Raw genomic sequence first — 57,671 nt, 5'->3', positions numbered from 1 at the left:
ATAAAATTTATAACGGTCAGCGGATTTAATCGAAAAAATATATTCAAGAATGTAAAAGTAGTAAAGGACTTATTGAAGGGAAGCCGCGAAGCGAAGAAAATTATCAAAGACTTTCAACCGGATGTAGTTATTGGAACAGGAGGATATGTTTGCGGGCCTGTTATAAGAACGGCACACAAGATGGGGATCAAAACCTTCATTCATGAACAGAATGCATTTCCCGGCGTAACCAATAAAATATTAGAAAAGCATGTAAAGAAAGTTTTTATCAGTTTTGCCGATGCGGAAAAGTATTTTAAAGATAAAAATAAATTAGTTTTATCCGGCAATCCGGTGAGAAAAGCTTTTTTCGATGCAGACAAATCCCTGTCTAGAAAGCAATTGGGAGAATCCGATGACAGCTTTGTTATTTTATGCTTTGGCGGCAGCCGGGGAGCTGGGAAAATTAATCATGTGATGTTAGAAGTGCTGGACAGTCTCAATCATATATCGGGAATTTCCCTATATTTTGTAACAGGTGCGGTTTATTATGATGCCATCTTAAAAGAAATGCAGGAAAAAGGCGTTTCGCTGTCCGGCAATATCCATATTAGAAAGTACATTGACAATATGCAGGATTATTTAAGTGCTGCCGATTTAGTGATCAGCCGTTCCGGTGCATTAACCGTTTCCGAGATCATGGTTTGCGGGAAGGCGTCCGTTCTGATTCCATCTCCGAATGTAACGGGAAATCATCAATTCTATAATGCAAAAGCAATAGCCGACAAAGGCGGAGCTATTCTTATTGAAGAAAAGGATTTAACGGCGGATGAAATCTTAAAAGCGATTTCTGCACTTAAGCGAAATCCCGATAAATTGGAGGAAATGGAGAAGGCCAGCCGGGCCTGTGCGCTGAAAGATGCAACGAAAATTATTTATAAACATTTAGGCCTATAGTGTCACAAACCATTACACCTTTTCATATTATGGAGTATGCGGAGGTGTAATTATTTTGGAATCCTATCATATACGAGGCGGTAATAGAATTTGCGGTGAATACAGTGTAAAGGGCTCTAAAAATGCTGCGTTACCAATATTGGCGGCGGCCCTGCTTTGTGATGGTGAATGTGAAATTACAAACGCTCCACAAATATCAGATGTAGATAGTATGAAGACAATGCTGAAGGAGCTAGGCTGTGGTATTACTGCAAAGTCTGGAACGTTAATTATTGATTCAAAACATATAACTGCGGATACCATTTCTTTAGAACGAATGAAAGAAATGCGGTCATCAGTATTTTTAATGGGTGCGCTGCTTGGCCGATGCGGCAGTGCGGTGCTAAGTCAGCCGGGAGGCTGTAATATTGGTAGCAGGCCTATCGATTTACACTTACATGCATTGCGTAGGCTTGGGGTGGAAATCTGTGAAAGAGACAATTTAGTCATTTGCAGAGGCCGTCGGCTGAAAGGTGCAAATATAAACTTTGCTTTTCCTAGTGTCGGGGCAACTGAAAATGCGATGATGGCTGCAACTGCAGCCGAAGGACAGACGGTACTGAGTAATTGTGCCAGAGAACCCGAAATTTACGCTTTACAGGATTTCTTAAATGCATGCGGAGCAGATATTTCAGGTGCGGGTAGTGATATTATACATATAAATGGAGGCAGACCGCTACATGGGGCATCGCATAAAATCATTCCTGACAGAATTGAATGCGGCACTTATTTGGTTGCTGCTGCCGCAACAGGTGGTGAAATTTTAGTTCATCATGCAGAAAGCGGACATTTAGCAAGTATTTTACAAAAGTTAAAAGAAACAGGTTGCACTGTAAGGCAAGAAAGCGATAGAATATATGTTAAAGCGTGCGGTCGATTGAAAGCATTAGACAGGCTTATTACAGGCCCGTATCCGCGATTCCCGACGGATATGCAGTCGCCGTTTATCGCGATGCTTGCGCTAGCGGAAGGAGAAAGCTTTATCGAAGAAACCATTTTTGAAAATCGATTTAATTTTACGTCGGAGTTGATAGAAATGGGAGCCGATATTACGATAAAAGGAAACACGGCCATTGTGAAAGGTGTTCAGAAGTTGAACGGCAGTGTTGTAAAAGCAACGGATTTAAGAGGCGGAGCTGCATTAACTCTCGCCGGCTTGATGGCAGAGGGAACGACCATTATTCAAAATATTGAACATATAGAACGAGGATATGAAAATTTTCCGGAGGCGTTACAAAGCCTTGGAGCGGATATTAGGAAAAACGATGAAAGATAAACCAAGAAAAAAGAAAAAAAGAAAAAAGAAAAACTATCTCCTACGGCTTCTTGTTATAATAGCAGTAGGAGTAGGTTTGTATTTTTTGCTGTCTTCGGAGCTGTTTGATGTAGGTTCGGTAAAGATTGCAAACAACAAGTATTATACGGTGGAACAGGTGAAAGATAAAGCCGGGGTAAAGGTAGGAGAAAATATTTTTAGTATCAACACGGGCAAAATTAAGGACAATCTATTGAAGGATCCTTATTTTGAAAATGTAAAGATACGCCGTAAATTGCCGTCTACGGTACTCATTGATGTAACTGAGAGAAAAGAGGCTGCTGCGGTTCAATTGGATCAACATTATATCATCATTGATCCCAATGGGCTGGTGCTTCGAAAGGCTGATTCCGCACCAAAACTAACCATCCTGGAAGGCCTAACTGTGAAAAAATCCACCGTCGGGAAAGCGCTTGAGGTAGAAGGTAACTCGATTTTAGCGCATACTTTAGAGATGCTTAAAGCCATGAATGGGTCCGAGCTGTTCTTTAAAAAAATAGATATTTCCAGTGTAGTGATAAAAGCCTATATTTATGATCAGTTAATTTGTGAGGGTACGCCGACGAATATGACGGAAAACATAAAAAACGGCAATTTAGAGATGACTCTTTATGATATGTACAATAAAGGAATTGAGCGCGGAGTCTTGAAAATAGGCAGCGATAATTATTGTTCTTTTGATCCAATGATTGAATAGGAGAGAAGAAAATGAAAAAGTATAGTGGGTTGATTGTAGTTTGCATATTGGCACTTTTCATCGGGTTGATTTTATCTATTCAATTGAGGATGACAGCCGGCAGCGACCAAGGAGGACTCGTTCCTCTGGCTAAGGTAAGAGGCTATGAGGCGGAATTGAAGATGGTCAAGGATGAAAAAGAAGCGATTAAACAGGAATTGCTGGATTTGGAAGACCGGCTGAATTCGATTGAAAGCGAAAAAGCAACAGATGATGCATTTGTAGATGGGCTGGTATCCGATCTGGAAAAATACAAGACTTCTGCGGGTGTATTGGATGTCCAAGGTCCTGGGGTGTTGGTTACCATTAAAGATCCGGTGGTAAAGGATGAATACGAGCAAGATTTCAGTGTTATCATGTATAATTATGAACTTTTATTAAGTCTTGTAAACAAATTAAAAGAAGCGGGCGCCGAAGCAATATCCATCAATGAACAGCGTATCGTTGCAACAACGGAAGTCAGTATGGCCGGAAATAATGTAAATATTAACGGAACACCGACAGCACCGCCGTATTATGTAAAGGCGATAGGCAATCCGGATACGTTGGATGCCGCTATTAACATAAGAAGCGGTATTATTGAGACCATGAAGATGAAATACAATCTGATCGTATCCACAGAGAAAAAGAACGAGCTTACTATTCCGAGATATACCGGAACCATCAAGTTTAAATATGCAAAACCTGTAGGGAATCAAGAAGATGAACAGTAAGTTGGTGATGGGATGAGCAAGAAAAGGATTGTGGTCGCTTTCGTTATTTGCTTTGTGTTGGGCTTAGGTATTGCTTGCCAGGCAAAGGTCAGTGACGGAGAGAGGCTTTACGTTTCCTCTAAGACCATCGAGGATTATAAAACGACGATAACAAGCGAGAAAGAGGAAATTGAAAAAATTAAAGGATTGATTGCTGAGACGCAGGAAAAAATTGAAATTTATGATGCTATGGCGACGGAACAGGGAGCAGATATCACCTTTCAAACGAACCTTGAGACAGATGTTCAAAAATACAAAATTGCCAGTGGGAATCAAGCGGTGCAGGGACCCGGTGTTGAAGTCACGATAGACGACGGAACGAGAGATTTATTCTACGGAGAAGATGTCAATAATTTGCTGGTTCACGATATGGATATCGTTATGATTATCAATGAGCTGCATAAATCCGGTGCGGAAGCAATTTCCGTAAATGGTCAGCGGATTACACCAAATACATCCATAACCTGTTCGGGCTACACGGTTCGAATCAATGGTGAGGTGTACGCCAGACCTTTTAGAATTAAGGCAATCGGTGACGGAAAAAGAATGGCAGCGGCGTTGGTAGATCCAATCGGTTATGGCACTTCACTAAAAAATTGGGGCGTACAATTTCAAGTGAAGTTGTCAGACGATATTCGGATAGATGCTGTTTCAAGAGCGTATACTTTTAAGTATATGACCAAGCTTTAAGGGAGGAATCAAATTGATATTTGCGATAGTAGTAGGGTTAGCGGCAGGCTTAACCATGGGATTTGTTTTAGATATATCCTATCCTGCAGAATATTCATTTTATATTACGATGGGCTTGCTTGCGTCGATGGACTCTATTGTGGGGGCTGCCCGTTCCATGATGGAAGAAAGGTATAACAATTTTATTTTTATTTCGGGCTTTATCACTAATGCACTTTTAGCAATGGTGCTGACTTATGTGGGGGATAAGCTGGGCGTGCCATTGTATTTTGCGGCGATATTTGTTTTTGGAGGACGACTGTTTAACAATTTAGCTGTCATAAGAAGAGTTGCGATAGACAAATACTTTGAGAGAAAAACTCGAAAAGAGGAAGTAAAAAATAATCAAAATATTGAGGAATAGTAGTGCAAAACCACTACTGTGTGTGGTATAATAGCGTGTAATGCTATTTATCCTAATTCACCGTGTGTATGCGGTATAAAAAAGGGGTTATGGTAGATAAGTCATTAATATGGATATGCATATTGTGATATAGTGACAGGAGGTTACTTTATAATGCTGCAGTTTGAAGTAAATGAACAAAGCACAGCCCAAATAAAGGTCATTGGTGTCGGGGGCGGTGGCTGCAATGCTGTAAATCGAATGATTGAGACAGGCCTTAAAGGCGTTACTTATATGGCGGTAAATACGGACAAGCAGGCGCTGGTCGGATCCTTAGCTGAAACGAAGCTACAGATAGGTGAAAAGCTTACAAAAGGACTCGGCGCAGGAGCGAATCCTGAAATTGGACAAAAAGCCGCTGAAGAAAATTTAGAGGATATAGGGAAGTTCATACAGGGTTCTGATATGGTTTTTATCACAGCAGGTATGGGCGGAGGTACCGGTACAGGCGCTGCTCCGGTTATTGCAAAGATTGCAAAGGACATGGATATACTTACCGTTGGGGTTGTAACAAAGCCCTTTACGTTTGAAGGAAAAAGAAGAAAGGATCATGCAGACCTCGGCATTAAGCTACTTAAAAAGTATGTGGACTCCTTAGTCGTTGTCCCAAATGATAAGCTTCTTCAGGTGGCAGAGAAAAACACTTCTATGCTGCAAGCTTTCGGCATGGCGGATGAAGTGTTAAAACAGGGTGTGCAAGGAATATCCGACTTGATTGCGGAAGCCGGCTTAATCAACTTAGACTTTGCTGATGTGAAGACGGTTATGAGTGACAGAGGAATTGCGCACATGGGAGTTGGACGAGCCAGCGGCGACAATCGAGTAGAAGAAGCCGTGAAGCGAGCCATTGAAAGTCCGCTTCTTGAAACCTCTATCGATGGTGCAAATGCGGTACTGTTAAATATCATGGGTGGATATGATTTAGGTATGCTTGAAGTAAATCAGGCTGCTGAACAAATTGAAAAAGCTGCTCACAAGGATGCCATTGTAATATTCGGTGCATCCGTGAAGGAAGATATGGCAGACGAGATCATTGTCACCGTTATAGCGACCGGATTTGAAGACCGGCCGAGTGAAGCGGCGAACAAGATATTTTCAGCCTCTGCACAAAACGCAGAAGAAGCCGCTGAAAGATCCGATGCCGAAGTAAAAGAAGAACTATTGAATGACGTGAATTCTGATTTTATCATACCGTCTTTTTTGAATAGGGAAAGAAAAGGTTTTTAAAATAGTTTTTAGAAAGCCGGTATAATAGCCGGCTTTTTTCTTGATTATAGGGAAAAGGCATATATGTGGGAACAGTTGGGTTAAAATGAAAAAAATCACATCTCAGGACAATAAAATAATGAAGCTGTATCAGCAGCTAGAAAACAAAAAATATCGAGACAAATACGGGAAGTATCTTATTGAGGGGCCTAATGTGATCGAAGAAGCTTTGCAAAATAGAGTGCTGCCGGAATCTCTTATAGTCAGTGAATCGTATTGGGAACGTTCCGAGCTGAAGCAGCTTTGCAATCAATACGGAAAACTGAAAAATTCCAACCCAGAAGAATCCCTTTTTCTGGTGGAGGATAAATTGTTTCTAAAGCTGATGCAGACAGAGCATTCCCAAGGGATTATAGGAATTGTGCAAAAGCGCGAGTACGGAGAAGAAGAGTTCTTTCATTTACGAAAAGAAGGAAGCGGAAATTTTCTTATTCTCGACAGGCTGCAAGACCCCGGCAATGTCGGAACGATTATAAGAACAGCCGATGCCGCTGGCTATGAAGGGATTCTGGTGCTCAAGGGTACGGTGGACTTATTTTCGCCTAAAGTGGTTCGGGCTTGTACCGGCTCCCTGTTTCGGATGCCGCTATTCTTTGTGGATACGCCGATAGAAGCGGTGGAGCTGTTGGCGAAATACGGCAAGAAAGTAGTGTCTACAGGATTTGAAACAGATACCTATTATTATGATATTGATTTAACTAGCAATATAGGCTTAGTGATTGGAAATGAAGGCAATGGCATTTGTCAAAGCCTTTTAGAACAGTCAAACGAAGTGGTTAAGATTCCTATGAGTGGCTCCGTTGAGTCATTAAATGCCGCTGTTGCGGCGGCGATATTGATGTACGAGTCCGTTCGAACAGGTAAATAAAATTAAGTATAGAGAGGTTAAAAAAATGCAGACTCAATTAAACAAGATTTTGCAGGAAGCAAAGGAACAAATTAAAAAAGCTTCTTCATTGATTGAAACAGAAGAAATCAGAGTAAAGATTCTCGGTAAAAAGGGAGAGTTGACGGATATTCTGAAATCAATGGGAAAGCTTGCTCCAGAGGAAAGAAAAGCAATCGGCGCGATGGCAAACAGCATACGAACAGAAGTAGAAGAACTTTTGGAAGAAAAGTTTGCTACGATGAAAGAAGCAGCCAGACAGGAAAATTTCAAGAGAGAAAAGATCGATGTAACGGAGCCGGGTGCACCATACAAACTTGGTGTGAAACATCCATTGACCATTACTATTGACGAAATTTCCAGAGTATTTATGTCCATGGGATTTTCCATTGCTGAAGGTCCTGAGGTTGAGACTGTATTTAACAACTTTGATGCTTTAAATGCCGGACCAAATCATCCAGCCAGAGATTTTTCGGATACTTTCTATATAACAGAAGATACCTTGCTTCGTACACAGACCTCACCGGTACAGGTACGAACACTGATGAAGCAAAAGCCGCCGATTATGGTGATTTCACCGGGAAGATGTTTCCGCTGTGATACACCGGATGCGACGCATTCCCCGATGTTCCATCAGGTGGAGGGACTTGTTGTTGCGGAAGGCATCACGATGGCTGATTTAAAGGGAACGCTGGACAGCTTTGCAAAGCAGATGTTCGGTTCAGAAGTCAAGACAAAATTTAGACCGCATCACTTCCCATTTACAGAACCCAGTGCGGAAATGGATGTTTCTTGCTTCAAGTGCGGCGGCAAAGGCTGCAGGGTATGTAAAGGCAGCGGCTGGATTGAAATCCTCGGATGCGGTATGGTACATCCGAATGTACTAAAAGTAGGCAACATCGATACGGAAAAGTATACAGGCTTTGCTTTTGGTATGGGCGTAGAGAGAATTGCGATGCTGAAGTATGGGGTTGATGATATCCGATTGTTTTATGAAAACGATATGCGTTTCATCAATCAGTTCAAATAGGAGGGTCCATAGATGTTAGTTCCAATAGAGTGGTTAAAAGATTATACAGATGTCAATGTAAGTATTGATGAATTCTGTGAAAGAATGATTATGTCCGGCTCAAACCTTGAGACCGTAGAATATTTCGGTGAAAACATTAAGAATGTAGTAGTTGGAAAAATCCTGAAGATTGAAAAACATCCGGATGCAGATAAGCTTGTTGTTTGCCAGCTTGAAGTAGGTCAAGAGGCACCGATTCAGATTGTAACGGGAGCACCCAATGTGTTTGAAGGAGCTGTCGTACCGGTTGCACTTCATGGAAGTGTTGTACCAGGTCCGCTTCACGGACAGCCGAAGCAAGAAGGCGGCGTAAAGATTACCAAGGGTAAGCTAAGAGGCATTGAGTCATTTGGAATGCTTTGTTCCGCAAGTGAACTTGGCTTTGAAGATAAAGTGATCCCTGTTGTACACAAGGAAGGTATTTGGATTCTTGGAGAAGGATATTCTTTAGGGCAGAGCATTGTAGAAGCTCTCGGCTTAAACATGGCTACCGTCGACTTTGAAATTACACCAAACAGACCGGATTGCCTGTCCATGGTGGGTATGGCCAGAGAAGCAGCGGCAACCTTCAAGGGAACTCTTCGATATCCGGATACCACTTGTATCCATGAACAGGGCAACGCTGCGGATCACATTCAGATTGAAATCAAGCGGCCGGACCTTTGTAAGCGATATACCGGACGAATCGTGACTGACGTAAAAATTGCACAGTCTCCATGGTGGTTACAGAAGAGATTAATTGCTGCCGGCATGAGACCAATTAATAATATTGTCGATATCACAAACTTTGTTATGCTGGAATACGGTCAGCCGATTCATGCGTTTGACATCCGCAGAGTAGAAGACAATAAGATTGTTGTCGATGCTGCGGAAGACGGAGAACTGTTCACCACCTTAGACGGAACAGAAAGAAAGTTGACAAAAGACATGCTTTTAATTAAGGACGGCAAGAGAGGGGTTGCTATCGCCGGTGTAATGGGTGGATTAAACTCAGAAATCGAAGCCGATACCACCACTATTTTAGTGGAATCTGCCAATTTCAGCGGAGACAGCATTCGGGCAACGTCCAAGAAACTCGGACTCCGTACGGAAGCTTCCTCCCGATTTGAAAAGGGCATTGATCCGAATCTTTGCGAAGCAGCTGCGGACAGGGTGTGCCGCCTCATTGAAATACTCGAAGCAGGTGTTGTCGCAAAGGGATCCGTTGACGTATATCCAAGTGTGGAACATGCTAAAACTGTGGATGCCCGGGTAAGCAGAATCAATGATATACTTGGAATCTCTTTAACAAGAGAAGAGATGGTAGAAATATTGGAAGGTCTTGAAATGAAGGTAGAAGGCGAAGGAAACCTTATGAAAGTGACTCCGCCTACCGTTCGTCAGGATATTGAAATAGAAGAAGATATTGTAGAAGAAATTGCCAGAATATATGGCTATGACAGGATGCCTGTGACCTTGCCGAAAACGAATACGGAAGCAGGTAAATCCAGCAAAAGAACCTTAAAAGATTTGGCTAGAGATACCATGTGTGCCCTTGGCGCAAATGAAGTGCAAACCTATTCCTTCTGCAGTCCGAAGGGTGTAGATAATGTACGGATTGATGAAGATGCTTGGGAAAGAAGTTTTGTAAAACTGCTGAATCCTCTTGGCGAAGAAACCTCCGTCATGCGTACGATTTTAACACCGAACATGATGGAAGTGATGGGCAGAAACTTCTCCAGAAATATCGATGCGGTAAGAGCATTTGAAATCGGAAATACGTTTATGGCAAATCCGATTGACCCAACTGAATTACCGGAAGAATCCGATTCCATGGCGATCGCGGTTTACGGTAAGGACGAATCCTTCTTTACGTTGAAGGGAATGGTGGTAGAACTGCTGAATGTATTAGGAATACGGGAACTTGTATTTGAGAGCGAAAGCGAGTATGGTGTATATCATCCGGGAAGATGCGCACGGATTTTACTTGATGATATAGAGCTGGGTATAATGGGTGAAGTTCATCCGGATGTGACAGAAAAGTACGGAATCGGCACAAGGTGCTACTGCTGTGAATTATTTTTTAATAATGTTCTAAAAAAAGCAAACGTACAGAAGGTATATAAGCCACTTCCGAAATATCCGTCTACAGCAAGAGATATTGCATTATTGGTAGATGAAGAGGTGTTGGTTGGAGATATCAAAAATATCATTACCGAAAACGGCGGCGACATCTTAGAGAAGGTTGAACTGTTTGACGTATACAGAGGTCAGCAGGTTGCTGAAGGCAAGAAGAGCGCAGCCTTTGAATTGATTTACAGAGCATCAGACAGAACATTGACTGACGCAGATGTAGCAAAAGTACATGATGTCGTTTTAGAGGCGTTAAAGAGTAAATTAGACGCAGTATTAAGAGAAATGTAACGTTATAAGGTGAGATATAAATGGCGCTGTCAAGTTCATGCAGGCAGAATAATCGATTCGTCTGCATGGATTTAACAAGTCAGGGGAGGATATTGATATGGAAAACTACGATAATAACAAAGTAAGCGTAAAGATTTTCGGACAGGAATATACTATTACAGGAAACAAGTCAAGAGAACATATCATCAAGGTTGCGGATTACGTAGACATTAAAATGAAAGAAATCTCCCAGGCATTGCAAGCAGGACCATTGTCATCTATTGCAGTACTAGCGGCTGTCAATATATCGGATGATTATTTCAGCGCCTTGGAGCGTTTCCAGCATCTTGAAGTGACAAACCAGCAAGCGGAGAAAGACATTGAACATTATGTTCAGCTGTGGGAAGAAGCAAAGAAAAATTTCGTGCAATACAAGGAAGATCTGAAGCAAATGACAGAGCAGAAAGAGGAATTGCAGAAATTGCTTGACGAGCGTGACCAAGAAATCAAAGCACTGAGGGAAGAGGCGACTAGAATAGAAGGTCAGATCATGGAATCCTCCAGTGATATGGTCAATGAACTAGAAGCAAAGTATAAGGATTTGGAAAGCAGCTTCTTTGATATTCAGATGGAAAATATCCAGCTTAAAGGTGAACTCGATCGCTATAAAAGGAAGATGGAATAATAGAACCAATGAATCAAAAAACATATAGGGTACTTGAGTACAACAAAATAATGGATCAGTTAAAAGCCGAAGCGGCTTCGGAAATGGCTAAAAAAATCATTTCGGATATGAAGCCTTTGGTTGATGTGACCTTAATCGAAGAATTACTAGCGGAAACCACAGAAGCGGTTTCCGTTATTGTGCATAAAGGAAACTTACCGCTGGGGAGTTTCTACGATATTGAAGACAGCTTGCATTTGGCCAGAAAAGGGGCTACTTTAAACATGAAGCAGCTCCTTCAAATATTATATAATTTACATGTCGCTCAAAATGTCTTTTCTTTTTTAAAAAGTGACTTGCCAAGATTGCCGATTATCCACGAGATTTCGGAGTTGATTTCGATTCAGAAGAATCTGGAAGCCAATATTGACCGCTGTATTCTTTCGGAAGATGAAATGTCGGACAATGCAAGTCCCGATTTAAAACAAATAAGAAGAAGTATCATTCGGCAGAATGAAGCAGTACGAAATAAGATGAATCAAATTTTGAATTCATCGGATAATCGAACACTGCTGCAAGATGCGATTGTGACGATGCGGCAAGGACGGTTTGTTATTCCTGTAAAGCAGGAGCACAAAGCTAAATTTCCCGGTATTGTACACGATCAATCGTCGACAGGAGCAACCTTATTTATTGAACCGCAAGCCATTGTGACGCTCAATAATGAACTTCGTGAATTGGAGTTAGCTGAAAAAGCAGAGATGGAACGCATTCTAGCCGAGCTTTCTTCGAACGTGGCAGAACATTATCATGAAATTTTAAACAATCAGGAATTATTAATCAAATTGGATTTGATCTTTGCAAAAGGAAAACTGAGCCTCCGGCACAAAGGTACGGATGTAAAACTGAGTGAAGAGGGTGTGTTGGATATTAAAAACGGCCGTCATCCGCTGCTCAATCAGGCAAAAGTCGTTCCTATCAATGTATCACTTGGGAAAGAATATGACACCCTCGTGATTACGGGGCCGAATACAGGGGGTAAAACCGTTACCTTAAAGACTGTCGGTTTGCTTGCGATGATGATACAAAGCGGTCTGCACATTCCTGCGAGTTCAGGAAGCACCATGCCGGTCTTTACAAAGATTTATGCGGATATTGGAGATGAGCAGAGTATTGAACAGAGTTTAAGTACGTTTTCCTCTCATATGAACAATATCGTGGATATCGTTCAATCAACAGATTCGGAAACATTGGTGCTGCTGGATGAACTGGGAGCGGGAACGGATCCCACAGAGGGGGCGGCTCTAGCGATTGCGGTCTTGGACGATTTATACAGCAAGGGAGCGCATACAATCGCTACGACGCATTACACCGAACTGAAGAAATACGCAATAGAGACCCACGGTGTGCAGAATGCATCGATGGAATTTAATGTGGAGACCTTAAGCCCGACTTATAAACTTACCATCGGCATTCCCGGGAAATCCAATGCGTTTGAGATATCTGAAAAACTGGGACTTCCAAGTGAGATAATAAGGAAAGCCCGGACCCTTCTAGACAAAGGTGAAATCGAATTTGAAAATGTAATCACGCAAATTGAAGAGGATAAAAAGCTTGCTGAAGCGGAACGCGATGAGGCAATTCTTATCAATTCAGAAATGAAGCGGCAGAAAGACGAGCTGGATAAACGCCTTAAAAAACTGGAAGAACAGAAAGAACATATTCTGATGAAGGCCCGTGAAGAGGCGAGGGATATGGTTCGTGAAGCAAAAGAGCTGGCGGATCAAGTTCAAAAAGAATTAAAAGACTTGGATAAGATGGATTCCGCGGCAGAACGGCATGCGCTGTACAATGAAAACCGAAGAAGAATTAAGTCTGTGGATTCTAAATATAGGGAAACGATTCAGACCGTAGAAAACCAAAATCCAATTGACGCGAGCAAACTGAAAGTTGGTGATCGGGTCAAAGTGCTTACAATGGGGCAAAACGGTGAACTGTTATCGTTGCCGGATGATAAGGGTGACCTGTTTGTACAGATAGGCTCGCTGAAGGCTAAAATCAATATTAAGAGTCTAATGTTAATTAACGATGGGACCAAAAAGAAAGCGGCTCCGAAGACGAGCAAATACGGAAATCTGTACCGTTCCAAGGCTCAAAATATCTCCCTGTCCATTAATGTTCGAGGCAAAAACCTGGACGATGCGGTGATGGATGTGGATAAGTATTTGGATGATGCCTATATGGCCGGATTAAAAGAGGTAACCGTTATTCATGGGCGGGGAGAAGGCATTTTACGGACAGGACTGCATGAAATATTCAAAAAACATAAACACGTGGACAGCTACCGAAAAGGTGCCTTTAATGAAGGCGGAGACGGCGTGACCGTTGTCACATTAAAGTAGGAGGAAACGATGGTTATTATAAGCGCTTGCTTTCTAGGTGATAATTGTAAATATGACGGAGGCAATAATTATACGGAGTGGATTGCAGACTTTACCAAAACTCATTCTTGCTTTCCTGTATGTCCGGAAATGGCGGGAGGCTTATCCGCCCCAAGACCTCCGGCGGAAATTATTGACGGAAGGGCTGTGAACAGGGACGGAATCGATGTGACCGAAGCATTTGAACAAGGTGCTGCATTGGTCTGGGAAGCGGCTCGAAAAAAGGCTTCAGAGCTTGGTGAAGAAATAGAAGGGGCCATCTTGAAAGCGAAAAGCCCCTCATGCGGGAGCAAGGTGATCTATGATGGCACCTTTTCTCATAAAACAGTACAAGGCGACGGCATTTTCGTACAGTTGCTGAAAAAGAACGGTATCAACGTAATCAGTGAAAATGATCATAAGGAGGATTTGTTATAATGAACAATTATAAATTAAAAATTGCAGAAATAATTTTTGAAGCAGTGGAAGGCTTAACCTTAGAAGAGGTTACCTCAATGGTAGAAGTACCAACGGATACAAAAATGGGAGACTATGCATTCCCTTGCTTTAAGCTGGCGAAGAGCCTCCGAAAGGCTCCTCCTATGATTGCAAAAGATATTGCAGAAAAGCTGGCCGGTGCTGATTTGTTTGACAAGGTAGAGAGTGTAAACGCCTATGTCAATATGTATCTTTCCAGAAAAGGCTTTGTGCAGGACGTCGTTTCTGCTGCGGTAGCGGAAGCGGAATCTTTCGGCCGAAGCGAACTTGGAAAAGGAAAAACGGTTATCGTGGAGTATTCTTCTCCGAATATTGCTAAACCGTTTCATATTGGACATATCAGAAGTACGGTAATCGGTAACTCCATTTATAAAATTTATGATTTCCTAGGCTATGATACCGTGCGAATCAACCACCTTGGCGACTATGGTACGCAATTCGGCAAGATGATCGTGGCCTACAGAAAATGGGGAAATAAAGAAGATGTTATTAATGCTCCGATTAAGACTCTTCTGGAATACTATACGAAGTTTCATGTGGAAGTGGAAAACGATCCAAGTCTGGATGATGAAGCAAGAGCGGTATTTACAAAACTTGAGAACGGTTCGCCGGAAGAAGTGGCGCTTTGGCAGTGGTTCAGAGATGAAAGCTTAAAGGAATTCAGCCGTGTATACACGATGCTCGGTATTGAGTTTGATTCCTATGCCGGTGAAAGCTTCTATTCCGATAAGATGGGGAGAATTTTGGACTGGCTAAAGGATAAGGACCTATTGGTAGCATCAGAGGGTGCACAAATCGTTGACTTGGAACCGTACGGAATGTCCCCAGCTCTTATTACAAAGAAAGACGGTTCTACCTTATATATTACAAGAGATATTGCGGCTGCCGTATATAGAAAAGAAACGTATGACTTCTATAAGAATATCTATGTGGTAGCTTCTCAGCAGAACCTGCACTTCCAGCAATGGTTCAAGATCGTGGAACTAATGGGCTGTGAGTGGGCAAAGGATTGTGTGCATATTCCATTTGGGCTGGTAAGCTTGGAAGAAGGGACGATGTCAACCAGACACGGCAGAGTCGTATTCTTGGAAGATGTACTGACCAGAGCGGTGGAGCAGACCAAGGAAATTATTCTAGAAAAGAATGTGAATACCGATAATGTGGAAGAGACAGCAGCGCAGGTAGGCATCGGCGCGGTTATGTTCCAAGAACTGTCTAACAGCAGAATAAAGGATTATGTATTCTCTTGGAATAAGGTTCTTAATTTTGAAGGAGAAACCGGGCCTTATGTTCAATACACCCATGCAAGAGCTGTAAGCATCTTAAGAAAAGCAGGCGATGAAGCTGTTCAAAAAGCGAAAGAGGTTTCTGCGTTAGATATGAGCTTTGTTCTGGGAGATAGTGCCTATGAACTGACGAAGCTGCTTTATGGATTCCCGCAAGTAGTTGTAGAAGCGGCCGAAAAATATGAACCATCCGTAGTAACAAGACATATTGTAGATATAGCGCAGAATTTCAATCGGTTCTATCATGATGAATATATTCTGGTGGATAATGAGGCTGAGAAATTAGCGAAAATTGCCCTTGTAATCGCTGCAAAGAATACGATCAAAAACGGACTGCACCTATTGGGAATCCAAGCGCCAGAAAAAATGTAGGAGGCAAGTATGAGATACGAAGGAAATATTTTCAGACCCCCGAGTGAGGCGTATAGCCTGATTATTCAAGTAACGATCGGATGTGCACACAACAAGTGCACCTTCTGCAGCATGTTTAAAGATAAAAAATTTCGCGTTCGAGACGTAAAAGAAGTATTAGAAGATTTAGACATGGCCAGAAGAACGTACAGAAATGTGGAAAAAATTTTTTTGGCAGACGGTGATGCTCTCTGCCTTTCCAATAATAAACTGTTACTCATTTTAGCGCATATTAAAAAACTGTTTCCGGAATGTAAGCGAGTAGGCGTATATGGTTCGCCTCAAGATGTACTGGTAAAAACACCGGAGGAATTGATTGAACTGCGTAAAAACGGCATCGGTATTATTTATATCGGGGCGGAATCCGGCAGCGAACAAGTGCTGAAAGACATTCAAAAGGGCGTGACGAGGGCACAGCTGATTGAGGCGGTTCAAAAGATTGAAGCGTCCGGCATTCAGGCCTCGGTTACCTTTATTTCCGGTTTAGCCGGACCGGACAGATGGGAAGAGCATGCGCTGGAAACAGCAAGCATGATTTCGGCCATGCAGCCGTCTTATGTAGGGCTTCTTACATTGATGGTGGAACCTGCCGCTCCGATTTATAATGACATCCAAGCCGGCAGATTTAAGATCCTAACGGCCGAAGAAGTTCTTGCAGAAACGATGTTGATGCTCAAGAACATCAATGTAACAAAACCATGCGTATTCAGAAGCAATCATGCGTCGAATTACGTTTCCTTAAAAGGGGAATTGCCTGCCGACAAAGACCGAATGGTCAATCAGCTGCGTGCGGCCCTGCACAATACAAACCTGATTAAGGACGAACGCTTCCGGGCTTTATAGCCATTTCACATTTTAAATTAGAAGGAATAGCTTTGTATGAAAATATTATTAACAACATTAAATTCAAAATATATTCATTCAAACCTGGCCATAAAATATCTGTATATGTCTGCTTTGGAAAACAGGCGCTTCATCGATATGAGGGAATTTACCATCAACAACGATGAAGATTATGTCTATACGGAAATTATTAGGGGAGGCTATAATGTTGTTTGCTTTTCCTGCTATATTTGGAACATGACAAAGACCATCTATCTGGCAGAGAATATTAAAAAGGCGCGGCCCGACATAAAGATATTGCTGGGCGGTCCTGAAGTAAGCTATGATTCGATTGAATTTCTCCGAAAACATAAGTCTATTGATTTTATCATTGTAGGAGAAGGAGAAGAGGTTTTTAAACAATTTTGTGAGATGACTTTGACAAATGGCAAGGCATACGAAAAAATAAACGGGCTGATTTATCGTTCAAACGGGAAAATTTATGTCAATCCGCCTGCGGATGTTCAGCATTTTGAGACGGTTCCGTTTCCGTACAGCGCACTGCTACCGGCTGATGATCGAATTGTATATTATGAATCCGTGAGAGGATGTCCGTTTAATTGCAGCTATTGTTTATCGTCCATCGAAAAGCATGTTCGGCCGCTGCCGTTAGAAAGAGTCAAAAGAGAATTGAACTTTTTTCTGCTACGTAGAGTGAGGCAAGTAAAATTTATTGACCGAACGTTTAATTATGACATACAGCGCTGTAATGAAATCATAAAATATTTGATGGAAAACGATAACGGATTGACGAATTTTCATTTTGAGATCTGTGCGGAGCTGATCAATGATGAGTTTATAGAACTTTTAAAGTCTGCCAGAAAAGGCTTGTTTCAGGTGGAAATCGGTATACAGAGCTTAAATCCATTAACGTTGGAAGCAGTAAGGCGCCCTAAGAATACGGAACGGCTTCTTCATAACATCCGCCGCATTATTGCAGTGGAAACTGTACATACCCATGTGGACCTGATTGCGGGGTTGCCGTTTGAAGACTATATTTCTTTCGTTCACTCCTTTAATGGGGTATATGCGTTAGGCGCAGATCAATTTCAATTGGGCTTTTTAAAACTGCTCAAAGGGACTGAACTGAGAGCAAAGAAGGAAATGTATGAATATGTGTTCCGTGACGTGGCACCCTATGAAGTGATAGCCAATCGCTTTATATCGGCAGATGGCATTGCTAGACTCAAGATGGTTGAAAATATATTGGATTTATACTATAACAGAAAGGGGTTTGACCGATCCCTTCGTTATGCCATTGAGAACTTTACAGAAACAGCATTCGATTTTTATGAAGAATTTGCATACTTCTTTTATTTAAAAGGGTATCAAAACAGATCCCATAAGAAGGAAGACTTATATCGCATTTTTTTTGAATTTGCAACATGGAAAGACAGGAGTCTTCCAGGTGCGGCAGATGAGGTGAAGAAACTACTCATACTGGATATGAGTGATACGTTAAATCCTGATGCCATTAAGAAATTTGATAGAAAGGGCTGGGCTATCCTGTAGGTGAAAGAATGAAAAAACTAAAAGATACGCGGAACAAAGAACAAGAGGCCGCTGAACCGAAAAGGAATACTTTATTGTCTAAAATGGGGTTAGACAATCCTGTTAACCGATCGGATTCGGAAACAGATATCAGAAAAAGGCCGGATCGTGTAGGTCTATATTTAAAAAAATATGGTTCGAATTTTGTATTCGATGAATTTTCTGATGCATTTTTGGAGAAAACAGGAACAAAGGATCTTATGAAAGGGGTTCCCATTCCCCTTAGGCAGGAAGACCTAGAGGCATTTCAAGGGGGAGAAGGCCTGAGCACCTTACATATAGCAGAAAATATGGCATGGATCATGGGTATTGATCCGAAGTTCAAGTATACGGAACACTATATTGCGTTTTTACTCAAGCTATACAATTATAAGATTTATGAAGGAATCCTAAAAGAAGGCAGGGATGCAGCTGAAAAAGAAGACTTTGACAGTGCCTGTATCCATTTCAGAGCCACGCTTTGCATGAAACCGGATTACCTTCATGGTATGTACAGTTATGCCAGGGTGTGCCGGGAAATGTACCTGAAGAGCACCGACGAGGAATATATTGGCCGCTTTAAGGCCGAATCCATTGATTATTTTGAATTAATAACGGAAGAACACCCGAACTTTGCGCAAGCTTATTACTATTTAGGGTATGCCTATATCAATATGGGGCTCTATACAAAAGCCGAACTTGCATGGAAAAACTTCATAGATAAATCCCATAATTCACAAGATCGAAAAGAAATTAAGGAACGAATGAAGCAAATTGCGGATCCGATTATGATAGAAAAAGGCTGCAATGATGTTATGGCCGGAAGATATGAGTATGGGTTAGCTATTTTAGAACCGTTTCTGAAGACACAGTTTAAAACGTGGTGGCCATTGTCCTACTATCTGGGGGTTGCCCATCTAGCTCTGGGAGATAAAAAAGAGGCTGTTACAAGCTTTAAACGGGTACTGACGATAAACGGGAGCCATTTAGAAAGTATGCAGGCATTAGCTGATATTTATGCTTCGGATGGCGATCGAGATAATGAAGTAAAATATCGAAAAAAGATAGAGCTCGTACAAGAGAACTTAAAATCAAGTTTTTCTTAACCATTAGGAAAATGAAAAAAGAATAAAAGGGAATGTGTTTCCTTAAATTCACCCTTTTTTATTGGACAAAAACCCACATATTCCAATATTTTTATGGACTTGAAATATTTTTAAAAAAATTGTTGAAAATATGTTGACAGAAGCATAGGTTTTGGACTATAATAAATCTTGTCGTCAGTGCTGACGATAAGCGTTCCAAGGTAGCTCAATGGTGGAGCACTCGGCTGTTAACCGATAGGTTGTGGGTTCGAGCCCCACCCTTGGAGCCAAACTATTAACAATTTGGAGTAAAGTCCAATATCTCAACAAGGTGCGCCGGAGTGGCGGAATTGGCAGACGCACAGGACTTAAAATCCTGCGATCTTTACCGATCGTACCGGTTCGACCCCGGTCTCCGGCACCAGTTAAATTTTAGATTTGGGTTTAACGACCCTAATAGACATCGCGGAGTAGAGCAGTTGGTAGCTCGTCGGGCTCATAACCCGGAGGCCTCAGGTTCAAGTCCTGACTCCGCAACCATGATAATTCCCCTGAATTCTAACGAGTTCAGGGTTTTTTGTTTTTGGTTTTAAAATTGGATTTGACAACAATTGTACAACAACCGGAGAAAACAAGAGGTGCCGTAAGTGCAGTCGATCATTTTCTCGACTGTTTTTTTGTTCATCCATAATAGTATAGTATATGGCTTCTAAAGTTAGGAGGAGCTTCTTCTATCAAAGAACCTTTTTCAAATAATATCGATCATATCCATTTTCCTGAATACGGTCATAGATTTGATATCCAAGGTGTTGATAGATGGCAATGCTTCTCTCATACTTTACATGAGTATACAAGCGACATTCTGATTTCCCCATACTTTTGATAAACTTTTCCCCAAAGGAGATCAATGATCCACCGACGCCTACATTACGGGACCCCGGATATACCGCCAGTGCGTCAAGCCACATAAAGTCAACATTGCCATCCTTTATAAGAATAAAACCATCTATAGAACCTTTAGTTGATGCAACAAAAACATGGTGGTGCTTGATAGCCTCATAATAATCTTCGAGCATAGGCCCCGGTGTTCGATCAATCAATAAAATATAGTCTTTAAACGCTTCAACTGCACAGGTGAACACCGCAGCGGCATCTGATTTTGTGGCTTTTCTGATTTCCATATATCCTCCTTCTAATCCTCTCCATTAATATTTTCAATAAAAATTCGACTCAAAAGAAAGTAAATAATTGAATTTTATATTAATACAATATCATTTCCTATTTTGAAATGTCAACTTGAACCTCCTACCCATTGCGGATATAAACGGAACTTGAACGCTACCAAAATACTCATAAAATATTTTGAATAAACTTAAGGTGTCTTTGGAACCCTAAATATGTTAAAATAGATGGTGTAATCTGGGAAACAACTATCTATTCTATTGAATTAAAATCAAAATCAGTTGATAGGTTTCTCAAAAAGAAAATATAAAATGATTATTGGAAATTCTAAGATTAATGAATTGAAGGAGGGAAAAATGGCTGAAAACAAGACACTTGAAAATCTAATGGAGGCTTTTGCCGGAGAAGCTCAAGCAAACAGAAAGTATCTGGCCTATTCAAAGAAGGCAGAGAAGGATGGCAACCTGAATGCCGCAAAATTATTTAAAGCGGCTTCCGATGCGGAGACATTGCATGCATTAAAGCATTTTGACGTTGCCAAAAAGGTTGGAACAACAGCCGATAATCTAAAGGATGCAGTGGCAGGCGAAACGCATGAATACAAAGATATGTATCCGGACTTTGTCAAGATCGCACAAGAAGAAGGCAATAATGCTGCGGTTATGTCATTTACCTTTGCTATGAAAGCAGAAGAAGTACATGCAAAGCTTTACCAAGAAGCTTTGGATAATCTCGATCAGTCGGAGGAAATTTTCTATTATCTATGTCCTGTGTGCGGAAACATAGAAAAATTCGTTCCCGAAAAGTGCAGCATCTGCGGTGTTCCGGGAGATAAGTTTATTAAATATTAATGTAGAAAATGTAGAATATGGAGGTAAAAGAAATGCCTGATTTTGGACATCCTTTTTCCGGTCTAGCGAAAGATCGTAAAATAAGTGACCAGGAATTAATTCGATCCATTCGATTTATGATTGCAGCAGAATATGAAGCAATTCAGTTATACATGCAATTGGCAGAATCGACAGATAATGAATTAGCTATTGAAGTTCTAAAGGACATTGCTGATGAAGAAAAAGTTCACGCGGGAGAGTTTTTGAGATTGTTAAAAGAACTTGATCCTGAAGAGGAAAAATTCTATCAGGAAGGTGCTGAAGAAGTTGAAGAAGAAATTGAGAAATTAAAAAAATAAAGATTCTTAGTCGACTAAGCACCAATAAATAAAATAAGAAATCAAAGAAAGTTCTGTTACCATTCTGTTATAGGCATAGAAGACTATGTAAAAAGCACGGAAGTAACAGAACTTTTATTTGCTGCTCTTCTGTTAGCGTATGTGCCGGACAGCAGTACAGTAAAGAAATATTTTGATGGTGGATTTGGTGGAGCAGCCGCAAATATAGATATTTCTTTCTACATAAATGCGATCAAAGCTTTAATAAAGGAAGTAAGAAATATAGAAGAATAAATTATATATTTGTCAATTATTTCGTATAGGGTTGACAGGGAATAGGTGCAGGTGATAGCATACCCTTAGAAAATTAAATAAAACATTTGATGTTCTGTTTATCAATATATTGGTAAACAGCTAAGAGGGAAGCAGGTTCAAATCCTGCGCGGTCCCGCCGCTGTAAACGAGGAGTTCTGTCATGGCATATGCGTTGAAAGAGTATGTGCGCCACTGAACGTGAGTTCGGGAAGGTTTGGCAAGGATGATGATTCGTGAGCCAGAAGACCTGCATGAAATGAGAAAGGTTCCGACGGGTAATCGGCGAGCTTTTAGGCGTTCCATACGTCTTTTCGTTATACAGAAAAACGGGCTGTAGCAATGTGCTGCAGCTTTTTTTATATGATTTTTTATTTTTAGGAGGAAGGACATGAATATTAAGTGGTTTAAGGATCCGGATAATGTTGTATATGCGGATGTCAATCAATTTGCGGAGAACTTCTCAAAGGAAACAGGCATTGATAATCTGCGTGAAAAGCTCGAAGAGTTTAAAAAAAATCCGGTGAAGGAAGGGAAGATCTTAACGGGGAAGAAGAGAACAAGCATCAAATTGATGGTACCCAATTTAACCTTTGGTCAGCCTATCGAAATGGGGGAAACCGTGTGGGTTTATTTGGGCGAAAATTATGAGAGTTACTGCCTGTATTGGCCGCAGTAAGTTTTAGTGTGAGTGGATTACAAAAGACAATTTAATAAACGTTTTATGTTCTGTTATTTTATTTAGTTTAATCAAAAATAACAGCTAAGAGGGAATCAGGTGCAACTCCTGAACGGTCCCGCCACTGTAAGCGCTTAGCAACATCTCGCAAATTTTAAATATGTCACTGGGAAACCGGGAAGGCAGAGATGTTGTGATTGAAGAAAGCGTAAGCCAGGAGACCTGCATGGAATGTCAATCGGAATCGGCGAGGAACCGATGAAGAGTATACCTCTGGGGAATTATTAATTGTATCACAAAGAAGCAATTAATTAGGGAGAGTATTATATCGGAAACAGTAAATTCGGACTGTGGCTATTGCCATGGTCTTTTTTGTTATGTAGGAAATGTTCCTTGAAATTGCTGATGGGGAATAACTTTGTGTGTAGTACTAAAGAAAGAGAGAATAGTATGAAGAAAAAAGGAGTGGCAATATTTTTAACACTTATGCTTTGTTTAAACTTATTGCCGACAATTTCACTGGCTGATACGCTGGATCTGACTCAGCCGGTGATGACTGACGAAAATGATATAGATGACAATGTTGAAAATGAGCCGGTGATTGATACCGAACATCATTCGGACAGCGGCATCGAAAATGAGCGAGTGAAACTGCAAAGCGGCGGCTCTGTTTGGGACGGCTCAACCTTAACAAAACCGGAGGTTGATGAAAAGGGAGAGTATCAGATCGCAAACGGTGAAAATTTAGCATGGTTTGCAGCGCTGGTAAATAACCAGAAGGTAACCACAGCAAGTGCAGTCCTTATAAATGACATCACTTTAAGTGCTGAGACTCCGGTGAATTGGACGCCTATAGGAAGTTCTGCAAATCAATACATAGGGAAATTTGATGGCGCCGGGTATACGATAAGTGGATTACTGATGATCAACGGAACCGCTGCTAACCAGGGGCTATTCGGCTATGTAGGCAGTACAGGAGTTATCAAGAATGTGGCACGAGAGGGCAGTCTTGAGGCCGGTGGAGAAAGTGCAGGCGGGATTGTCGGTTATAATGCCGGTTCCATGGAAAATTGTTTTAATAAAGCGACTATTAGTTCAACAAAGAAATATGTGGGAGGCATTGCAGGAAGCAACTACGGTAATATCGTAGGATGTTATAATGTGGGAAATGTTTCTGGCAAATCTGATACGGGCGGCATTATAGGGCAGAACAGGGCGTCAAGCCTTAGCAACTGCTATAATCTAGGCAAAGTGGAATCCACAGGTAGCAATACGGGCGGATTGGTAGGCTATGGTTATGTAGGAACCATCTCAAATTGCTATAACGTTGGTGAAGTGAAATCTACATCAACTTCTAATGTAGGTGCAGCGATAGGCTTCAAGGGACCGTCAGCCGTTATAAAAAGTATTTATTACGATAACAAATCTTATACTGTAGGTGTAGGAAATGATTCCGCTAATACAAATGCCATTGCCAAGTCTTCCAACTACATGAAGACAAATGACTTTGTAGCGGAACTTGGCGGAAGTTTTGTTGCTGATACAACACCCAATCAGAATAGTGGCTATCCAATCCTTGGATGGCAAGATCCCAATGCCAAGTACATCGTCGCCTTTGAGATAAATCAAGGGGGGGCGGAGGTAACGGTTGAGGATGCAGATGGCGAGGCCATGGTTGCCGAAGCAGACGGAACATACAAATTGAGTAACGGTACCTATTTGTACAGAGTTACTAAAGACGAATTTGATACAGTGGAAGACCACTTTACGGTTAATAATGGCGGGAAAAAGATAACTGTCAATTTAGTTATTAAAACGTATGCTGTAGATTTTGAAGGAATGATTCCGTCCGATGCGGCAGTTATTGTAAAAAATTCAGAAGGTCAAACCGTAAGCGGAAGCAGCGGACACTATACGTTGCCAAAAGGCAGCTATACATATACCATTGAAAAATTTGGTTTTCATACATTAGAGGGAAGCTTTACTGTCAATGGCACAGCGGTAACTATCCCAAACATCGTATTGGCGGAAACTCCTCGAAGTAGGGTTCATTTTGACGTTTCATTTGCTGATGGCAACTCATCGGCTGCTGCCATAATCACGTTAAAACACGGCAATGAGGTGCAATCAAAAGGTGAAAACGGAAGCTATCGTCTGCCCGATGGGGATTACAGCTATACCATAGCCTGTAATGGATATAAAACGATAACCGGAAGCATTGCGGTCAACGGGGAAGAACTTAACATCCAAAAAACCATGGAAGTACGTGGGGTTTGGAGCGGAGCATCGGAAGAGCCGACAACCGTAGTAAAGGATGGGAAAACCTATTATCAGATCGTAAACAGTGAAAACCTTGCGTGGTTCAGCAACCATGTGAGTTCAGGGAATGTAACGGCTAATGCTATTCTGATAGGAAATCTTATTTTAAGCAATGAAGAGAAGAGCAACATATGGACTTCTATCGGTAGTAATGTAAACCCATATGCCGGAACGTTTGACGGACAGGGGTATAAGATCAGCGGACTGAAGGGCACCAATGGCCTTTTTACCTATAGCCAGGCTGGCAGCACTGTAAAAAATGTTATGGTGGAAGGAGAGATTACTCAAGCTACTAGTAATGTCGGCGGCATAATGGGCGTGAATTACGGCAGCATCAGCAATTGCTCCTTTAGCGGCAGTATTGTCGCAACCGGACAACGTGTGGGAGGCATTGCAGGAAATAACTCGGCAGGCATCATTGAAAACTGCGTCAACTATGCTTCCATTAAAACATCAACCACCTTATTTTCAACAGAATTAGACGTAGGCGGTATCGCTGGACTATCCTATGGAATAATCAGCAATTGTTACAATGCAGGAAATATTTCAGGTTCCTGTCCTGGCTCAGGCTGTGGGGAAATCGGCGGTATTACAGGTAAATCGACAAATGAGATACAAAATTGCTATAACGTCGGCACCATAACCAAAGAAAAAGAATCCATGGGCAAAATAGGTGCTGTAGCAGGAAGTACTACCGGAAGTGTAAAGAATTGTTACTATCTGACAAACAGCTTTAGTACGGGTCTGGGCAGCGGAACTGGAGATGCCGTAGGGAAGAGCACCTCCGAGATAAAAGATAACGATTTTGTCACGACTTTAGGAAATGCCTTTAATAAGGATTATTCGGGAGATCAAGCCATCAATAATGGATATCCTGTTTTAAAATGGCAAGGGGGAACGGAAGCCGGACCAAACTTAGATGTAGAAGCGGTAGCAAAGGACAGAACCGCCCTTGAAATCACGAATCTTATTATAGCGGAAACCGGTACTATAAATCTTCCTAGGGCAGGAGAAAATGGAACGACTATTACGTGGTTCAGCAGTAATCCGGCAGTCATCACACAGGATGGAGCAGTGACACTCCCATTGACAGGGAATGTAAAAGTGACCCTTACGGCCACCATCACAAAAGGAAAAATTTCAGATACCAAGCAATTTGAGCTGACAGTGAAATCCCAGGAAGAAGCAACCAAGGATTATCTGGATAAGGCAAATACTGCATTAACGAATGTAAAAGTTATAAAGCCGACATTTGGAACGGATACCAATATTGTTAGCGTAGTACAAAAAAAGTTAGACGCTCTTGGCTATTCGGGTATCTCTGTCAGTTTGCTGAATAATGTAAACGAAAAATATATTGCGCCGAACGGCGACATTACTTATTTTTATACCGATCCGAATTTAAACGATATGCTAAATTTCGGACAAGTCAGCGATTTACAGTTTGCATTAAATAAAAATCAGCAAAGTGTAAATTGTAAGTTGGCTGCCAATATTTGGTGGGATCAAACCAAGGTCATTCAGACCATGACCGATCAAATTGCTGATAAATTGACCTTTGACCTGATTAAAGGTCAAAATCAAGAGATGACAAATATTACAAAGGACTTATGTTTGCCTCAACTGGTAGATGAGAGAAAATGGGTAACCATCTCCTGGGAGTCAAACAGTACTTATGTAAACATTTTGGATTCCAAAGGTATACCATATAGTGATTTGACCGGAAAAATAACCACACCCGAGGAAGATACTGAAGTTACGTTAACGGCTACCATTACATTTAATAAAACAAACAGTATGAGTGGCGAAGCAGACATAAGGATAACAAAGACTTTTGATCTGAGCTTACAGGGAGATAATTCCGTTGATTGGCTCAGCTATATGCAGACTCAATTAGATGCCAATTACACCATTAATAAGTTAAAAGTATCTTCGAGCGGTAAAATAATAGAACCTGATAAAATCACGGATGACATTCAGTTACTGACTCCAAAGAATACGGGCATTGAAAACTATAGTAATTATAACTTCACTGTATCAAGCAGTGATCCGAGTACCATTAAGATTAATGGGTATCGCGCAGTGGTTTACAGACCGCTTCCGGGGGAGACGGCTAAAACAGTGATCCTTACTGTATGCATGCAGCGAAAAAATACCGATACCATCGTAACGAAAGATTTCACTTTAACCGTTCAGCCTATTCTACAAGATGAAATCGACAAAGAAATAGCGTTGATGGAAATGGTGAAAGCAAATTATGCGACGGGCATTCTGAACGGAATGAGTGCGGATCATGTAACGAAAAGCTTGCGTGCGTTTCAGGAGTGTTACCTAAACGATCAGAATGAACTGGTTTGGATATATAATTACAATAACCGTACAGATACAGGGATTCAACCGTATGATCTACCAAAAGAAGGGTACGATGAATCCTATAATTTATATCATTCAAGTAAACCAACAATCATCCAACATGAAAATTTGGTACTAGCATCAACGCCTAAAGACGATACAGAAGTAACCATAACAAGTAATTTACAAAGTATCCGATTTGCAAAATATGCGGAAAAGTATCCGAACGATGAAAACTTTAAAAAGTTAGTGAATCAGATTGTAACGGCAACGGTCATTGTAAAGGGAAATGGAGGCGCGGAAAATCCAAATCCGGACATACCTGATGTAGAAGCAAACGTGACGATTAAGGCACAAGTGGAAGGCACTTTCGTCGTTGCTCCTCAGGATGTGAACGTAGACTATAGGTTAGCGGAGGACTACGGATATCCGGATACCGTGGAAAACCATGTATCTACTTTAGATGCTTTAGTAAAAGCACATGAACTTATCTTTGGCAAAGAATTTACAAAAGATACGCGGAGCGACTTCTTGCAGGTAGGCTCGAATGGCAATATTTCAATACTATTTGGAGTGGAAACTTCTAACAATGGGTTTGCCGTTAATGGAAAGGCTCCAAATGATGGTGTGTACAATGAAACCTATCAAGGATATACCGGTTATACCATCAATCAAGCACAGGTAAAAGACAATGATGTAGTAGACTTCTTTATCTATCAAGATGCGATTGGGTATTCCGATTATTATGCTTGGTTTGAAGAGGGCAGCAGGATTGAAGCAACGTCGATTGTTCCGTTTACGGTATCCTTAAAAGGTTTTTGCTTTGCTGTCTATGGAATGAAGGATGCCAATGAGATCAATCAGAATAAAATAAACCTTACAGGGATACAGCTGGCGCTTGTCAATGGAGACGGACAAGTTATCCCTATTGAAAATGCAGTTACCGATGCAAATGGGAGTGCCACATTAAGTCTACCGAAAGGCACTTATTCCCTGACGGCCATCGGAAACGAATCAACAAAAATAATCCTGCCTTTTTCAACGATTGTAGTTGGGACAGGAGAGCAGCTACAGGCAGCCAAAACCGCTGCTATCCAAGAACTTAATACGTATAAAAATATATCCGAGTATCGTGCAGCACAGCAAACAGAACTAGAGGAAGCAATCAATAGAGGCACTGCTGTTATTCAGGATGCAGGCACAGTAGTTCTGGTAAACAAGGCCCTTTTAGAGGCAAAGACGGAGCTTGATGCGATAAAAACAAATGCACAGTTGACGATAGAGGAAAGAATAGCCGCTGAGCAGGATGCTTATAATGCTATTTATCAAAGTTTGACGGCCTATAAAGGAGGTACTGCGTCAAGTATCACCATAAGCATTCCTTATACAGGAACGGGGAGTGAAATCCAAAAAAATATAATCAATCTATATTTAAATGTTTTATTTGAACACCCTGAATTATTCTATGTAAGAACCGAATATAGCATTGATATAGAAGGGAAAACAGCTACACTATATCCTTCGATCATTGGACAGTTTAAAGAGGCTGCTGCGTTAACGACGGCTAAAACGGACTTTAACGACGTAGTAACTTCGGCTGTAGAAAACTGCATTCTTCCTGGAATGACGGATGTGGAAAAGCTTTTAGCTCTTCATGACTGGCTTGTAGATCATTGTCAATATAATCAACAGAGCTCCCACACCGGTTCGGCTGATACCTTGACCGCTTATACGGCTTACGGTGCTATGGTGGATGGGGATGCGGTTTGCCAAGGCTATTCACTGGCGATGAATTTATTGCTGGAAAAAGCAGGGGTACCAAGTTATTATGTAAGCGGCAATGATCATTCGTGGAATGTAGTGAAGATTGCAGGAAGGTGGTATCATGTAGATTCCACTTGGGCAGATTCAACACCGGACAGACCGGGTGAAGTAAAACATCAATATTTCTTGCTCAGTGACAGCGAAATAAAAGATGCGAGCCATCACAGTAAATGGGAAAACAGATATGATATTAAGTGTCCGCAGTCCTATGCGGGGGATACTCCGTGGTTAACGAGTACACTGCCATTTACCTATGATACCAATGAAAAAGCATTTTTCAATGTCGAAAATCAGAATAATGGGACAAAATATCGCAAGATAAGCTTTAATTCTGAGGGAAATGCAACGGTACAGGTGTTGCAGAATATTGGATTGGAAAATATCCGTTCACAGGCTGAATACAATGGAATTCTTTATCTAGTGGACAATACAGGCGATGTATATGCTTACGATGTAAAGAAGAAAGTTAAAAAATTAATATTGGATGAGACTGTTGCAATGGATCCTGGCTATGGGGTCCTGATTCGAAATCAAAAACTCATCATTCGGGCTTACTATCAAGATGTGGAGGAATTAGAGCTATACAAAGAAGACCCTGTTTCCATAGTGAAACCAACGGCAGTCGTGACCTTTATGCCCGCTCCGGGTCAGTTCATAAATAAAGAGGAAATGCTTTACAATGCCTATCCGAATCCGGAAGTGACCTTAGAAAATCCACTTTCAGAAAAGGTTGTCTCACTGGGAGCTTATGGCGGATATATTGTATATGGGTTTGATACCCCTATAACAAATGATGAAACCAATGCCTATGGTATAGACTTTATTGTTTATGGCAACTCAGGAAATGGCAATAGTGAACCGGCAGCCGTTATGGTCTCTCAAGATGGGAAGACGTGGTATGAATTGGCAGGAAGCGAATATTATAATGCCGATACAAAGAGAAATCTGACCGTAACCTACACCAATCCGGATACCTCTTTTACAAAAGCTGCCGATGTGGCATGGTCTACTTCAGATGGAAAATCCGGAGTTGTATATAAAAATAATACGCACCAGCAGCCATACTATCCGAATCCGAAAACATATGATGTGTATAATACGGGTATTGGTGCAAATCCGAACTATTCAAACACTTCTCTTTCTTTTGCCGGTAATAAGATTAGTGTAGATGGAACCCCTTCCTTCGGATATGCGGATTCGCATGCTACCGGAAGTAATAACATTGCGGTAAATCCATACAAAGGAAGTATTGGAACCTATAACGGCGACGGTATGGACTTAGCTTGGGCAGTTGATGAAAACGGGAATCCCGTGAAAATCAACAGTGCCAAATACGTTAAGATTTATACGGCAGTGCTCCAGGATAACGGCGTAATGGGAGAGACTTCTTCTGAAATCGCAGGTATTCTTAAAGCCCAGAGTAAAGAAAATGCAGTAGGGAAAACGGAGGACTTAAAAGAGATCATCATAAATGGTCAAACAATTTCGTTACAAAGCGGTCAATATCAGTATGTAGTGGATGCTGCGAATGCAAAAAGTTTGAACGTTAAAGCAACCGGTACAAGTACGGATAACCTGTTTATTAACAACAAACGGGTTGCTTCAGGTACATACTCAGAACCACTGGCAGTAGCAGATAAAGTTCGAATTATTGTTCAGAATGGAGAAAAAGAACCGATCATTTATATGATTCATGTTACGGGAACTGATTTTCCAAATAATTCAGAAGTTGAATTAAACAACTATATATCGGATTTAGTGATCACAAAGCTGCCAAATAAGACTGTATATAAAGTAGGAGAAAGCCTGGACACGGCCGGTATGGTTGTTAAGGCGAAATATATATCAGACGGAAAAGGTAGCTTAAAAGAAATTGATATTAATAACTGCTCCATTAATGGTTTTGACAGCAGTACAGCAGGCGCTTTAAGTGTTAAAGTAGCCTATTACGAAGATTATTATGATGATAATCATAATTTTATTAAGCGAATCAATACGTCGGCTATTTTTGTTGTAAATGTTAAAGCGGAGCAGGCAGATCCTGTACCGGAAAAAGAACAGTCGGTTGTATTGACGATTAAAGGAGCAAACGGTAAGACGTGGACCAGTAATAGCTACGTTATTAATCCGGGAGTTACCACCGTTATGGACGCGCTAAAGGCCGTATTAGCTCTTAATGGAACAACCTATACCATTAAAGCAGGGGGCAAATATATTTCGAGTATAGACGGACTGGCTGAGTTCGATCTGGGTAAAAATTCCGGATGGATGGTGACAGTAGATAATTATCTAATTGACGTAAGTGCGGCTGATTGGAAATTAAACGGCAGTGAAAAAATTGTTTGGTTCTATACAGAAGATTGGACAAAGGTCTCAGGAACAAAAGGTTGGGTTAAAGAAGAAGAGGTAGTGGAAAAACCTGCCTTAGATACCACCAAAACAGTGACGAGTACGGTAAAAGTGGAAGTAAAAGTAGATAAGAGCGGACAGGCCAGTGCATCCATAGGCTCTAAAGATATCAATACTGCCATCACAGATGTTTTAAAGAAGGCTGAAGCTGCTGAAAAACAGGGAGATACCGTAAAAAAAGAAGTAGTGATTGAGGTGAAAGCAGATTCGACGGCTAAGCGTGTTGAAACGACTATTGCGAAAGAAGCGGCTAAAGAACTGAATGATAAGGTGGATGCCGTTACATTAACGACACCTATCGGTGACATTACCTTTGATAGACAAGCATTTGCGTTTCTTCTCAAACAGGAAGCAGGTGATTTGAAGCTGACTGTTATAAAGACAGAAGCCGATGATTTGATAGCAGGGAATACCGCTCTTTCAGAGAAAGCAAAGTCAACGATACAGAAGGGAAAAGTCTTCGAAATCACGATAAGTGCAGGAACAAAACAAATCTCACAATTAGAGGGAAACGTAATGCTAAGGATACCTTATGAAAGAACGGAAGACCAAAAAAGAGAGGCAATTGTTGCGTACGTGCTAACCAAGGACGGAACCCTGAAACCTGTTATCAAAGGTAAAATGGAGAATGACGGAAACCTATTTAAAATGCCGGCAGACCAGTGCTCGACCTATGTGATCGCCTATAATGATATGAACTTTGATGATACAAAAAATCATTGGGCAGATACCAATATTACATACCTTGGCGCAAGAGAAGTGGTAAAAGGAATGACCGAGTCGACCTTTGCACCAAACGCCACGATAACAAGGGCACAATTTGTACAAATACTTGCCAATATCAATGGTGAAGATTTGAGTCAATATACGGATACGGCATTTGATGATGTAAAAGCAACAGATTGGTATTCCGCATCAGCGCTGTGGGCGAAAAAAGCAGGCATCGCACAGGGCGCCAATGGGAAGTTTGATCCAAATACAACTATTACAAGACAGGATATGGCGGTGATGATAACAAGATATGCTGCAAATGTAGATCGGATTAGCTTGAACACAGGAGATTATGAAACTACATTTTCGGACAGCTCAACCATTGCTTCTTATGCGGTGGAAGCTGTAAAAGGTATGAAGGCAGCAGGCATAATAAACGGCGTTCAAAACAGCCAGGGAACATACAATTTCAACCCGGGAAGCAGTGCCACAAGGGCAGAAACTGCAACGATGATTGTAAACTATCTGAAGCGATAATCTTACAATACACTGAACCAAGAGGTTGAATAGGACAATAGCGAAGCTGTGGTTAGCGATGGGTGCATCTCACCTACGTCTCACTGTACAGAAAAAGGGGTTGCGGCATTTTGCTGCAACCTCTTTTTTATATCATGTCCAGCGTATACGTGATCAGAGCAAAGATATATAAATTGCAATATGTAAATAATGAAAAATTTTTTTATAATTGACAAATTCCTGCAAGTATGATAAATTCTTCTCATAAGTTAGCTATAGCTAACTATATAAAAATGTACAAGCAATAAGTAAATATAGGCAGAATACTGAAATGGGAGGTGGAAATCGGTGGAAACGTGTTGGATGATAATAGGTATGTTAGTGTTAATATTAGGTATATATACGGGAGCAATAGCAGGCGTAAATCTGAAAGAATAGATATTTATAAAAACAGTTGAATCTATTTTCTGTTGGTGATAATATAAGGTATAGATTTATATATGAACGGCGATGGAGTTCGCCTTTAAACGCTTTTAGCTAATGACTCCTACAAGTGGTTTTTCCGCTATGTAGGAGTTTTTTGTATGATATCACTTTACTTAGGAGAATAAAAATGCACTATGTATACATTGCTATATTTGGAGCCCTTGGTGCTGCTGCCCGATATGGGATAAGCATAACATTTGAAACGGGAATTTTTCCGTATAACACCTTGTTTATTAACGTCATAGGATGTTTCCTGTTGGCGATAGTTGTAACATATTTATCGACATTTTCAAAATTGTCACATGCATTGATTACCGGCCTTGGAACCGGATTAATTGGCTCCTTTACTACCTTTTCAGCTTTTAGCATCCAAGCTTGTGATTTGCTTTTGGGTGGTCATTACTTCATAGCATCAGCCTATATTCTATCTAGTTTAATAGGTGGATTTTTATCGGCGGCTGTAGGGGTATATGTCAGCAACAAACTGATAGCTGGAAGGGAGATAGAAGGAAATGATTGAAGTTCTTATGGTGATGCTTGGCGGGGCGATCGGAGCATTAGGGCGATTCATTATATCTTCATTTATAAAAAGAGTGATTCCAATAGAATTCCCTTTCGCAACCTTATTCATTAATTTAATAGGCTCTTTTTTAATAGGAATGTTGTTGGGTGTTCATCCGGGCAATTTAAGCCAACTGCTGTTCGGTACTGGATTTTTGGGCGGCTTCACTACCTTTTCTACTTTTGAAATGGAAAATATAACGTTATTTCAAAAGAAAGAATATAAAAAACTTTTCTTATATGTTTTAGCTTCTTGTAGCCTGTGCATTTTATTAGCTAGTCTAGGATTACACATTGGACATGTATTGAAGGGTTTTTGATAAATGGATTCGTGCCCGCTAAGGGAATCAAACAATGCTTAATGGAGCTGTGCGCGGCGAAATAATGGAATATTTACAATATAGATATAATTTTTAACTATAACGCGTAATAGTATTTTAGAGTTACGCTATAACATATATCCTTTGCTATAATCATTCTTAATAATAACAATGAAAGGATAGGATATGATGAAAAATTCAATTATTGGTTACCCGCGTATAGGGAAGCACCGCGAGCTCAAGTTTAGCGTAGAGAGTTATTTTAAAGGAACTATGCCGGTAGAAAGGTTACTGGAGGATGCCGGGGCATTAAGGAGGAAACAATGGAAGCTTATAAAAGACAGCGGACTGGATTTTATCCCTTCAAATGATTTTTCTTTTTATGATGGAATGCTCGATACGGCAAACCTGTTGAATGTAATACCTGAATGCTATAAAAAGCTGAATCTCGGAAACCTAGATACCTACTTTGCTATGGCAAGGGGATATCAGGGGGAAAAAGGAGATGTAAAAGCATTGCCGATGAAAAAATGGTTTAATACGAACTATCACTATATTGTTCCGGCCATGGAGGACAGCACCCAAATAAAATTGAACCATGATAAAATTTTTCAGTACTACAGCGAAGCACTTGAATATGGCGTAAAGACAAAGCCTGTAATTATCGGACCGTTTACTTTTCTTAAATTGGCAGAGTACAAAGGGAGGAAGACATTAAATGATTATATCAATCCGGCGATTGACGCATACAGAGATATTTTCACCAAACTAAATGAATTGGGTACAGAATGGATTCAGGTGGATGAGCCGATTCTGGTGACAGACTTGACACCGGATGATATAGCGATATTTCATGCCATTTATACCGAATTGTTAAAAGAAAAAGGTAACCTTAAAGTGGTTCTTCAAACCTATTTTGGAGATGTCAGAGACTGCTACAGTGAAATTGCCGCGCTTGGGTTTGATGGAATAGGATTGGATTTTGTGGAAGGGAAAAAATCACTATCCCTAATAAGAGAAGTAGGATTCCCGAAAGAGATGATCCTTTTTGCAGGGATTATAAACGGTAAAAATATATGGCGCAATGAGTATAGGAAATCATTAGTTATCTTGAATGAGCTTTCACACTATGTAGAAAAGAACCGCATCGTAATCGGTACTTCTTGCTCGCTTCTGCATGTTCCGTATACCATTAATAATGAAAAAGATCTATCAGAAAAGGAGAAGATTTATTTCGCCTTTGCTGAAGAAAAATTGACAGAGCTGGCTGAGCTAAAAGAAATTTTTGCAGAAGAAGATTATACAAACAGTTCAACATATAGAAATAATGTTTCGCTATTTTCAGAAAGAGCAAAAGATATGCATTCTGAAGTGACGCAAAAGATTGAAAGTTTATCGGAAAGAGATCTTACGAGATTACCGGTATTTCGTGAGAGAGCGGGAATTCAAAAAGACTTCTTCAAGCTTCCTCAACTTCCTACAACCACCATAGGATCATTCCCTCAGACTGATGAAATAAAGTCAAACAGAGCAATGTTTAAAAAAGGTCAGCTCACACCGGGCCAGTATACAGAAAAAATAAAGGAAAAGATAAAAGAGTGTATCGGCTTACAAGAAAAAATAGGATTGGATGTTCTCGTTCATGGTGAGTTTGAGCGCAATGATATGGTAGAATATTTCGGAGAAAACTTAGATGGCTGCCTGTTCACACAAAACGGATGGGTTCAATCTTATGGAACTCGTTGTGTCAAGCCTCCGATTTTATGGGGAGATATAAAAAGAACGGAACCGATTACCATCGAATACTTGAAATTTGCTCAAAGTCTTACAGACAAACCGGTAAAGGGTATGCTCACAGGGCCTGTGACCATTTTAAACTGGTCATTTCCGCGAGAAGATATTTCACTTCGAGAGGCCGCCTTTCAGATTGCATTGGCAATCAAAGAAGAAGTTCAGGATCTTGAAAGCAATGGCATTCGCATCATACAAATAGATGAGGCAGCCTTAAAAGAAAAGCTCCCGATAAGAAAAGCAGATTGGCACAGTGAATATTTGGATTGGGCAATACCTGCATTCCGGCTTGTGCACAGCGGAGTAAAAGCAACAACCCAAATTCACACCCATATGTGTTATAGTGAATTTGAGGAGATTATTAAAGAAATCGACTCAATGGATGCGGATGTTATTTCTTTTGAAGCATCACGTTCCAATCTACTGATTATTGACGCACTGAATGAAAATAATTTTAGGACGGCAGTGGGTCCTGGCGTATATGACATTCATTCTCCAAGGATTCCGAGCGAAGACGAATTGATACAGGTCATTCAGGTTATGCTGGAGAAGATTGATATAGAAAAGCTATGGATCAATCCGGATTGCGGCTTAAAGACTCGAGGAATAGAAGAAACCACAGCGAGTTTAGTCAATATGGTAAAAGCAACTAGAAAGGTAAGGCAGCTATTAAACCAATAAACATTTTCAATAAAGTGAAAAAGGTGCAATTATGGAACACATTTTATCCATCCCCAGTTATCATGAAGCTTTGCTGGAGTACGACAGCAACGAAGACTTAAGAGAATCTTACGAAAAATTTGGCTGTGAAGGTCTTGAAATGATCCGTTGTGATGATGATGTTCGGGGGATTATTACCAAGGAAATGGTAAAAGGGTTACATATGATTTTCTATCCTGAGTGGCTGGATTTTTGGCTGAAGGATGAAAAGGAACTAATCCACGAATTTGGAGAGGCTTCTGTGTGGGAAAGTTTTTATAGAGGTAAAACGTTTGAGTCTGTCATGTCGCAATTTGAGGCGGATTTAGATTTTGCGTTCAGTATGGAAGCGGAATATGTCGTGTTTCATATCTCTGATGTTACAATTTCCGGTGTTTTCACCCATCAGCACAAACATTCGGATGAAGAGGTCATTGATGCGGCAGCGGAAATTATAAACACGCTTTTAGACGGTAAAAGATATGATTTCTATTTTTTAATGGAAAATTTATGGTGGCCTGGCTTAACCATGACGAACCCTGAAATGACCAAGAGATTATTAGAAAAAGTGCATTATCGAAAAAAAGGTATTATGCTTGACGTAGGTCATCTGCTATGCTCCAATATGGAATTAGAAAATCAGGAAGAAGCTTGTCAGTATATCCATACCCTTTTGGATGCGCATGACCAATTAGACCCGGAACTGTGCAAAAGCATTAAAGGGATACACTTACATCAGTCCATAAGCGGAGAGTATGCGAAAAAGATACTGGCTAACCCGCCTAGGCTTCGGGACAATTATTATGAACGCTTTGCTCAGGTATATGAACTGCTCGGTTCTATAGATACTCATATGCCCTGGGAAACGGCAGAAATCAGTAAGGTCATTGAAAGAATACAACCCCTTTTTTTAGTTCATGAACTGATGGCAAAAAATCGAAAACATAGAGAAATCCTTTTAAGAAAACAAATGATGATATTGTAAAATTTTAATTGAAATATTTTACAATTTTTTCGAGTAAGGGGTTGACAGGAAGGCTTAGCTGGTGATAGCATAAGCTTAAGATAATTGAATAGAGCATTTGATGTTCTGTTTGCTCTGAATAGGGTGAACAGCTAAGAGGGAAGCAGGTTCAAGTCCTGCGCGGTCCCGCCGCTGTAAGCGAGGAGTTCTGCCATGGCATATACGCTGAAAGAGTATATGAGCCACTGAACATTAGTTTGGGAAGGTTTGGTAAGAATGATGATTCGTAAGCCAGAAGACCTGCATGAAATGGAAAAGGTTCCGACGGGTAATCGGCAATCTTTAGACGTAGAGATACGTTTCTTCATTGTACAGAAATACGGGCTGTAGCATAATGCTACAGTTTTTTTAGTGAAAAAAGAATATTTTTGAGGATGAATGGAATATCAAAACTCTCTATTCTGAATGTGAAGTAATGGTTTACTTATTTGGAGGAGGAGAAAAAAATGAATATTAATTGGTTTAAAGATCCTGATAACGTAGTGTGTGTGGATGTAAACGTCTTTTCTGACATTTTTTCTAAGAAAATTGCCATCGAAAATTTACGCGAAAAGTTAGAAGACTTTAAACGAAACCCCATCAAAGAAGGCGAGGTTATCAAGGGAAAAGAAAGAAATTGCATCAAGCTGATGGTTCCTAATCTGACCTTTGGACAGAGTATTGAGAATGGAGAAAAAGTGTGGGTTTATTTGGGCGAGAATTATGATAGTTTTTGTTTGTATTGGCCAAAAGAGAAGGTACTATATGGTTCAATGATTGGATAACGGAGGGGATCACGTGTCGGAAATTAAAAGGGAGAAAAAGATAGCTTTGTCTCAGCAAGAAGAAAAACTGTTGGAAATTATCCATGAGACTGGCTTTGGCGAGATAAAGATTATTATCAATGACGGGAAACCGATACGAGTGGAAGAGATTAAAAAGTGCATTAAATTATAAATGACATAGAACTGACCAGAAAGCTGGAGGTTTCTTGATTGCAGACGAAGTTTGCAATGGGAAACCTCTTTTTTATTCGGTAGGGAGGAAAACCACATGGAAGAAAATCAAACAGAATTGACGGATTTATTTAAAAAACTTACACAAGAAAAATCTTCGGAATGTGAAAGTGAATTTTTTAAAAAGCTCAATGAAACCATATTATGGGTACCTGACGTTACTGAAAAACCGGACAATAGTAAAAAGACCTTTGCACTGCTTATAGCAGGAGACGGCAGAAAATTTATTCCTACTTTTTTACATAAAAAATCAAAACTAGGAAGGTTTAAAGAAGAACAGCTGGTGGAAATACCGTATAACAAGCTTAAGTATTTAATAATCGATTCAATGGCAGAAATAAATGGTATAGTGATTGCTCCATTTGAGGAAAACATAGTTTTGGACAGAAAGTTAATGGAAATCATTGATTCACAGACCATAGGCATGACATTGCGTAGAGAAAATCACGTAGGAAGAATAAAACTCAGAAAACCGGATGCAGTCCCTAATGGATTAAAAGATATATTAGAAAACTTTTTTAAAAACTGTCTGGAGGTGGAGTTTGCGTGGTTGATGAAGGCCAAGGGTGAAAATGAGCTGGATGAACATTGGATGCTGCTGATAGATTTTCAAGGTGAGAAAACAGAGCTGTTTCCACCCGTGGCAGAGATTATGAAACCCTATATGAAACCGGGAGAAAAGTTTGAACTCATCCAAAAAAATCCCGATTTTATCACAACAGAAATGGATTCTGCCAAGATATATACTCGAATTAATAATGGTGTATCTTAAAGCAAATACAATTGATAGGATAACAGTTACTGGATTACACAAGTTAACAAGTGCACTAACGCGCTTGCAATAAAATTATGGAGAAAGGGGGGACAATCCATAAGCTAGTTATATAGGGCTAAATACATTAGTAAAAATTATTTAAAAATGGAGGGATGAAAGATGAAAAAAATTTTAAATTCTAAGATTATGATGTTGATTTTAGTAGTAGTCATGGTATTTGCTATGTCGGCTACTGCATTTGCTGACTCGAGTACAGTGAATGTAAAAGTGCAGTTTACTGTAGAGGGAACTCCGATTTGGAATACAAGCACACCGTTGAATGTGCCAATGGGGATTGATATAACACAGGCAACAAAATCTTATTTCACATCAACTCAGTTTGCTTCTACTACAATCAATCCGTTAGGAACTAAGTCTTCTGTGATGGATGCGATTATTCAGGCTACAAAAAGCTATACGCCTCCTAAGGCTGTGACCACTGATGTGGATTTAGCTCCAATGTACGGTAATCCTGGCGCTTATATTAAAGATGTAGGAACCTATACTTCTTACAATCAGTATGATGAATATCAGGATGAAGATGGACAGTGGTGGGGAGAATCCATCGGAGCTGGTTGGAGTGCATATATTACACCAACTGGTGGAACAGAAACATCAGCTGCAGAATATTTGAGCAGAATCCAACTTCACGAAGGAGATAAGATCCGCTTTGATTACAGTACCTATGATTATACTTGGCCAATTGACGAACCTACAGCAGAGTAATTAGATTGTTTTTTCAACAGAATGGGCGGCAGATACTGCCGCCTGTTTTTTACTGGACGGACAGCAAAAATTTATTTCTTATATCATTCTAAGAAAGGTTTTAATCATGAAAAGAAAAATAGCATCAGCATTAATTGTTGTGATGTTACTGTCACAATTCAGTATGGGGTTTAGCTTTGCGGAAAGTAAGCAGGAAAATGAATACATAGACAATCAAAACACTGTTATTACAGAGAATTTGGAAAACAGTGAAGCAGATGCAGGGAATACAGAGATTACAGATACTGTAAATACAGGGGAAAAAGAAGAGGCAGATAATAGAAATGGGGATCAGACAACAGAACCAGCTGAAAATGTGAAAACTGAAGAATCAGTTACAAAATCAGCGGTTACAGACATACAGAGTACAGAAAATTCAGATCTGGGAGATGAAACGGGAACTGAAAATGCAGATTTAGAAGAATCGGTTCAGATGCAACTGCTTTCAGAGGAACCGGTGCAGCCTTTAAGCTCATTGGAAAGTCAGCTGGAAAAAGTAACGGAATATTATAGCCAATTGGGACAGAATACAAAACTTTCATCTCCTCTGGAAGGAGTGGCCCGTTTTGCGGTGGGGGAAAGACCTAGCTTAGAGGCATTGAAAACAGCATCCCAAATGGAGGCACAGTATCACTTGAAGTACAATGAAATCAGTGATTTGACATTTGGTGATGGGAATTCCTCTGATACGTTATCAGAAACGACAGATGGTGTTAATGCTCAGACCTGGCTGGCACAGCTAGTATTGGATATTTTGGCAGTAGGCGGAGACCCAGCAGACTTTCAGGGACATAATTATATACATGAATTGTTAAGCTCACAGTCTGCGGAAACGGGATTTTTTACAAATATAGAGAATAATACAAATCCAAAGGCAGCAGATGGCCTAGCTTTATTAGCATTAAATGCATACTGGAGGGATGCATGGCCATCCTATGGTGAGGATAAGGGGAAAACCGTTTGTATTGATGAGATAATGGATTGCATAGTTAACAAACCTACTCTTGCAGCAGCAAACAATCCTGCAAATTATCTGCTTGATGAGCAGAACGGATTTATGAATGCTGCTCAATGGGGATTGAGCAAGGATTTTAAAAATATCACTTTTTATAATAATTTCTGGTTGACACAGGGACTTTCTTTAGATTCTTCAGAGGAGTCCAAAACAGATATTGGAAAACTCGTAACGGGTTTACCAACACTGAAAGCTTCAGGAAAAGCTGTTTATACTGCGCAATGTGAAACAATGGCGGCCTATATTATTGCCAAACTTTCAGCCGGACAAACGGTAAGTGATGCGGAGTGGCAGAAACTTGAAACATTTCAGATAAAAGATGACCAAAGTACGTATATTGGGCAATATATACGTACGACGAGTGCTACTTCTCCAAATGGTGAAGCTACTGCTATGGCAGCGATTGCTTTAGATTACGGTAAAAGAATGGAAAGTGATGCAACTGCAAAATCGGCATTTTTAAGGCTTGCAGAAGCGAATCCGGATGCAGACCGTACCTTTGTGAAAGAAGAAGAAGAGCAAGTTTTCGAAGATGTTGCGGATTTAAAGGCAACGATAGATTCTCCTGATAAAACATTAAGTGACATTGTTCAATTGATTAAAGATAAAGAGGATACTGTTTCTCTAGTATCTTCCAACGAGGATATTGTTTCAAATGAAGATAAAGTGGTGCATCCGCTGGAAGCTGGGGAACCGAATGCAACCGTTCAACTGAAGATTATTATCAAAAGCGGCAACTGTGCAACAGTTATCCGGACGAAAAAATTTACTATTGAACCTGAAGACAAAAATTTCCCTTTTGAAAGAAATATAGAACTGCTGAAGCAATATTACAAGCATTATCCGCAGGATGGATCAACGAAGGGCATTAACAAAAGTCAACAGGCGTACTCGGTGGCATCTTTAATGAATGATACTAATCTGGGAGGCATTTCATATAATACTAAGTTTTATGGCGACAATGGGTATTCTTCGTATAATGCAATATTTAATGAGCCGTCTGTAAAAGCCATACTGGATTGGATAGCCATGAATAAGGATCCAAAGCAGTACATAAAAGAATATCCTAGTACTGGATTAACAGAAGAAGCAGATTTAATTAAAGAAATATTGTCAAGGCAGTATGACAATGGAAGCTTCAGCCCGCCTTCAATAGATGAAGCTGCGCGTTATGGATATTCAAGAGATTCTTGTGTTTTATATACATTGGCATTAGAGTCATATTTTGGAGGGAAAGAATGGGGAAGTGAAAATTCAGGAACAAAATATGGCAGGATTGGAGCCATTAAAGATATACTATCACACATGATAGATGTAAATGATGATGCTGAAGTAAAAAAGTGTGAGGATATAAATGTTGAAGGTGGACGTGTTCTGGCTTACTTAGATGCGAATAATTATGATTCGATTGGATTTAAAGTAAATGGTGGACTACTATCTGAAAGCATGGAAGTTATTTTATTTAGTCGCTGGTTAAATGATGATACAGAAGTTACGGTTAAAGATGGTGAAAAGAAGCCATTAAAGGAGTTTGCGCAAAAAGAAGTTGATGGTTTATTAAAAACTTTAAAGTGGCTTTCTGATAATGAAAGTATACTTACTAGGAATAATTACACTACAATAGATTATGCCTATTATATTTCAGCTTTAATTGCTAGCGGGAATAAGGATAAAGTAGATGAATACGGCCTTTGGGACAAATTGCGTAATGCAAGAGCAAAGGATGGCTCATATTATAGTTCTCCGGCACAAGGAGAGTTGATTGGGGATAATGCTACTATGGCAGTTGCCATGGCGATGGGAGATTATCAGAATGGCAAGGCAATTTTAACTTCCATGACCTACGATGCGAGTACGCTAAGTGATGCGGAGGCTGTACAGAAAGATATAGTCAATATCAAGCTCCCAAGTACCGCAACTGAGAACATAGCTTTGCCTGTAAAGGGGTATTACGGAAGTACGATTTCATGGGAATCTTCCAATCCAGATGTCATCAATCCTGTAACAGGTATTGTAGCCAGACCTGAACAGAGTCAGATGGATGCCGTAGTTTCACTAACTGCAACGATAAAGCGAGGCGGAGCATCAGAGGTAAAAACTTTTCTGATAAAGATACCGGCAAAGACCAATGTGAACAATGAAAATGGAACAGCGGACTATGATGCATTATCTATCCCGTTGTTTGTTACAGAGGATATAGGACTTTCTGCAACAGGGCAAAAAGGAAGTAGTATTGTGTGGGAATCTTCTAACCCGGCAGCGATTACAAATGAAGGAAAAGTAACACTGGGAGATACGGATACAAAAGTAACATTAACGGCTACCGTAACAAATGGAACGTTTATTAAAGTAAAAGAGTTTCAAGTAACGGTTCCCAAGCAGATAACAGATAGCGTACTGGATAAGGCTATGGCTCAGTTCCGTTCCTATTACAATGAAAATAGAAACTTGACAGGATCTTATTGGGATGTTTTTGCAGCTAAGGCTGTATTAGGTGATTCCTTTAAAGATTATAATTTCAAAGTATTTGATGTAAAAAGCCATAAGCCGAATGCAACATGGCAGGGTACTGATTACGGGGCTGTAGTATTGCAGATTCTGGCTCAAGGAGATAACCCTTATGATTATCAGGGCGTAAACTATGTAGGGAAACTACAGAATTATGCAGATGAAAATCCAAGTTGGGGACCATTTGCATGTCCGATATGGGTTGGTATGGCGTTAGATGCAGCAGGGGCTGATCCGACTGGACATAAGTATAATAGAGTAGGTGCAACAGCTCGTTTTTTGAGCTATCTAACAGACCTGGACTATGGACCGGATATGGCGGGCTGGGCTCTAGTTCCATTAGCAACTTCCATCTCTCAAGGAGTAGAAGTTGATACAGACCAAATTAATACATTCATAGAGACAATGAAAAATAAGCAAGAACCAACTGGAGTTAACACCGGGTTGTTTAACACATATACAGAACCTGGATACGTAATGACTTTGTCTACTGGATGTGTAGCCTGTGGCTTTTCAGCACTAAAAAACGTTGGGGCCAGTGGTGTTGACTTAATCTCAGATGACTGGAAAGTAAGCGGTACAGGACCATTAGAAGCGATTTATAATCAGGAGATTGAAGGGAAAAGCAATGTAAGCACCCAATTTATAATAGCTTTTGGAGACACCTATTACGGCGACAGTGTTTGGAGACGAGTAGGAGTTAAGCCGGAACAATTAGAGGAAATCATTAAAAAAGCAGAACCTCTTGTAACAGACGGTGACACTAAATATACGGTTAAGAGTTTTAATGCTTTAAAGAATGCATATCAAACTGCTTTAGCAGTAAAAAGTGATGCAAACAAAATGAAGAATTATTACTTTGGCCAGAGCTACTTTAATCTAAGAGATGCAATTGATGGATTGAAAGAAAAGGGTACGGCAGCGTTAACCATTTACGGTCAGACAGGAAATAAGATATTAGATCAGGCATCTATAAGCAAAGTGGGTAGTTTACTAGAAGTTTTGCAGGAAGCAGCTTTGGAAAACGGTATTAGTATCACCAGCAAAGACAATAAAATAGCAGAGCTTGGAGGAATCAAGGCAGACAGCAAAGGGCAATGGTATGTCTATAAACAAACATCGGATGGAGATGGCATAAGGATAACAGAGCCATTGGATCAGTACAATGTGGAAGAAGGTACCTCCCTGGTATTGAAGTACTGTGAAGATACTTCAAGCCTATCAGCAAATGCAAGCTTAAATCAACATTTGGTATATGATGCCGCTCAATCTTTGAAGATTAATGGGGCTATCAACGCCCAAAATGAGGTTACAGGAGATATCGTGCTGACAAATACGGGGTTATTTGGAACTTCAGTTACGTGGCTTCCGAATAAGCTTTTTGCAATTGATGAGAACGGCAAAGTGACACGAGATGCGAAAGAAGACATCAGTGTAGTATTAACTGCAAAAATATATTTAAATGGGACAAGCACTGAAAAACAATTTACTGTAAAGGTAAAATCATTAAATGGAGACTCTCCTGTTACACCAACCGTTAAAAACGCTTATATTCGTATTGCAGGTCCGGTAGGTGAGAAATGGAGTGGGAAGTATGATAAAACTGCTATAGAAATTGAATCTGGCGAGACTGCTTTCAGCTTGCTGGAAAAAACCGGAGCGTCACTAAATGTAGATAAAAATACAAAATATGGTGTTTATGTAAGAGGAATCAATGGATTATCTGAATTCGACAAAGGAAGCGAGAGCGGATGGCTCTATCGTGTAAACGGTAAATTCCCAGATCATTCTGCAGCGCTGGAGAGAGTTTATGAAAATGATTATGTAGAATGGCTTTATACAAAAGACTTAGGTCGAGATGTCGGCGGATATGTTGCGGGTGTGGGCGGTTCTGTTACAGAGAAAACACAGAAAAATGCGAATAGTGTTTCCGTAACAATGCCGGTTACGGCTAGCATAAATAACGCTACCAAAGAAGCAAAAGCTGTTTTGAACGCAGCAGATATAACCAAAGCGTTAAAAGAAGTTCAAGATAAAGTGAAAGCGGCACAACAAGATGGTAATTCTGATGTGGTCTCTGTACTGAGGATCAACGTCTCAGCCGACAGTCAGGCAGCATCTGTAGAAACTACGATACCGAAAGCATCAGTATCTTCTCTCAACAATGGAGTAGATCAGATAAGCATTATTACGGGCATTGGAGAGGTAACCATTGACAAAGATATCATTAAAGCATTAGCGAATGGGATTACAGGAGACCTTAAAATTACCATAGCAAAGACAGACGCAGGAAGCGCTATAGCTAAAATTTCAGGTGTAACAAATGATGTAAAGGCAAAATTAGAAGGAAGACCGATCTATGAATTTACAGCACAAAAGGGAGATCAAACCGTTTCAGAGCTTGGAGGAATTGCTATCTCCACCGTTCCGTATTCACTGGGAACTGGGGAGCTATCAGATGCTGTAGTAGCGTATTGGGTGAAACCGGATGGAAATCTTGAGGTTATAAAAAATGGACATATGACCGATGACAATAAATATTTTACAATGGAGAATAACCATTGGTCTACTTATGCAATAGGTTACAATGAAGTAAAGTTCACAGATACAGCAAGTCACTGGGCAAAAAACAATATTCTATATCTAGCAGCCAGAGATATCATCAGAGGAAAGGGCACCGATGTATTTTCGCCGAATAGCCAAATCACAAGATCTGAATTTGTTCAGATTCTTGCCAATATGAGCGGCGATAATTTGAGTAAGTACAACACGTCACAGTTCGCTGATGTGTCTGAAAATGCATGGTATGCAAAAGCAATAGACTGGGCTGTTGAAAATGGCATTGCAGGAGGAACCGGAAATGATACGTTCTCTCCTAATGCAAACATTACAAGACAGGATATGTCGGTAATGATATCGAAGTATGCGGCAAATATTTCAAAAAATACACTTCAAAGCACGAATGATGAAGTGAAGTTTGCAGATGACTATGAGATTGCCAGTTATGCAAAAGATGCCGTTACAGCTATGCAGAAAGCAGGCATTATAAACGGAGTGAAAAATAACCTTGGATCATACAGTTTCAATCCGAAGTCAAACGCAACAAGAGCAGAAGCAACTACCATGATTGCAAACTACATGAAACAATAACAAAATCGTCATTTCATAATGATTATTAGAAACACCTTAAGCTTGTATTATGCCAGCTTAGGGTGTTTTTACTATATGGAGAGTGTCCAGATGTTAACACTAATGATAGATTTGTAATTCAGTCACTATTTAGTTCATTACCGTTATTTATCTCATGAATAGAAACTTTTTAGATAATTTAGACAATTATCTGATAAGGGGTTGACGGAGCAGGTAATAATTGTTAGTATTGGATTGACAAAATTAAATAGATCTTTCATGTTCTGTTTGCTTAAATGAAAGTAAACAGCTAAGAGGGAAGCAGGTTTAAATCCTGCGCGGTCCCGCCGCTGTAAGTGAGGAGTCTTACCATAGCATGCATCTAAATAGTTGCGTGCGCCACTGAGCAAAAAGCTTGGGAAGGTTTGGAAAGGGCAATGATACACAAGCCAGAATACCTGCATGAAACGATTAAGAACTCCGACGGGTGATCGGCAATTCTTTTCTTTTAACGGGTATCTTATTAAAAGAAAATCAACATACAGAAATACGGGCTGTAGCAATTTTGCTGCAGCTTTTTTTGTCCTTCAAAATGGAGAGGAATGTGAGCTGAAACCTTGTCAGAGAAATTTTTTATAGGGGGAAAACATGGAAATGAGAAAAAAACAGTTTAATCGATGGACCATCTTGTTTTTATCGTTAATGTTAGTGCTTTCCAGCTTTTGCACGGTGTTTGCGGCGGCAGTAAGCGCAGACAACGCAATGGAGCAGACGGCTGACTATGTGGCTCAAATCGTAGCCAAGCCGGAATTGGGCTCCATTGGAGGCGAATGGGCGGTGTTAGGACTGGCAAGATCAAACTCGGCAGTGCCGGAGCAGTATTATAACGACTATTACAAGGGTATAGTAGAGACAGTAACCGCTTGTAAGGGTGAACTGTCCGAAAATAAATACACGGAATATTCTCGAGTTATACTGGCTTTAACTGCTATCGGGAAAGATGTAACCGATGTAGGAGGATATAATTTATTAGAAAAATTAGCGGATTATAATAAAGTTTTAAAACAAGGAATTAACGGCCCGATCTTTGCGCTAATCGCATTGGATACTCATAATTATGTGATACCGCAGGTAAAGGACGTGGAGGTTCAAACCACAAGACAATTGCTGATCGACTATGTATTAAGTAAGGAAATCACCGATTCGAAAGGCGTGACCGGAGGATTTTCGCTGTCGGGAAATGTGCCGGATCCTGATGTGACGGGAATGGCCTTGCAAGCCTTGGCAAAGTATCAGGATCAACCAAAGGTAAAACAAGCCACGGACAGGGCTCTAACGGTGCTGTCTGTCATGCAGAACAGCAATGGAGGCTACTCCTCTTGGGGAACAGAAAATGCTGAAAGTGTCGTTCAAGTACTGGTCGCTTTATGCGAACTGGGAATCAGACCGGATACCGACAGCCGGTTCATTAAAAATGGGAATACCCTGCTGAATAGTTTGCTAAGTTTTTATCAAACAGGAGGGGGATTTGAGCACGTTTATAAAAGTGGGATCAATCAAATGGCTACCGAGCAATGCCTGTATGGGTTAACGGCATACAACAGATGTATTTCGGGTGCAAAGAGCTTATATGATATGACGGATGTAACGCTGGATACGCAAACGAGTCCATCAGTAGGCACTGAGAGTCCGGCAAATAATGAGATAAAAATAAAAGTAAACGATCAATATATCACCTTTAATCAGGCGCCGATTCTCGAATCAGGCACCACCCTTGTACCGATGAGGGCTATTTTTGAATCCCTGGGAGCCAGTATGAAGTGGGATCAGTCAGCCCAAAAAGTAACCGGAACGTTGGGAGAGGCAAAAGTAGAGTTAGTGATCGGTCAAAAAGAGGCGAGTGTGAACGGTAAAAATATAACGTTGGAAGTTGCCGCAAGGCTTGAAAATGGCACAACTCTGGTCCCTGTTCGCTTTGTTTCGGAAAGTCTGGGGGCAAGCGTAGCTTGGGATAATGCTGCAAGAACGGTCATCATTAACAGGTAGAACAGGAGGAGGTATGCGATGAAAAAAAGAATACGGATCCTTATTCCGCTTATTGTAGTTGCCTTGCTAGTTGCTTCTTATGCTATTTTTCAGCATGAAGACAGCGAAGACGCAGGTAAACTGACTACGACGAAGGTAATAACGTCAGATACCGCGGTGACTCAAAGCGCAGCAGGCTTAAAAGAAACCGAAAGCAGTCAGTCGGCACTGCAGATCGTGCAAAATGGATCGACAACAGCAAGTGCTACACAACTTGATGATAAGACTGGAAAAGCGAAAGCTCTCGATAAATATTTGACGGAATCGACCCCAGAGGGGAAACCGACGCCGGTAGAACCTCAGCAGGTTCAGGTAGATAAGAAACAAATTTATACCTGTACGCTATCGATCGTCTGCGGGACGATTCTGAACAATATGGATAAACTGGATCCGGAAAAAGTGGAACTGGTGCCAAAGGACGGTGTGATTTTTTCGGCAGCGAAGGTGCAATTTTATGAAGGAGAAAGTGTTTTTGATGTGTTGCAGCGAGCCACCAAAGACAGCAGGATCCATATGGAGTATGTGAATACCCCTATTTATAATTCGGCTTATATCGAAGGCATAAACAACTTGTATGAATTTGATTGCGGGGAGCTTTCCGGATGGATGTACAAAGTAAACGGTTGGTTCCCAAACTATGGATGCAGCCGGTATCAGCTAAAAGACGGGGATGTGGTGGAGTGGATTTATACTTGTGACTTAGGAAAGGATATCGGCGGAGATTATTCTGTTGGAGGCGAATGATGAGGGGAAATGCTTTTTCAGGATATCATCCTGTCGTTAATTTTTTATACTTTACCTTTGTGCTAGTATTTTCTATGGTGTTCATGCATCCGTTTTGTCTGCTGATATCGCTGATATGTGCATTTGTTTATTCATTTACATTAAAGGGAAGGAAAGCTGCGAAGTTTAACTTCCTTTTCTTGCTTCCTATGCTATTGATTACCGCAATAGTGAATCCGGCTTTCAATCACGAGGGAGCAACCATCTTAACCTATCTGAGGAGCGGGAATCCTTTGACATTGGAATCCATTGCATACGGACTTGCGGCTGCTGCCATGCTGGCTTCGGTTATTTGCTGGTTTTCCTGCTTCAATGAGATTATGACCTCCGATAAGTTTGTGTATTTATTTGGAAGGATACTTCCGTCATTTTCTCTTATACTGTCTATGGTATTGCGGTTTGTCCCGCGTTTTAAAGCTCAGATCAAGATTATTTCCAACGGGCAGAAAGGGGTCGGGCACGATGTGTCAAATGGAAGCATTGCGCAGCGTGTGAAGCAAGGTATAAAAATCCTATCCATTATGGTGACTTGGACATTGGAAAATGCTATAGAGACAGCAGATTCTATGAAGAGCAGAGGCTATGGACTTTCCGGTCGTACCGCTTTTTCTATTTATACGTTTGACCGAAGGGATCGGAAGGCCTTTGCCGCTATTTCATTGATCGGAATCTATATTATTTCAGGGGGAATGTTCGGCGGATTGGCTTTTCGATATTTCCCCACCATGAAAGGAGAACTTTCGAACCCGTTTACCGTAAGCTTATATTTTGCCTATTTAGGATTATGTCTTATTCCAGTGATAATTGACAGAGAGGAGAAGCAACGATGGATACATTCACAATCAAAGATTTAAGTTTTGCTTTTCCGGAACAGGAAAGAATGGTTTTAAAGGATATTGACTTATCCATTCATTCAGGCCAGTTCGTCACGATCTGCGGGGCTTCGGGCTGCGGAAAAACCACACTGCTTCGACATTTAAAAAGTGTGCTGACTCCTCATGGGGACAGAAGCGGGTACATTTTATTTGAAGGTCAACCGCTTGAAGAAATAGAACAAAGAATTCAAAGTCAAGAGATCGGATTTGTTATGCAAAGTCCCGATAATCAGATTGTTACCGATAAGGTGTGGCATGAATTGGCCTTTGGACTGGAAAGTCTTGGATACGATACGCCGAGTATCCGTTTAAGGGTGGCAGAAATGGCATCTTTCTTCGGTATTGAAACATGGTTTAATAAGAATACATCAGAGCTTTCGGGAGGACAGAAACAGCTATTGAATTTAGCGGCAATCATGGCTATGCAGCCAAAAGTATTGGTTTTGGATGAGCCTACAAGTCAGCTGGATCCGATAGCAGCTGCAGATTTTTTGGAGACGGTTGGAAAAATAAACAGGGAGCTCGGTACGACCATTTTGATAACAGAACATCGTCTTGAATCGGTACTGCCTTTATCGGATCGGGTTATTGTGATGGGGGAAGGGCAGATCATTGCGGACGGTGCGCCGAAGTCTGTGGCAGCGCTTTTGGATCGAAATAATCATAGTATGTTTTTATCGATGCCGGTTCCTGTACGCATTTTTGCGGCAGTACCGAATAATTTTGAATGTCCGGTCACGGTGCGAGAAGGCAGACAGTGGGTGACTAAAATATCGGAATCCAGAGGATTAAAAGCTATTAAAAAAGCAGAACAGCTTGAGAAAGAGGATAAATTTATAGAGATAGAAGAAACTATGGTCGAATTAAAAGAAGTGTGGTTTCGATACGAACGAGACCTTTCGGATGTAGTAAAGGGCACATCTTTGAAAGTAAATAAGGGAGAGATTTATGCATTGCTAGGGGGAAATGGTACGGGCAAAACAACAACCTTGTCACTGATAGCCGGCATTCATCAACCGTATCGTGGAATGGTCAAATTGGAAGGTAAAAGTCTTTCAGAAATGACGGATAAAGACAAATTCAGCGGATTGCTCGGGGTATTGCCGCAGAATCCGCAAACCTTATTTGTGAAGAAAACACTGGAAAGAGATCTTTATGAGATGCTGGATGGCAGCGGAATATCCAAAGAAGAGAGGACAGCACAAGTAGACAAGGTGGTTCACCTTTGTCAGTTAGAGCATTTGCTTCAGCAGCATCCTTATGATTTGTCGGGCGGGGAGCAGCAACGAGCTGCACTGGCTAAGATTTTGCTTCTAAAGCCTAGAATACTTTTACTGGATGAGCCTACCAAGGGGCTAGATGGTGAGTTTAAACAAACCTTTGCAGCAATCTTAAATAGACTGACTAAACAAGGTATCACGGTTATCATGGTCAGTCATGATATTGAATTTTGTGCAAAATATGCACACCGCTGCGGTTTGTTTTTTGATGGAAATATTGTTACAGAGGGCACTCCTAATCAATTCTTTTCGGGAAACAGCTTTTACACGACAGCAGCCAATCGAATGGCAAGACATTTGCTGCCGGAAGCCATTACCGCAGAACAGATTATTTCGGCTTGCGGAGGAAAGCTTCCCGTAGAATCGGAAGAGGCTTATTCCAATGATGATCCGGATGATGAAGATTTCAAAGGCGATGGAGACACTCAAATAGAAAAGAGGACATCAATCCATGTTCAATCCAAACGTATAGAAGAGAAGGGTAAGCCCACAAGAAAATCAACATTCTCAAGAGGTGAAAACCCGCTTTATTTCGATCAAATTGCAGTTCCGGAGAGAACGATCTCCAAGAGAACAGCCGCCGCCGCTTTCATGATATTGCTCTTGATCCCTTTGACCATATTTTGCGGGGTCTATTATTTAGAAGACAGAAAATACTATTTTATTTCCATGTTATTAATTTTGGAGACGATGCTTCCATTTGCGATGGTATTTGAATCCAGAAAACCTCAGGCGAGGGAATTGATCGTTATAGCCGTGTTATGTGCGATTGGTGTCGCGGGAAGGGCAGCTTTTTTCATGATTCCACAGTTTAAGCCGGTAATGGCTATGGTGATTATCGCTGGCGTGGCTTTTGGAGGAGAAACAGGATTTTTGGTCGGAGCGGTAACAGCCTTCATGTCAAATATGTTTTTTGGACAAGGACCTTGGACGCCGTGGCAAATGTTTGGATTTGGAATAGTAGGGTTTTTGGCAGGCATTCTATTTAGAAAAGGTCTGTTACGAAGGAACAAATTATCACTGTCCATTTTTGGAGGATTGGCTACCTTTTTGATCTATGGAGGTATCATGAATCCGGCTTCTGTTATCATGTTTCAATCAAGACCTACGAAGGAAATGTTTCTGCTTTCTTATATACAGGGGGTACCTTTCGATTTGATTCATGCGGCGTCAACCGTCATCTTTTTATGGGCTATTTCTCAGCCAATGCTTGAGAAATTGGATCGGATTAAGCTCAAGTACGGCTTAATAGAATAACTTTAAGGGGCTGTCTCAAAAGGTTGGAACTTAAATAGCCAGTAACGACGGATCATTCTGAAAGCGAATCCGGGCTACTGGCTATCTAAAAAAATCAAACTATTTGAGATAGCCTCTTATAACATGATTTCTACTTTCTCATCCAATTGGATCTCATCCGGAGATACAAGGCAATCAAATGACAATAAGTTCACTCCTGATTGCTGAGCTAACTCCAGCGCTTCCGCGAAGGCCGAATGAGTTCGTCGATTCGGGGTAAGATATTGCACCCCTTTCATCTGAACGATAAACACCAGGTAAGCAAGATACCCTTCTTCTTTGGCTTTACACAGTTCAAGTATATGTTTCACTCCGCGCTCAGTGGGAGCATCGGGAAAAAGTACAATACCATCTTCTTCAAGGGTGACACCCTTGACTTCAATGAAAGCCTTTTTAGAATCGTTCTCCATGTAAAAATCGAACCGTGAATCCCCATAGTGCTTTTCGGATTTCAGAATTCCATAGGGGTAGCGAAAACCAGGCAGCTCCAATCCCCCTTTTTGTATGGCTTCAAAGAAGACTTTATTAGGGGCAAGGGAGTCCATATTGATCACTCTGCCGGATTTTTCAACACTGATGAGGGTATATTGAGTTTTACGATTTGGGTGGGGATTTTTTTCTAGGTAAACCGTGCAGCCCGGCACGAGCAATTCTTTGCATCGACCGGTATTTCTAACGTGTGCTTCAATTTTTATGCCGTCCAGTTCGCATTCGGCGATAAACCGATTTGGTCTGAATCGGAACGTCGCTTGATGTATGTTATTGTATTTCATATCATTTAATCCTATTTTCATTTTATTTTAATAATATATAGATTTCCGCAAAAAGACTAATTCTTAAAGCCAGTTTTATTATGGTAAAAATATTTTATAGCATCACTTTTTTGTCTGGAATTTATTTTATAACGTTATTACAAATATATCAAGAATTATACTGCGGAAGAGATTGTATTTGCTTGATTAGGAAATTTATTTTTATAGATGGCGAAGGCATTAACGAGTTTAATTAATAATAGTAGCAACCATGAATCAGCATCCGAACAATGAATAATACTCTTTTCAAATGAAAAAATGAAAGGTATAATAAAAAAGAGATTTCATCTGCTTTTATAGTTGAGGAGCTATAAAGAAGCAGCTGAAAGTGAAGAGCCAACAAACTCTGAAGAATAGGTATAAGGATTTTACATATAGCAGATACTAGCAGTCTTATAGTTCAACAAAAGAGAATGGAGATAAATTTGGAGGAACCAGCATGAATGCTATTTTTAAAAGAAAAAGTATAAGAAAGTTTCAAAAAAGACCGGTTGAAAATTATAAAATAGATTTAATATTAAAGGCAGCCATGACCGCGCCTTCTGCTTGCAATCAACAGCCTTGGGAATTTTATGTCATTCGGGAAAGAGTGAAATTGCTCGAACTTTCCAAAATCAGCCCATATGCGATGTCTACCAAAAATGCGACGGTGGCAATTGTAAACTGTTATCGCAATGATATAGAGATGCCTCAATATGCAGAAATTGATTTGAGTGCGTGTACAGAAAATATTCTTTTAGAGGCCGCTGAAATTGGCCTGGGAGCTGTGTGGCTTGGGGTTGCGCCGATTAAGGAAAGAATGCAGTTGGTGAGAGAGATTCTTGGCATACCAGAACATTTACAACCGTTCGCGATTATTCCTATAGGATATCCTGCAAATGAAGCCAAACAAGAAAATAGATATGACCCGAGCCGCGTTCATTATGACTAGGGATTTTCACTGGAAAATAGGCTTCTGATGAAAGAAAAAGCTTCATTATATGGAAAAAATATTGTATAATATGCTAAGTTACAGTAAATAGCGGGCATGAAGTACTCGGGTGGTTTGCTAGCTCAGATAATTATACGATATAGGAGTTGAATAAATGGAAAAACAAAAGTTATTTAAGAATATAATGATAATAGCCGGCATCGTGGCGATTGCTTATATGGGGCTGAACGCGTTGAAAGGCATTAGAATTCCGGGATTTCTTCCTTTCACGTTTGTAGTTTTAATGGCGGCAATGTATAAACTGGAGGAAATGGGGCCAAACAAAAGGAAAAATAAAATGATTTTAATCATTATCATGGTGTTGGAAGTCGTTGCTGGCATTATGCAAATTACTGCAGCAATGGGCAATTAATACATATCCATTGCATGTAATAATCATTGATGAATAGAAATGGGCTGGCTGCATTTGTCAGTCTGTTTTTTGACATATACATAACAGTAATTTGGCATAACCTCAGGATAAAGAGGATTGAATTTATAAATTGGTAGAACGAAAATGTAGCAGCAAATATTTGTATGTACAAACAAGATAGGTGATTGAATTGGCAGATGAAATGAAAGAATGTGATTGTAAATTAGATGGGTGTTTATTTTTTTCAACGGCAAAGCTTGCACGTGTATTTGGGAAAATAGCGGACGACGCTTTTTCTAAAACCGGATTGTCACCTAGTCATGCATTGCTTCTGTACCTTGTTAATCAGGAGGGCGGAATTCCACAGAAAGAAATCGGAGAGTTGCTGCACTTGATGCCTTCTACCATAACCCGTTTTGTTGAAAAATTGGAGCAAAAAAAGTTAGTACGAAAGAGGAATCAAGGAAAGAATGTGTACCTTTGCACGACGGAAAAAGGCTTATCTATGCAGGATGAAATTATAAAGGCTTGGAATAATTTGAATAAAAAGTATAAAAATATTTTAACAGAAGCTGAAACCCTCCAATATATTCTACTCAGCAATAAGCTGCTGAGTGAAATAGAAAACCAAGAGGATTAGCAAAAAGTTTAATTTGTCAGGAGGTATTTATAATGAGAGAAATTTTTGACAGAAGAAGTATACGTAAGTTTAAAAATCAAGCGGTAGAGCCGGAGAAAATTGATCGGTTGCTCAGAGCGGCTATGCAGGCTCCTTCTGCAGCTAATCAGCAGCCGTGGGAGTTTATCGTCGTACAGGAAAAAGAAATGCTGGAAAAACTGGCACAGACCTCCCCTTATGCAAAGCCTGTTTCAGAATCGGCGGCGACCTTCGTCCTTCTTGCAAATGAAAACGATATGAGAATTCATTCAGCCTGGGAACAGGATCTGAGTGCGGCGGCGGAGAATCTTTTATTGGAAGCTGTTCACCTGAACCTTGGGGGTGTCTGGTTTGGCGTAGCCACTGCGGGTTTTATCGTTGAAAATGTGCGGAATTTATTTAAGCTTCCTGCGCACATTAGACCCTTTGCATTGATTTCAGTGGGTTATCCTGACGGCCAACAGAATCAATTTATCGACCGATACAAAGCGGAAAAAGTTCATTATGAGCAATGGTGATACGTCGAGCACGAAGTTCGAGTGCCGGCTTTATGACAAAGAAATATTCCCTGTATTCTTTTGAATGCAGGGTTTTTTGTTCGTGTATACATATAGTTAATGCGTTAATATTCTAATGTAGATAGTCCTTCTTCAATAAGCTTCTTTAAATCATCATATGAAATTTCCAGTGCTACCGCCAATTCACCAAATAAAAAGGCTTCTGCTTGTTTCATGTATTTTTGATCCGTTTGACCTAACTGTTTACTATTCTTTATAAGAATACTATTTTTAATATGAACCGTTTTAATAATCTGCAACAGTTTTTCCGGATCATAAGTTTGAAGAAATTTCTCATATAAGTCTGATAACGCTCGCACATTATGATTATCGCATACATTTTCAAGAATCTCTGGAATAGGAACGATTTCTGTAATTTGTGAAACTAATTGTTCTGCTTGTTGTTTGGTAATGATAGCACGTATAAAGATTGCTGTATTTATAGGCGTATATATGACACCATTGTCATATATAGGAGCAAGTTTATAATATAGCTGATCTTTATCGGACATGAGAATATGGTCTAAGGTGCAGACCTCCTCAATATGACATACTCCTGAACTACCATAGATAATGAAATCACCTTGTTGATACATCTTTTACCTCCAAACATACCCAGCCATTTAATAAAAAGAAATGCGTGTAATCTTGACAACTGGGCCTATGTTCCTCAAAAACTACACGCCATATTAATATTTTAACATAATTTTCATGAGAAATGTAAGTTGAAATTTTTATATGGTAAAAATGATACAAGAGCTAAGAAGCCTATACCTGTATCTTTTACCTCAACCTTAGATTAAAAAAGTCTGTTTTACGAAGAGATAACTTACTTTTTACATAAATCTCCATCAGTTTTTACTTTCTAATGGGATAATTAAAATCAAGATCAAGAAAGACACAATGATTCTAGAATAAAGGTGCAATATTATAATATAGGAGTAATGAATGATGTACGGTGTTATAGATATTGGTTCAAATACCATAAGACTATCTCTTTATAAAAAAACAGATTCAAGCTTTAAATTGATGCTGAATAAAAAGAATATGGCCGGACTTGCCGGTCATGTAAGCAGGAATGGCAATCTTTCTAAAAAGGGTATCAAGAAAACCA

At 40.4% G+C, this 57,671-nt stretch carries 42 protein-coding genes, 3 tRNA genes and 5 riboswitches (2 of these 50 cut by a window edge); of the genes, 42 read left to right on the top strand and 3 right to left on the bottom strand.

The window, feature by feature from the left end; genetic code table 11:
- From murG to JYB65_RS12750, 20 genes are all read left to right on the top strand, one after another.
- Positions 1-936: the 3' portion of an undecaprenyldiphospho-muramoylpentapeptide beta-N-acetylglucosaminyltransferase gene (murG, locus tag JYB65_RS12845; protein ID WP_206583082.1), read on the top strand. The gene continues 159 nt to the left of window position 1, outside the view; the window shows 936 of its 1,095 coding nt (coding positions 160-1,095); its start codon lies off the left edge, out of view; it ends in the stop codon at positions 934-936.
- 55 nt (positions 937-991) lie between these two features.
- A complete protein-coding gene (murA, locus tag JYB65_RS12840; RefSeq protein WP_206583081.1) occupies positions 992-2,251 on the top strand; it encodes a UDP-N-acetylglucosamine 1-carboxyvinyltransferase in 1,260 nt (419 codons plus the stop codon).
- Complete coding sequence (locus JYB65_RS12835; protein WP_206583080.1) at positions 2,241-2,987, top strand: cell division protein FtsQ/DivIB; 747 nt, start codon at positions 2,241-2,243, stop codon at positions 2,985-2,987. The genes murA and JYB65_RS12835 overlap by 11 nt, the downstream gene beginning before the upstream one ends.
- A gap of 11 nt (positions 2,988-2,998) precedes the next feature.
- Complete coding sequence (locus JYB65_RS12830) at positions 2,999-3,739, top strand: DUF881 domain-containing protein (RefSeq protein WP_206583079.1); 741 nt, start codon at positions 2,999-3,001, stop codon at positions 3,737-3,739.
- Positions 3,740-3,751: 12 nt separating this feature from the next.
- A complete protein-coding gene (locus JYB65_RS12825; protein WP_206583078.1) occupies positions 3,752-4,468 on the top strand; it encodes a DUF881 domain-containing protein in 717 nt (238 codons plus the stop codon).
- A 13-nt stretch (positions 4,469-4,481) separates the two neighbouring features.
- Positions 4,482-4,871, top strand: coding sequence for a small basic family protein (locus tag JYB65_RS12820; RefSeq protein WP_245156677.1), 390 nt, complete (start codon positions 4,482-4,484; stop codon positions 4,869-4,871).
- 153 nt (positions 4,872-5,024) lie between these two features.
- A complete protein-coding gene (ftsZ, locus tag JYB65_RS12815) occupies positions 5,025-6,137 on the top strand; it encodes a cell division protein FtsZ (protein WP_206583077.1) in 1,113 nt (370 codons plus the stop codon).
- Between the two features lie 85 nt (positions 6,138-6,222).
- Entirely contained in the window at positions 6,223-7,044 is an 822-nt protein-coding gene (locus JYB65_RS12810) for a TrmH family RNA methyltransferase (RefSeq protein WP_206583076.1), read from the top strand.
- A 25-nt stretch (positions 7,045-7,069) separates the two neighbouring features.
- Positions 7,070-8,092, top strand: a complete 1,023-nt coding sequence (gene pheS, locus JYB65_RS12805; RefSeq protein ID WP_206583075.1) for a phenylalanine--tRNA ligase subunit alpha — start codon at positions 7,070-7,072, stop codon at positions 8,090-8,092.
- A gap of 12 nt (positions 8,093-8,104) precedes the next feature.
- Complete coding sequence (gene pheT, locus JYB65_RS12800; protein ID WP_206583074.1) at positions 8,105-10,534, top strand: phenylalanine--tRNA ligase subunit beta; 2,430 nt, start codon at positions 8,105-8,107, stop codon at positions 10,532-10,534.
- A gap of 97 nt (positions 10,535-10,631) precedes the next feature.
- Positions 10,632-11,198, top strand: coding sequence for a cell division protein ZapA (locus JYB65_RS12795; RefSeq protein WP_206583073.1), 567 nt, complete (start codon positions 10,632-10,634; stop codon positions 11,196-11,198).
- Positions 11,199-11,206: 8 nt separating this feature from the next.
- Entirely contained in the window at positions 11,207-13,579 is a 2,373-nt protein-coding gene (locus JYB65_RS12790; protein WP_206583072.1) for an endonuclease MutS2, read from the top strand.
- A 9-nt stretch (positions 13,580-13,588) separates the two neighbouring features.
- Positions 13,589-14,035: a 2-thiouracil desulfurase family protein gene (locus tag JYB65_RS12785; protein ID WP_206583071.1), complete on the top strand. Its 447-nt coding sequence runs from the start codon at positions 13,589-13,591 to the stop codon at positions 14,033-14,035.
- Positions 14,035-15,753, top strand: coding sequence for an arginine--tRNA ligase (gene argS, locus JYB65_RS12780; protein WP_206583070.1), 1,719 nt, complete (start codon positions 14,035-14,037; stop codon positions 15,751-15,753). The genes JYB65_RS12785 and argS overlap by 1 nt, the downstream gene beginning before the upstream one ends.
- A gap of 9 nt (positions 15,754-15,762) precedes the next feature.
- Positions 15,763-16,635 carry a radical SAM protein gene (locus JYB65_RS12775; protein WP_206583069.1) on the top strand — a complete coding sequence of 291 codons (873 nt, stop codon included), beginning with the start codon at positions 15,763-15,765 and terminating at the stop codon, positions 16,633-16,635.
- Positions 16,636-16,671: 36 nt separating this feature from the next.
- Positions 16,672-18,186, top strand: a complete 1,515-nt coding sequence (locus tag JYB65_RS12770) for a B12-binding domain-containing radical SAM protein (protein WP_206583068.1) — start codon at positions 16,672-16,674, stop codon at positions 18,184-18,186.
- Between the two features lie 8 nt (positions 18,187-18,194).
- On the top strand, positions 18,195-19,310 hold the full coding sequence (locus JYB65_RS12765) for a tetratricopeptide repeat protein (protein ID WP_206583067.1): 1,116 nt from the start codon (positions 18,195-18,197) through the stop codon (positions 19,308-19,310).
- 194 nt (positions 19,311-19,504) lie between these two features.
- A tRNA-Asn gene (locus JYB65_RS12760) sits at positions 19,505-19,579 on the top strand.
- A 45-nt stretch (positions 19,580-19,624) separates the two neighbouring features.
- A tRNA-Leu gene (locus JYB65_RS12755) sits at positions 19,625-19,713 on the top strand.
- Between the two features lie 40 nt (positions 19,714-19,753).
- A tRNA-Met gene (locus JYB65_RS12750) sits at positions 19,754-19,829 on the top strand.
- A gap of 194 nt (positions 19,830-20,023) precedes the next feature.
- On the opposite strand, the gene JYB65_RS12745 is transcribed toward JYB65_RS12750, so the two are convergent.
- Positions 20,024-20,470, bottom strand: coding sequence for a GNAT family N-acetyltransferase (locus tag JYB65_RS12745; RefSeq protein ID WP_206583066.1), 447 nt, complete (start codon positions 20,468-20,470; stop codon positions 20,024-20,026).
- Between the two features lie 357 nt (positions 20,471-20,827).
- On the opposite strand from JYB65_RS12745, the gene JYB65_RS12740 reads away from it, so the two are divergent.
- The 17 genes from JYB65_RS12740 to JYB65_RS12660 all read left to right on the top strand — a co-directional run bounded on the left by JYB65_RS12740 (position 20,828) and on the right by JYB65_RS12660 (position 53,148).
- Positions 20,828-21,322, top strand: coding sequence for a rubrerythrin family protein (locus JYB65_RS12740; RefSeq protein WP_206583065.1), 495 nt, complete (start codon positions 20,828-20,830; stop codon positions 21,320-21,322).
- A gap of 32 nt (positions 21,323-21,354) precedes the next feature.
- A complete protein-coding gene (locus JYB65_RS12735) occupies positions 21,355-21,660 on the top strand; it encodes a ferritin family protein (RefSeq protein WP_206583064.1) in 306 nt (101 codons plus the stop codon).
- Positions 21,661-22,005: 345 nt separating this feature from the next.
- Positions 22,006-22,223, top strand: a riboswitch (cobalamin riboswitch).
- Between the two features lie 119 nt (positions 22,224-22,342).
- On the top strand, positions 22,343-22,630 hold the full coding sequence (locus JYB65_RS12730; protein WP_206583063.1) for a hypothetical protein: 288 nt from the start codon (positions 22,343-22,345) through the stop codon (positions 22,628-22,630).
- Between the two features lie 28 nt (positions 22,631-22,658).
- Positions 22,659-22,874: riboswitch (cobalamin riboswitch) on the top strand.
- A 206-nt stretch (positions 22,875-23,080) separates the two neighbouring features.
- The gene (locus JYB65_RS12725) at positions 23,081-32,782 is read left to right on the top strand and encodes an immunoglobulin-like domain-containing protein (RefSeq protein WP_206583062.1); all 9,702 of its coding nucleotides are present in this window, start codon (positions 23,081-23,083) and stop codon (positions 32,780-32,782) included.
- Positions 32,783-33,258: 476 nt separating this feature from the next.
- A riboswitch (Fluoride riboswitch) is annotated at positions 33,259-33,318 on the top strand.
- 56 nt (positions 33,319-33,374) lie between these two features.
- A complete protein-coding gene (locus JYB65_RS12720; RefSeq protein WP_206583061.1) occupies positions 33,375-33,767 on the top strand; it encodes a fluoride efflux transporter FluC in 393 nt (130 codons plus the stop codon).
- Entirely contained in the window at positions 33,760-34,128 is a 369-nt protein-coding gene (crcB, locus tag JYB65_RS12715; protein ID WP_206583060.1) for a fluoride efflux transporter CrcB, read from the top strand. The genes JYB65_RS12720 and crcB overlap by 8 nt, the downstream gene beginning before the upstream one ends.
- 189 nt (positions 34,129-34,317) lie before the next feature.
- Positions 34,318-36,600 carry a 5-methyltetrahydropteroyltriglutamate--homocysteine S-methyltransferase gene (gene metE, locus JYB65_RS12710; protein WP_206583111.1) on the top strand — a complete coding sequence of 761 codons (2,283 nt, stop codon included), beginning with the start codon at positions 34,318-34,320 and terminating at the stop codon, positions 36,598-36,600.
- A 31-nt stretch (positions 36,601-36,631) separates the two neighbouring features.
- Complete coding sequence (locus JYB65_RS12705) at positions 36,632-37,603, top strand: TIM barrel protein (protein WP_206583059.1); 972 nt, start codon at positions 36,632-36,634, stop codon at positions 37,601-37,603.
- 83 nt (positions 37,604-37,686) lie between these two features.
- A riboswitch (cobalamin riboswitch) is annotated at positions 37,687-37,904 on the top strand.
- Positions 37,905-38,088: 184 nt separating this feature from the next.
- A complete protein-coding gene (locus JYB65_RS12700) occupies positions 38,089-38,406 on the top strand; it encodes a hypothetical protein (protein ID WP_206583058.1) in 318 nt (105 codons plus the stop codon).
- A 13-nt stretch (positions 38,407-38,419) separates the two neighbouring features.
- Positions 38,420-38,578 (top strand): DUF2292 domain-containing protein, encoded by a 159-nt coding sequence (locus tag JYB65_RS15230; RefSeq protein ID WP_206583057.1) that lies wholly within the window; start codon positions 38,420-38,422, stop codon positions 38,576-38,578.
- 96 nt (positions 38,579-38,674) lie between these two features.
- Positions 38,675-39,409, top strand: a complete 735-nt coding sequence (locus JYB65_RS12690; RefSeq protein ID WP_206583056.1) for an enhanced serine sensitivity protein SseB C-terminal domain-containing protein — start codon at positions 38,675-38,677, stop codon at positions 39,407-39,409.
- Between the two features lie 162 nt (positions 39,410-39,571).
- The gene (locus JYB65_RS12685; protein WP_206583055.1) at positions 39,572-40,177 is read left to right on the top strand and encodes a hypothetical protein; all 606 of its coding nucleotides are present in this window, start codon (positions 39,572-39,574) and stop codon (positions 40,175-40,177) included.
- 106 nt (positions 40,178-40,283) lie between these two features.
- A complete protein-coding gene (locus JYB65_RS12680) occupies positions 40,284-46,889 on the top strand; it encodes an immunoglobulin-like domain-containing protein (protein WP_206583054.1) in 6,606 nt (2,201 codons plus the stop codon).
- A gap of 241 nt (positions 46,890-47,130) precedes the next feature.
- A riboswitch (cobalamin riboswitch) is annotated at positions 47,131-47,348 on the top strand.
- A 168-nt stretch (positions 47,349-47,516) separates the two neighbouring features.
- Positions 47,517-48,914: a stalk domain-containing protein gene (locus tag JYB65_RS14980; RefSeq protein ID WP_245156676.1), complete on the top strand. Its 1,398-nt coding sequence runs from the start codon at positions 47,517-47,519 to the stop codon at positions 48,912-48,914.
- 18 nt (positions 48,915-48,932) lie between these two features.
- Positions 48,933-49,697, top strand: a complete 765-nt coding sequence (locus JYB65_RS12670; protein ID WP_206583053.1) for a DUF4430 domain-containing protein — start codon at positions 48,933-48,935, stop codon at positions 49,695-49,697.
- Positions 49,694-50,590, top strand: coding sequence for an energy-coupling factor transporter transmembrane component T (locus JYB65_RS12665; RefSeq protein ID WP_342366669.1), 897 nt, complete (start codon positions 49,694-49,696; stop codon positions 50,588-50,590). The genes JYB65_RS12670 and JYB65_RS12665 overlap by 4 nt, the downstream gene beginning before the upstream one ends.
- A complete protein-coding gene (locus tag JYB65_RS12660) occupies positions 50,563-53,148 on the top strand; it encodes an ATP-binding cassette domain-containing protein (RefSeq protein WP_245156675.1) in 2,586 nt (861 codons plus the stop codon). Before JYB65_RS12665 ends, JYB65_RS12660 begins: the two co-directional genes overlap by 28 nt.
- Positions 53,149-53,264: 116 nt before the next feature.
- Here JYB65_RS12660 and sfsA read toward each other — a convergent pair whose 3' ends face one another.
- Positions 53,265-53,960: a DNA/RNA nuclease SfsA gene (sfsA, locus tag JYB65_RS12655; RefSeq protein ID WP_206583052.1), complete on the bottom strand. Its 696-nt coding sequence runs from the start codon at positions 53,958-53,960 to the stop codon at positions 53,265-53,267.
- Between the two features lie 478 nt (positions 53,961-54,438).
- Here sfsA and JYB65_RS12650 point away from each other — a divergent pair, with 478 nt between their 5' ends.
- The 4 genes from JYB65_RS12650 (at position 54,439) to JYB65_RS12635 (ending at position 56,518) form a co-directional block, all read left to right on the top strand.
- Positions 54,439-54,930 carry a nitroreductase family protein gene (locus JYB65_RS12650; RefSeq protein ID WP_206583051.1) on the top strand — a complete coding sequence of 164 codons (492 nt, stop codon included), beginning with the start codon at positions 54,439-54,441 and terminating at the stop codon, positions 54,928-54,930.
- A gap of 154 nt (positions 54,931-55,084) precedes the next feature.
- Positions 55,085-55,342, top strand: coding sequence for a hypothetical protein (locus tag JYB65_RS12645; RefSeq protein ID WP_206583050.1), 258 nt, complete (start codon positions 55,085-55,087; stop codon positions 55,340-55,342).
- Between the two features lie 190 nt (positions 55,343-55,532).
- Positions 55,533-55,982 carry a MarR family winged helix-turn-helix transcriptional regulator gene (locus JYB65_RS12640; protein ID WP_206583049.1) on the top strand — a complete coding sequence of 150 codons (450 nt, stop codon included), beginning with the start codon at positions 55,533-55,535 and terminating at the stop codon, positions 55,980-55,982.
- 32 nt (positions 55,983-56,014) lie between these two features.
- A complete protein-coding gene (locus tag JYB65_RS12635; protein ID WP_206583048.1) occupies positions 56,015-56,518 on the top strand; it encodes a nitroreductase family protein in 504 nt (167 codons plus the stop codon).
- A gap of 104 nt (positions 56,519-56,622) precedes the next feature.
- On the opposite strand, the gene JYB65_RS12630 is transcribed toward JYB65_RS12635, so the two are convergent.
- The gene (locus JYB65_RS12630) at positions 56,623-57,153 is read right to left on the bottom strand and encodes a CarD family transcriptional regulator (RefSeq protein ID WP_206583047.1); all 531 of its coding nucleotides are present in this window, start codon (positions 57,151-57,153) and stop codon (positions 56,623-56,625) included.
- 352 nt (positions 57,154-57,505) lie between these two features.
- Here JYB65_RS12630 and JYB65_RS12625 point away from each other — a divergent pair, with 352 nt between their 5' ends.
- A protein-coding gene (locus tag JYB65_RS12625) for a Ppx/GppA phosphatase family protein (protein ID WP_206583046.1) crosses the window boundary here: on the top strand, positions 57,506-57,671 show its 5' end (the start). The gene runs 764 nt beyond the window's last position; 166 of the gene's 930 nt are visible here — the first part of the coding sequence; it begins with the start codon at positions 57,506-57,508; the stop codon falls past the right edge of the window.

The organism is Clostridium aminobutyricum (assembly GCF_017255415.1).
Classification (GTDB): Bacteria; Bacillota; Clostridia; order Peptostreptococcales; family Anaerovoracaceae; genus Aminipila; species Aminipila aminobutyrica.
The sequence above is the reverse complement of the archived record's forward strand: the minus strand, read 5'-3'. Positions and strand labels throughout refer to the sequence as shown.

Excerpts from the sequence above, each read along its gene's own strand:
- JYB65_RS12835 (WP_206583080.1), top strand. The coding sequence starts at position 2,241 with ATGAAAGATAAACCAAGAAAAAAGAAAAAAAGAAAAAAGAAAAACTAT.
- JYB65_RS12830 (WP_206583079.1), top strand. The coding sequence starts at position 2,999 with ATGAAAAAGTATAGTGGGTTGATTGTAGTTTGCATATTGGCACTTTTC.
- JYB65_RS12825 (WP_206583078.1), top strand. The coding sequence starts at position 3,752 with ATGAGCAAGAAAAGGATTGTGGTCGCTTTCGTTATTTGCTTTGTGTTG.
- ftsZ (WP_206583077.1), top strand. The coding sequence starts at position 5,025 with ATGCTGCAGTTTGAAGTAAATGAACAAAGCACAGCCCAAATAAAGGTC.
- JYB65_RS12810 (WP_206583076.1), top strand. The coding sequence starts at position 6,223 with ATGAAAAAAATCACATCTCAGGACAATAAAATAATGAAGCTGTATCAG.
- pheS (WP_206583075.1), top strand. The coding sequence starts at position 7,070 with ATGCAGACTCAATTAAACAAGATTTTGCAGGAAGCAAAGGAACAAATT.
- pheT (WP_206583074.1), top strand. The coding sequence starts at position 8,105 with ATGTTAGTTCCAATAGAGTGGTTAAAAGATTATACAGATGTCAATGTA.
- JYB65_RS12795 (WP_206583073.1), top strand. The coding sequence starts at position 10,632 with ATGGAAAACTACGATAATAACAAAGTAAGCGTAAAGATTTTCGGACAG.
- JYB65_RS12790 (WP_206583072.1), top strand. The coding sequence starts at position 11,207 with ATGAATCAAAAAACATATAGGGTACTTGAGTACAACAAAATAATGGAT.
- JYB65_RS12785 (WP_206583071.1), top strand. The coding sequence starts at position 13,589 with ATGGTTATTATAAGCGCTTGCTTTCTAGGTGATAATTGTAAATATGAC.
- argS (WP_206583070.1), top strand. The coding sequence starts at position 14,035 with ATGAACAATTATAAATTAAAAATTGCAGAAATAATTTTTGAAGCAGTG.
- JYB65_RS12775 (WP_206583069.1), top strand. The coding sequence starts at position 15,763 with ATGAGATACGAAGGAAATATTTTCAGACCCCCGAGTGAGGCGTATAGC.
- JYB65_RS12770 (WP_206583068.1), top strand. The coding sequence starts at position 16,672 with ATGAAAATATTATTAACAACATTAAATTCAAAATATATTCATTCAAAC.
- JYB65_RS12765 (WP_206583067.1), top strand. The coding sequence starts at position 18,195 with ATGAAAAAACTAAAAGATACGCGGAACAAAGAACAAGAGGCCGCTGAA.
- JYB65_RS12745 (WP_206583066.1), bottom strand. The coding sequence starts at position 20,470 with ATGGAAATCAGAAAAGCCACAAAATCAGATGCCGCTGCGGTGTTCACC.
- JYB65_RS12740 (WP_206583065.1), top strand. The coding sequence starts at position 20,828 with ATGGCTGAAAACAAGACACTTGAAAATCTAATGGAGGCTTTTGCCGGA.
- JYB65_RS12735 (WP_206583064.1), top strand. The coding sequence starts at position 21,355 with ATGCCTGATTTTGGACATCCTTTTTCCGGTCTAGCGAAAGATCGTAAA.
- JYB65_RS12730 (WP_206583063.1), top strand. The coding sequence starts at position 22,343 with ATGAATATTAAGTGGTTTAAGGATCCGGATAATGTTGTATATGCGGAT.
- JYB65_RS12725 (WP_206583062.1), top strand. The coding sequence starts at position 23,081 with ATGAAGAAAAAAGGAGTGGCAATATTTTTAACACTTATGCTTTGTTTA.
- JYB65_RS12720 (WP_206583061.1), top strand. The coding sequence starts at position 33,375 with ATGCACTATGTATACATTGCTATATTTGGAGCCCTTGGTGCTGCTGCC.
- crcB (WP_206583060.1), top strand. The coding sequence starts at position 33,760 with ATGATTGAAGTTCTTATGGTGATGCTTGGCGGGGCGATCGGAGCATTA.
- metE (WP_206583111.1), top strand. The coding sequence starts at position 34,318 with ATGAAAAATTCAATTATTGGTTACCCGCGTATAGGGAAGCACCGCGAG.
- JYB65_RS12705 (WP_206583059.1), top strand. The coding sequence starts at position 36,632 with ATGGAACACATTTTATCCATCCCCAGTTATCATGAAGCTTTGCTGGAG.
- JYB65_RS12700 (WP_206583058.1), top strand. The coding sequence starts at position 38,089 with ATGAATATTAATTGGTTTAAAGATCCTGATAACGTAGTGTGTGTGGAT.
- JYB65_RS12690 (WP_206583056.1), top strand. The coding sequence starts at position 38,675 with ATGGAAGAAAATCAAACAGAATTGACGGATTTATTTAAAAAACTTACA.
- JYB65_RS12685 (WP_206583055.1), top strand. The coding sequence starts at position 39,572 with ATGAAAAAAATTTTAAATTCTAAGATTATGATGTTGATTTTAGTAGTA.
- JYB65_RS12680 (WP_206583054.1), top strand. The coding sequence starts at position 40,284 with ATGAAAAGAAAAATAGCATCAGCATTAATTGTTGTGATGTTACTGTCA.
- JYB65_RS14980 (WP_245156676.1), top strand. The coding sequence starts at position 47,517 with ATGGAAATGAGAAAAAAACAGTTTAATCGATGGACCATCTTGTTTTTA.
- JYB65_RS12670 (WP_206583053.1), top strand. The coding sequence starts at position 48,933 with ATGAAAAAAAGAATACGGATCCTTATTCCGCTTATTGTAGTTGCCTTG.
- JYB65_RS12665 (WP_342366669.1), top strand. The coding sequence starts at position 49,694 with ATGATGAGGGGAAATGCTTTTTCAGGATATCATCCTGTCGTTAATTTT.
- JYB65_RS12660 (WP_245156675.1), top strand. The coding sequence starts at position 50,563 with ATGGATACATTCACAATCAAAGATTTAAGTTTTGCTTTTCCGGAACAG.
- sfsA (WP_206583052.1), bottom strand. The coding sequence starts at position 53,960 with ATGAAATACAATAACATACATCAAGCGACGTTCCGATTCAGACCAAAT.
- JYB65_RS12650 (WP_206583051.1), top strand. The coding sequence starts at position 54,439 with ATGAATGCTATTTTTAAAAGAAAAAGTATAAGAAAGTTTCAAAAAAGA.
- JYB65_RS12645 (WP_206583050.1), top strand. The coding sequence starts at position 55,085 with ATGGAAAAACAAAAGTTATTTAAGAATATAATGATAATAGCCGGCATC.
- JYB65_RS12635 (WP_206583048.1), top strand. The coding sequence starts at position 56,015 with ATGAGAGAAATTTTTGACAGAAGAAGTATACGTAAGTTTAAAAATCAA.
- JYB65_RS12630 (WP_206583047.1), bottom strand. The coding sequence starts at position 57,153 with ATGTATCAACAAGGTGATTTCATTATCTATGGTAGTTCAGGAGTATGT.